This window comes from Eikenella halliae (genome assembly GCF_001648475.1).
Lineage (GTDB): Bacteria > Pseudomonadota > Gammaproteobacteria > Burkholderiales > Neisseriaceae > Eikenella > Eikenella halliae.
Genome location: NZ_LXSQ01000012.1, coordinates 1 through 57,671, shown reverse-complemented (window position 1 = coordinate 57,671; position 57,671 = coordinate 1). Strand labels below are relative to the sequence as shown.

The following is a 57,671-nucleotide window of genomic DNA, read 5'->3' as shown; positions in this document are numbered from 1 at the left end:
TACCGCTACGTTGCCGCCGCCGCCAGCACCTTCGGCAAAAACCTGATGCCGCGCGTGGCCGCCCTGTTGGATTGCCCGCAGGTGTCTGATTTAACCGAAATCGTGGACGGTAAAACTTTTGTGCGCCCGATTTATGCCGGCAATGCCTTTGCCACTGTTTCCAGCGATGCCGATAAATTGGCACTCACTTTCCGCATCACCGCTTTTGCCGAAGCCGCCGCCAGCGGCGGTCAGGCCGAAGTGGTGCAGGTAGAGGCCGCTTCGGCTCAGGGCTTGAGCCGTTTCATCAGCCGCGAGCTGGTGAAATCCGACCGCCCGGAGCTGACGCAGGCTAGAGTGGTGGTTTCCGGCGGCCGGGCTTTGGGCAGTGTGGAAAAGTTCAACGAATTGCTGCAACCGTTGGCGGATAAGCTCGGCGCAGCCATTGGCGCTTCCCGCGCGGCGGTGGATGCGGATTATGCACCCAATGACTGCCAAGTGGGCCAAACCGGCAAAGTGGTGGCGCCGGAGCTGTATATCGCCATCGGTATTTCCGGCGCCATCCAGCACACCGCCGGCATGCAGGACAGCAAAGTGATTGTGGCCATCAACAAAGATCCGGAAGCGGCGATTTTCAATATTGCCGACTACGGCTTGGTGGCCGACCTGTTTGAAGCCGTACCTGAGCTGACTGCGGCATTGGGCAACTAAGTGTTTCATGCGTTCGTGTTTCACGTGAAACACGACAGGCTACCTGAAAACAATCTGCTTTCAGGTAGCCTGTTTCTTATATAATCTGCCTATTTCCCGACACCGCCGCCGCCATGCCGAATTCTGATATTCCCTGCACCTACCGCACTTTGGCCGAACCCGGCCAGGCCGAGTTTAAAGACAAAGGCAGCCGCTTTATCGCCTTTGCCTATCCCGTACGTACGGCGGCAGAAGTGAAAAACCATGTGGACGCACTACGGCAGGAACACCACAAGGCGCGGCATTGGTGCTATGCCTACCGCTTGGGTACGGACGGCCTACAGTTTCGTGCCAACGACGACGGCGAGCCTTCCGGCAGCGCCGGCCGGCCGATTTTGGGCCAGATTGATTCGGCCGGGCTGACCGATGTTTTGGTGGTGGTGGTGCGTTATTTCGGCGGCACGCTGCTGGGCGTGCCCGGCCTGATTCATGCCTACAAAACCGCCACCCAAATGGCCTTGCAGCAAACCGCGCAGGTGGAAAAAAATATTGAAAAACGTGTAGTCTTGCGCTGCGATTACCCGCATTTGAGCGAGGTTTTGCGGCTGGCTAAACAGTACGGCGCGGAAGTGTTGCAGCAGGATTTGCAACTGGATTGCCGCCTGCATTGCGCCGTGCCGCTGGCCAATTATGCCGCCTGCCTGGATGCCTGGTAGAAAACGCGCGCGGTGGAAATTTTGGAAGACGTGCAAGAAAACGAAGAGGCTACCTGAAAATCTGTTTTCAAGTTTCAGGTAGCCTTTATAGCCAACGAAATCTTATTTGAAAAGGATAACTTCATGAAATTACTCGTTATCGGCAGCGGCGGGCGTGAACACGCGCTGGCGTGGAAGCTGGCGCAGTCGCCCAAAGTGCAAACCGTGTTTGTCGCACCCGGCAATGCCGGTACGGCGCAAGAACCCAAGCTGCAAAACCTGCCTCTGAAAACGCATCAGGAACTGATTGATTTCTGCCGCCGTGAGCAGATTGCCTTTACCGTGGTCGGCCCCGAAGCACCATTGGCAGCCGGCATAGTGGACGATTTCCGCGCCGCAGGCCTGCCCGTGTTCGGCCCCACCCGCGCCGCCGCCCAGCTGGAAAGTTCCAAAGATTTCGCCAAGGCCTTTATGGCGCGGCACGGCATTCCCACCGCGCAATATCAAACCTTTGCCGATGCGGCTGCCGCCCATGATTATGTGGCTGCCAAAGGTGCACCGATTGTGATTAAGGCAGACGGCTTGGCCGCCGGAAAAGGTGTGGTGGTGGCGCAAACCGAAGAGCAGGCACACCAAGCCATCGACCAAATGCTGCTCGACAATAAAATGGGCGATGCCGGCGCGCGCGTGGTGATTGAAGACTTTTTGCAGGGCGAGGAAGCCAGCTTTATCGTGATGGCGGACGGCGAAAACGTGCTGCCGATGGCCACCAGCCAAGACCACAAACGCCTGCTCGACGGCGACCTCGGCCCGAATACCGGCGGCATGGGCGCATACAGCCCCGCGCCCATTGTTACGCCCGAAGTTTATCAACGCGCCATGGAAGAAATCATCCTGCCCACCGTGCGCGGCATGCGCGAAGAAGGCCATGAATTTACAGGGTTTCTCTATGCCGGCCTGATGATTGGTGCCGATGGTGCGCCTTATACCGTGGAATTCAACTGCCGCTTCGGCGACCCGGAAACCCAGCCGATTATGAGCCGTTTGGACAGCGATTTGGTGGATTTGATTCAAGCCGCATTGGATCGGAAACTGGATACGGCCAAAGCCGAATGGAAAGCGCAAAGCGCCGTGGGCGTGGTGCTCGCTTCGGAGGGTTATCCCGAACGTTCCAACAAAAACTACATCATCGAAGGCATCGAAGCCGCCAACCGCATCGGTAAAGTATTCCACGCCGGTACGGCTGCGGATGCCGACCACACCTTTACCAACGGCGGCCGCGTGCTGTGCGTGGTGGGTTTGGGCGACGATTTGGCCGCCGCCAAACAGCAGGCCTACCGCGCCGTGGCCGAGATTGATTTCCCCGGCATGCAATACCGCCGCGATATTGCCGACAAGGCTTTGCGTTGAAACGATGTTTGAAAATATAGTGGATTAACAAAAATCAGGACAAGGCGACGAGCCGCAGACAGTACACACGTTACGGCAAGGCGAGCCAACGCTGTACTGGTTTAAATTTAATTCACTATAATTTATACCCCAACCACATAAGATTGCCCGCAGGCATAGAGAAGATAAAGCAGTTTTGTTACAATAGCCGCCAATTTTCTTAGCAAGTTCATTGTATCCGCAAGAAAAACAAGCAGCCGGCGGGCAGCCGCCGTGTTTATGTAATTCACAAAAATATATAAAGGGACATCATGTCTGACAAACTGATTCTGGTATTAAACTGCGGCAGCTCTTCCGTTAAAGGCGCCGTATTGGACAGCACCAACGGCGAAGTTTTGCTGAGCTGCCTGGCTGAAAAACTCCACTTGCCCGATGCCCGCATCATCTTCAAGGCAAACGGTGAAAAACACACCGTGAGCCTGGCCGAGAAGCCCGACCACACCGGCGCTGTGGAAGCCTTGATGGCCGAACTCGAAGCGCGCAAGCTCGACAAACGCATCGGCGCAGTCGGCCACCGCGTGGTGCACGGCGGCGAACGCTTTAAAGAATCCTGCCTGGTTAACGATGAAGTGATCAAAGGCATAGAAGAGTGCATCATGCTCGCCCCGCTGCACAACCCCGCCCACCTGCTCGGCATCCGCGCCGCCATGAGCATTTTCAGCCATGTGCCGCACGCCGTGGTGTTTGATACTGCCTTCCACCAATCCATGCCCGAGCACGCCTACACCTACGCCGTGCCGCGCGAGCTCTACCGCAAATACGGCCTGCGCCGCTACGGCGCCCACGGCACCAGCTACCGCTTCGTAGCTGCCGAAGCCGCCCGCCTGCTCGGCCGCAGCGAAGAAGGCCTGCGCCTCGTGATTGCCCACCTTGGCAACGGCGCTTCCATCGCCGCCGCCAATAGCGGCAAATGCCGTGATACCAGCATGGGCCTCACCCCGCTTGAAGGCCTCGTGATGGGCACCCGCAGCGGCGACATCGACGCCAACGTGTTCCCCTTCCTGCACAATAACGCCGGCCTGAATATCGAGCAAATCACCGACCTGCTGCACAAACAAAGCGGCCTGCTCGGCATTTCCGAGCTTTCCAACGACTGCCGCGAAATCGAAGAAGCTGCCGGCAAAGGCCACGAAGGCGCCAAACTTGCGCTGGAAGTATTCTCCTATCGCTTGGCCAAATACGTTGCCTCCATGAGCGTCGCCGCAGGCGGCTTGGATGCGTTGGTGTTCACCGGCGGCATTGGTGAAAACTCTAATACCATCCGCAGCAAAACCATCGGCTACCTAGGCTTCCTCGGCCTCACCGTAGATGAAAAAGCCAACCTTGCCGCCCGTTTCGGCGAAGGCGGCATCATCAGCCAAGCCGGCCATACTCCGCTGGCCATGGTGATCCCCACCAACGAAGAGTTGATGATTGCCCAAGATACCGCCCATCTGGCCGGTATCGAATAAGACTAACAGCTGCTAAAGCAAGATAAAGGCTACCTGAAACCGAAGATAAACGGTTTCAGGTAGCCTTTTTGTTTGTTATCTGGCAGGCATAGGCGGGGTGGCTACCTGAAAGATCTAGCTTCAACGAAGTTATAGTAGATTAAAATAAAAATGCTACAGTATTGGCTCGCCTTATCGTACGTGTGTACTGTCTGCGGTACGCTGTTTTATCTCACCCTTATTTTAATCCACTATAAAACGCAGTGCGACGAAGTTTCTATGAAGCTGAAATTTTCAGCTAGTCTAGGGTCTGTGTAGTATGTGTGCTGCATTGATAGATCGAACCGCATGTATACATTCCGTGCACACCCTAACTTATGAGGCTACGCTGATTAGCAAGCATAGTATGGGGTGCGGGTAGAGGATAGCCGTGGAGTGGGCAATGAATACCCATCTTTCGCTCGCTTGTTAGAAAAATTGTAGAAAATAAAAGGTATTGCTATACTGCTTATTCATATGGTCTTTATGCATAGGAGATAATGAAATGGATGTGCAAGCTGTGAATATGACAGTTGAACAAATGTTTAATAAAGGTAAGTTTATTATTCCCGATTACCAAAGACCATTTGATTGGGGTGAGGATGAGATTAGTGAGTTTATAGATGATATTTTGAGTAATATAAACAAGGACTATTTTATAGGACACTTTGTTTTTGATGGACAGATGAGTGATAGTGAGTTTTTTGTAGTAGATGGTCAACAGAGAATTACAACATTAACAATTTTACTTTGTGCGATTAGAGATATCTATTCTAAGATACATGGAGATAGTGATTTAACAAATGGTATAAATGATAACTATATTTTTAAAAAAGATAGAAGAAATCAGAATTATCCAATATTAAAGACGGATATGCCATATCCATTGTTCCAAGAATATGTTCAGGAGTTTCCTAAGCCAGATAATTTTAGTGAACCTAAGAATAGTGGAGAGAAAAATATTATTTATGCGTATGATTATCTTTTTGATAGATTAAAAAAACTAAAAAAGGAGAAATTAGAAGAATTAGTAGATGCAATTTTGAAACTAGAGTTAATTTTTGTTGCATCAAAAGGAAGAATTAATGCCCATTCTATATTTATGACATTAAATGCAAAAGGAAAAGATTTAACATTTGTTGATTTAATTAAGAATGATATATTTCATAGGTATGAATCACCGAAATCAAAACCTAAAGAATTAGAAGAAAAATGGAAAATAATATGCTCTAATTTTGGTGATAAAGGTGAAGACTTCTTCTTAACATTTTGGAAATCAAGATACAAAGTTAATATTAGCAATGAAAAGTTTTATAAAGAGTATACTGAATTAGTATCCAAGCAAGGATTCAATATAAAATCATTTGTTAATGATTTATTGGACGATTCTGAAATATATAGTCAAATTCAAAACCCAGTAGAGGGTGATTGGATCAATCAATCAAATTTGCATATGAGAAAAGTATATTATCACTTACATAATATTAAAATAGTATTCAATATTGAGGTGGTAGATAGTTTCTTATTGTCATTAATTAGGGCATTTAGGAAGAAAAATATATCATCAGAATTTTTAATAAAAACTTTAAGAAGTTTAGATAATTTTCATTTCATTAATAATGCTATTTGTATTAATAGGTTAGCAGGTTTTGAGAAGTTGTATCCAAGCCATGCTATTAGATTATTTAATTCGAAAAATAGACAAGATGCACATACAGAGTTAACTAAATTTAGAGAAAAAATTATTAAGAAAATACTTCCATTAGATACTTTTAGAAAATATTTTGATTCTAGAGTTTATTTTTTCAAAGATACAAGTAAATTTGATGATAGGAAAGCCAAGAATCTAGCATATTATTGTCTTTATAAAATAGAGATGAAGGAACAGAACTGGAATGTATTTTTTGACAATCTAAGTTTAGAGCACTTGCACCCAACCTCTATCATGAATAATACATTTAAAAAATCGAGTATTCAAAGCTTGGGAAATTTAGTTTTGCTTGATAGGGATATAAACAGTTTAATTGGAAATAAACCATTTTTAGAAAAGAAAAAAATTATTCTTGAAAGGAATAAATTGATAACCACAAAAAATGTAGTAGAAAACTGTGAAACTTGGGATACTAACTCTATAAAATCAAGGGGCGATATTTTAGTTGATAGTCTTTACGAGTTATCAATAAATGAGCTTAAAAGATAATAATAGTTTATACTCTATTATTCGGTAAGTGTAGGCTTAAGTTATTGATAGATAATCATGATATTTGGTTGTTATTAAGTTCCATACTTAAGATTTATTTAGCTGTCTAGAGTTAGCTTAATTAGGTAAACGAAAACGGCAAACGGAATCAATCCGTTTGCCGTTTTGTTTCTCATCCGGCTAAAGCCGCGCTTTATTAAAGCCGCCGCTTTGATGAAGCTCAGCCCTACGCCAAGACAGTGTTTTCAGGTAGCCTTTAGGCCAGTTTGGCGGCTACGTCGCGCAGGGCGGTGCGCAGGCCTTCTTCGATTACGGGATGGTAGAAGGGCATGTCGAGCATTTGCGGCACGGTCATGTGCTGCTGGTGCGCCCAGGCGAGGAGGTGGGCGATGTGTTCCAGCGCGGGGCCGATGCCTTCTGCACCGAGGAAGCGGCCGGTTTCGCGGTCGGCATACACGCGCAGACTGCCTTGGTTTACCAGCATCACGCGGCTGCGGCCTTGGTTGCGGAAGGATACTTGGCCGGCCACGAGCTTGCTGCCGTATTCTTTTTCCAGCTGGGCAAAGCGCGCGCCCACGCTGATGATTTGCGGGTTGGAGAACACCACGCCGATCATGCTGCGGCGCAAGCCGTCCTGTACATCGGGGTAGCGGCCGGCGTTTTCACCGGCGATTTTGCCTTGGTCGGCGGCTTCGTGCAGCAGGGGTAGTTGGTTGGAGGCGTCGCCTGCAATGAAGATGTGCGGAATGCTGGTTTGCATGGTGTGTGGATTGGCTACGGGCACGCCGCGTGCGTCTTTCTCGATATTGAGGTTTTCCAGCCCGATGTTGTCCACATTGGGGCGGCGGCCGATGGCGGCGAGCAGGTAGTCGGCGGTGAATACGCCGCTTTCGCCGTCTTGCGTCCATGCTACTTCCACTTGGCCTTTATCGTTGAGCCGGGTTTCGGTTTGGGCGTTGAGGTGGAGCGGGATTTCCTGGCCGAAGATGGCTCTGGCGTCTTCCAGCACCACGGGGTCGGAAATGCCGCCGATGAGGCCGCCCAGGCCGAACATTTCCACGCGCACGCCGAGGCGGCTCAGGGCTTGGCCGAGCTCGAGGCCGATCACGCCGGTGCCGAATACGGCCACGCTTTCGGGCAGTGTGTCCCATGAGAATACATCGTCGTTGATGATGAGGCGGTCGCCCAGCGCCTGCCATTGCGGCAGCACGATGGGGCGGGAGCCGGTGGCGATTACGATGCGTTCGGCACGGATTTGGGTGTGCTCGTCGATTTGTACGGTGTGCTCGTCGATGAATTTGGCATGCCCCATGATGCGGCGCTCGGCGGGCCAGGCTTCTACGTCTTCCAGCACGAAGCCGACGAAGCGGTCGCGCTCGGATTTGACGCGGCTCATCACTTCTTCGCCATTTACGCTGATGCTGGATTTGTCCAGATGCACGCCGAAGGGATCGGTGTGCAAGGCGTGGTGGCGGGCTTCTGCGGCGGCAATCAAGAGTTTGGAGGGCATGCAGCCGACGCGGGCGCAGGTGGTGCCGAAAACGTGGCTTTCAATGAGATAAACGTTTTCGGTGTAGAGGCGGGCATTGCGGAAGGCGCCCATGCCGGCGGTGCCGCCGCCGATAACGACAACGTCTGCGGTGAGGTGTTTCATGTCTGCTTTCCTTATGTGGGAAGACCTTTCAGGTAGCCTGTATGGTTGGCAAAAGGCTACCTGAAAAATATCGGCTGCTGCGGGGTAACAGGCTACCTGAAAGGTCTTGGGAAAAGAGCCGCCCTATTCGGGCGGCTCGCAAAGCTATCTACTGTATTGGCAACTGGATAGCTGGAAAATCAGGCGCGTTTGGCCAAATATGCGTCCAGGTCTTCGCTGCCGCCGATGTATTTGCCGCCGATGAACACTTGCGGGGCGGTTACTTTGCCGGTGATGGCGCGTACGGAAACGATGCTGGCGTCTTTGCCCAACACGATTTCTTCGTAGGCCAGGCCTTTTTCTTTCAAAGCGGCTTTGGCTTTGGCGCAGAAGGGGCAGCCGGGTTTGGTGAAGATGGCGATGGATTCTTGCGGTTTCCAGTTCGGAGCCACGAATTTCAGCATGGTGTCGGCATCGGAAACTTCAAAGGGGTCGCCTTCTTTGATCGGCTCGATGAAGGCTTCTACGATTTTGCCGTCGTCCACCAGCATGGAGTAGCGCCAAGAGCGTTTGCCGAAACCGATGTCTTCATCGCTCACTTCCATGCCCATGCCGCGGGTGAATTCGCCGTTGCCGTCGGGAACCATGGTAATGTTGTGGGCTTCTTCGTCGGCCGCCCAGGCATTCATCACGAAAGTGTCGTTTACGGATACGCACAGGATGTCGTCGATGCCGTTTTCTTTAAATGCAGGAGCCAGCTCGTTGTAGCGCGGCAGGTGGCTGGAAGAGCAGGTGGGGGTGAACGCGCCGGGCAGGGCGAATACCACTACTTTTTTGCCTTTGAACAAGTCGTCGGTGGTGACGTCTTTCCAAGAATCGGCCACGCGGGTGTGGAAGGTTACTTTCGGAACTTGCTGACCAACCAGTTGGTCACGGGATTTGATGTTGATAGACATATCAGGCTCCTTATAATCAGGTTGTTAAATAATGCAGATGAAGATGAATTTGCGGGATACAGCGTATCGACAAGGCGGCATTCTAGCCGTTACCCAGCGATTTGTATAATTTATAGTTCAAATAATATAAATTATTTTTAGCTATAATCTCCGGTAACGCCGTATCGGTGCAAATATGCGGGAACAACAGTCATTCTTAATTAGGGCTGGTGGCAGAAATTCAATAGGCCGGGCGGAAATTTGTTGCCCAAGGCTATCTGAAATTATTTAATCATATAAAAATCAGCATATTAAAACGAAAATAGCCTTTTCCCTTGAAAAAAAAACGGCCAAACCCATTTACTGGGCAAGTTAAAGCGCCAGCAAGGCGCTGTCTGAATTCTACTAATCTCTAAGGAGCAATCCATTATGGCAAAAGTTATCGGTATTGACTTGGGTACAACCAACTCATGTGTCGCCATTTCCGAAAACGGCACAACCAAAGTAATTGAAAACGCCGAAGGCGCACGCACCACCCCCTCCGTTATCGCTTATCTGGACGGCGGCGAAATCCTCGTGGGCGCGCCGGCCAAACGCCAGGCGGTTACCAACGCGAAAAACACCATCTACGCGGTAAAACGCCTGATCGGCCACAAATTTGAAGACAAAGAAGTACAGAAAGACATCGACCTGATGCCTTTCAAAATCGTGAAAGCCAAAAACGGCGACGCTTGGGTGGAAGCGCAAGGCAAAGAGCTGTCTCCGCCGCAGATTTCCGCCGAAGTGCTGCGCAAAATGAAAGAAGCCGCCGAAGCCTATTTGGGCGAAAAAGTAACCGAAGCGGTGATTACCGTGCCGGCCTATTTCAACGACAGCCAGCGCCAGGCCACTAAAGACGCCGGCCGCATCGCCGGTTTGGATGTGAAACGCATCATCAACGAACCAACCGCAGCCGCACTGGCTTTCGGCATGGACAAAGGCAGCAAAGGCGACCGCAAAATCGCCGTGTACGACTTGGGCGGCGGCACATTCGATATTTCCATCATCGAAATTGCCGATTTGGACGGCGAAAAACAGTTTGAAGTGCTCTCCACCAACGGCGACACCTTCCTCGGCGGTGAAGACTTCGACCAACGCCTGATCGACTACATCATTTCCGAGTTCAAAAAAGACCAGGGCATCGACCTGAAAACCGACGTGATGGCCTTGCAGCGCCTGAAAGAAGCTGCCGAAAAAGCCAAAATCGAGCTTTCCAGCAGCCAGCAGACCGAAGTGAACCTGCCCTACATCACCATGGACGCCACTGGCCCCAAACACTTGGCCATGAAGATTACCCGCGCCAAGTTTGAAAGCCTGGTGGAAGACCTGATCGAGCGTTCCATCGAGCCCTGCCGCACTGCCATCAAAGATGCTGGCCTGAGCGTGAACGACATCGACGACGTGATTTTGGTGGGCGGCCAGAGCCGTATGCCCAAAGTTCAGGAAACCGTGAAAGAATTCTTCGGCAAAGAACCGCGCAAAGACGTGAACCCCGACGAAGCCGTGGCCTTGGGTGCCGCCATTCAGGGCGAAGTGTTGGGCGGTGGCCGCAGCGACGTATTGCTGCTCGACGTTACCCCGTTGTCTTTGGGTATCGAAACCATGGGCGGTGTGATGACCAAGCTCATCAACAAAAACACCACCATCCCCACCAAGGCTTCGCAAGTGTTCTCCACCGCCGAAGACAACCAGAGCGCCGTAACCATCCACGTGTTGCAGGGCGAACGCGAACGCGCTTCCGCCAACAAATCGCTCGGCCAATTCAACCTCGGCGACATCGCCCCCGCCCCGCGCGGCATGCCGCAGATTGAAGTAACCTTCGACATCGACGCCAACGGCATCCTGCACGTGTCTGCCAAAGACAAAGGCACCGGCAAAGCCGCCAACATCACCATCCAAGGCTCTTCCGGCTTGAGCGAGGAAGAAATCGAACGCATGGTGAAAGACGCGGAAGCCAATGCCGAAGAGGATAAAAAACTGCACGAGCTGGTGCAGAGCCGCAACCAGGCCGAAGCCTTGATTCACTCCGTGAAGAAATCGCTGGCCGACTACGGCGACAAACTCGACGCAGCCGAGAAGGAAAAAATCGAAGCCGCCATCAAAGAGGCCGAAGAAGCCGTGAAAGGCGACGACAAATCCGCTATCGATGCCAAAGCCGAAGAGCTGGGCAAAGCCAGCCAGAAACTGGGCGAAATGTTGTATGCCGATGCCCAGAAACAGGCTCAGGAAGCCCAAGCCGGCCAGTCTGCCGACAATGGGCAGCAGAAAAAAGGCGACGATGTGGTAGATGCCGAGTTTGAAGAAGTGAAAGACGACAAATAAGTATCAGCCGCTTAGCGTGATGAAGGCTACCTGAAAATTTTCAGGTAGCCTTTTTATAGTGAATTAAATTTAAACCAGTACAGCGTTGGCTCGTCTAGCCGTACTATTTGTACTGTCTGCGGCTCACCGCCTTGTCCTAATTTAAATTTAATCCACTATATTTGGCGGGATGCTTTCCTTAACCGGATAGGATAGCCAAAAACCACAAAATCGTTATAATCCGATGTTTTATTTTTGAATAAACGGGAAAGCAAAAGTGTCGATATTAATCCGATTGATTCAATTGACCGTGATTGCTTGGGCAGTGTTGATGTTCGGGCTGAAGTTTGAGCCGCACCACCCCGATCCGAACATGAACGAATATATCAAGTCTGCCTTCTACCTCGTGCCGGTGGCCTGCCTTTCACTGCTGCACGGCTGGGGGCGCGAAAGCAAGGGGCTGCACGGTGCGGGTTGGGCGGCAAGGGGGTTTATGCTGTTGATATTCTGCGGTTTCGCTTTTTCGGTGTATTACGTCCGCAAGGAAGCCGTGCCCTTGCAAAACTATCTGTTGAGCACGGCGGTAACGCTTGGCATTGTGCTGGTGTTGTTCTGCGTGCCGTATTTCCTCGGCCGGAAAATGTGGCGGATAAGCGCGGGATATTGAAAAGCTTCGGCTTGCGCCGAGCCAATGGAAAGGCTACCTGAAAACGGAAAATCGTTTTTCAGGTAGCCTTCTGTGTATCCCAAGCCGCGGTTTCTAGCCGAAAAAGCCCATGCGCACTTGAATCAGTTTTTCCAACTCGCTCACCACGCGGCGGCGGGCTACGAACAGGATGATGTGGTCGCCGTCGGCCAGCTGCACGTCTTGGTGCCCCATAAACACTTCGTCGCCGCGCACCACGGCGGCAACGTGGCAGCCGTTGGGCCAGCGCACGGCGCTCACGCGGCGGCCGACCAGCTTGGAAGTATCTTTGTCGCCGTGCGCCACGATTTCGATGGCTTCGGAATTGCCGCCGCGCAGGGGGTGGACGGCTTCCACGTCGCCGCGCCGGATGTGCGCCAGAATCGATCCGATAGTTACCAAATGAGGTGATACGGCGATGTCGATGGTGTTCCCTTGCAGCAAATCCACATAGCTGGAACGGTTGACGATGGCGATAACGCGTTTGGCACCGAGGCTTTTGGCCAGCATGCCGGCCATGATGTTGTTTTCGTCGTCGTTAGTGAGCGCGCAGAATACGTCGATTTCGTCGATGTATTCGCCTTCCAGCAGGCTCTCGTCGGCGGCGGAGCCGTGCAGCACGAGGGCGCTGTTGAGGTTTTCCGAAAGCCATTCGGCGCGTTTTTCGTTGATTTCGATGATTTTCACGTCGAAGCGGTCTTCCAGCTGGCGGCTGAGGCGGAAGCCGATTTGGCCGCCGCCGGCAATCATCACGCGCCGCGTGGGCTGCTGTTGCGGGCGCAATTCGCGCAACACTTCGGCCACTTGCGAAGTGGCGGCGGCCACGAAGACTTCGTCGCCCTGCTGAATCACGGTTTGCGGCGTGGGCATAATCAGCTTGTTGTTGCGGTAGATGGCGCAGATTTGGCAGTCGGTACCTTCGGGCAGGTGTTCGTGGATGGTGTGGATCGGCTGTCCCAAAAGCCGCCCACCGCTTTGCGCGCGCACCACGAGCATGCGCACTTTATCTTCGGCAAAGGTGAGCACCTGCAGGGCGCTGGGGTGGCAGAGCAAATCGGCCAGCCGCTCGGTAACCAGTTGTTCTGGGCAGATGGATTCGCTCACGCCGAACAAATCGAGCGTGCCGCGGCCGTCGTTATCTTCTTCGGCGTCGGGGCCGGTGAACTCTAAATAATCGGAAAGGCGCACGCGGGCGATGCGGTTGGGGATGTTGAATAGGCTGGAAGCCAGCTTGCAGGCGGCCAGATTGGTTTCGTCGTGGCGGGTGAGGGCGAGCAGCAGGTCGGTGTCGTAGGCGCCGCCTTCGGCCATCACGGCAGGAGAAGAGCCGTTGCCCAGCAGGGTTTGCACATCGAGCTTGCTGCCGATGTTGCGCAGGGCTTCGGGATCGTTATCGATAATGGTAACGTCGTGGTTGGGGATTTCCACCAAATTCTGCGCCACGGCGGTGCCCACTTGGCCGCTACCTAAGATGAGGATTTTCATATTGGAAGGTTGGGCTTGGCGGCCGAAGTTTCAGGTAGCCTGCCAAGCGGTTGGGAAATAAAGACAAATGCGGAAAGCCGCTTCAAACCACAGCGGGCTGGGTGCCGGAAGCCAGCTGTTTGAGCCGTTCGGGCTTGAGCAGGCGGATGTGTTTGTATTCCACTTCCACCAGCCCCTCCTGGCCGAATTTAGAGAGCGTGCGGCTCACCGTTTCCAGCTTCAGCCCCAAATAGCTGCCGATTTCCTCGCGCGACATGCGCAAAATAAAATCGTTGGCCGAGAGGCCGCGTTTTTTCAGGCGTTGCGACAGGTTAATTAGAAAGGCGGCCAGCCGCTCTTCGGCGCGCATATTGCCCAAAAGCAGCATTACGTTTTGGTCGCGCACGATTTCCTGGCTGAACAGCCGGTAGAAATGCATCTGCAATTCCGGCACCGCCGCGCAAAGCTCCTCCATATTGGCATAGGGCAGCTCGCACACTTCCGTGTCTTCCAGCGCCACCGCATCGCAGTAGTGCATTTGGTTGCAGATTCCGTCCATGCCCACCAGCTCGCCCGACATAAAAAAACCGGTAACCTGATCGCGCCCGTCTTGGCTGGCAACAACTGTTTTCAGGAAACCGGTGCGCACCACAAACAGCGAATCAAACCTGTCGCCGTTGCGGAACAGGAAATCGCCCTTTTTCAGGCGGCGGCTGCGCTTGATAACCGCATCAACGCGCTCCACCGCCACCGCAATCGCGGCATTGGGCTGGCATAACTCTTTAAAAACGCAGCGCGAACAAGTCGTGGCGAGGGGCATGGCTTTCATGTGTGTGCTAACTTTCTAAGCAAACTGAGCTTATGAAGCGGCGGCAATTATCGTTTATACTTACCGCCCGGCAATAGTCGGAGCAATTTGCCAAACATCCGCATTTTACCCGATTTCACAAACAAAACCTATTGCCGCATATTTTCCAAATAATAACATCAAGTTAAACACAATCATGTCTGCCAACCGCACCCAAGAAATCATCTTCGACCGCAAGCTCATCGCCTCCCTGCCCGCCAACGGCCCGCGCTACACCTCCTACCCCACCGCCGACCGCTTCCACGCAGGCTTTACCGCCGAAGACTACATCCAAGCCGTGCGCAACCGCACGCCCGGCCCCCTCTCGCTCTATATCCACATCCCCTTCTGTAACACCATCTGCTACTACTGCGGCTGCAACAAAATCATCACCAAAGACACCGCCCGCGCCGACCAATACCTAGGCTACCTGAAAAAAGAATTCGCCCTACAGGCCGAACTCCTGCAAGGCAAGCCCGAATTGGCGCAGCTGCACTTCGGCGGCGGCACCCCCACCTTCCTCTCCGATGCCCAGCTCGATTTCGTATTCGGCCTCATCCGCGAACATTTCACCCTGATGCCGCAAGGCGAATACTCCATCGAAATCGACCCGCGCAAAGTAAGCCGCGAAACCGTGCTGTTTCTCGGCTCGCTCGGCTTCAACCGCATGAGCGTGGGCATTCAGGATTTCGATCCCCAAGTGCAGCAAGCCGTAAACCGCATCCAGAGCGAAGAAGAAACCCGTGTGGTGATCGAAGCCGCCCGCGAAGCCGGCTTCCAATCCGTGAGCGTCGATTTGATTTACGGCCTGCCGCACCAAACCCCCGCCACCATGCAGCAAACGCTGGACAAAGTGCTCGCCCTCAACCCCGACCGGCTGGCGGTTTACCACTACGCCCACCTGCCGCACATCTTCAAACCCCAGCGCCGCATCGACACCAATGCCGTGCCCGACAGCAACACCAAGCTCGACATGCTCCAGCAAATCGTGCAGCGGCTGGGCAGCGAAGGCTACGTCTTTATCGGTATGGATCATTTCGCCAAGCCCCAAGACGAGCTCGCCGTCGCCCTGCGCGAAGGCCGCCTGCAACGCAACTTCCAAGGCTATTCCACCCACGCCGACTGCGATCTCATCGCCGTCGGCCTCTCCTCCATCGGCAAAATCGGCCGCATCTACAGCCAAAACCAGCGCCAGCTCGAAGCCTACTATGCCGACCTCGATGCCGGCCGGCTGCCCCTGTTCCGCGGCTACCTGCTCGACGAAGACGACCTGCTGCGCCGCCGCCTCATCCAAGACCTCATGTGCCGCTTCGGCCTCGAGTTTGCCGATTACGAAGCCGAATGCCGCCAGCCCTTCGCCCAATATTTTGCCGCCGAGCTGGCCGATGCCGCCGCCCTCGCCGCCAAAGGCCTGCTTGAGCTCCATGCAACCGGCCTAACCGTCACCCCCAAAGGCCGCTTCCTCATCCGCAACATCGCCATGGTATTCGACCGCCACCTGCGCTCCCGCGACACTGCCGCCAAGTATTCGCAAACCGTGTAAACAAGGTTTCAGGTAGCCTTTATCCGGCAAACAAAGGCTACCTGAAAGCACAAGCCGCAGATAGGCCAGCCGGTATGGCAAGGCGAGCCAACGCAGCAGCATCCTTATTTTCATTCACTATAATCCGCCATTTTCAGGTAGCCTCCCGCAAACCGCATAGAGGCTACCTGAAAACCATCTATTGTCTGCGCCGCGCCGCCAAACCCGATATAATCCCGCCATCATGAGCAAACCCACCGCCAAACCCCGCAAGCTCCCGAAGCCCGATCCGCGCCGCGCCCGGGCCGGCGAAGAGCTGCAACGCCACCTCGGACACAGCTTCCAGAATCCCCGCCTCCTCGAGCAGGCGCTCACCCACCGCAGCTACAGCGCCCAAAACAACGAACGCTTCGAGTTTGTCGGCGACGCCATCCTCGATTACAGCGTGGCCAAAATGCTGTTCGACGCCTTCCCCAGCTATAGCGAAGGCGAACTCTCCCGCCTGCGCGCCAATCTGGTCAACCAAGACGTGCTCGCCGAAATCGCCCGCAGCATGGGCGTGGGCGACGCGCTGTATTTGGGCGTGGGCGAACTCAAAAGCGGCGGCTTCGACCGCCCCTCCATCCTGGCCGACGCCGTGGAAGCCCTGCTGGCCGCCATCAGCTTCGATGCCGATTTTGCCGCTGCCGAGCAAACCGTGCGCCGCCTGTTTGCCCGGCGCATTGCCAACATCGACTTGAGCAACCAAGGCAAAGACCCGAAAACCCTGCTCCAAGAAGCCCTGCAGGCCCGTCGCCTGCCCCTGCCCAAATATCGCATCGAACACCAATCCGGCGAGGGCTGCGATGCCCGTTTCGACATCTCCTGCGACTTGGGCGAACTCGCCCACATCACCCGCGCCCAAGCCGCCAGCCGCCGCGCCGCCGAGCAGGCTGCGGCCAAAGAGGCACTGGATTGGCTGCAGGAGCAGCACCCCCTGCCCGGCAAAAACAAAAAGCAGCGCAAATCCCGTGCCTGAATCGCTGCTGATGCCGCTATCATTCAGGCCAATAATATTTGAGCTAATGCAAACAAGCCTTGCAGGCAAGATTTACCGACAGAAAACGGCATGCTATATATTAGCTACTCATTTTCAACTTAATAAAGGATTCAATCATGGTTTTTGTGTTCAGCGTCTTATTCGGGGCATTTATCGGCATTTTCTTCTTATGGTTCTCCTCCAAAAACGCGGTAAAAGACTATCCCGAGCTGCGCATCCACGTGCCGGAAGGTGCGGAAAACTCACCCGAATGGCAGGCTTGGGCAAAGGAGAACGGCTATAAACTGAACGACAAAGGCGTGTGGGCCAAAGGCACCGGCATGCTCACCAGCGCCACCGAAATCCGCTTTGAAGGCAACGATATGTTGGTGCAGGAGTGCATTAACTTCCTGCTCGGCATCAACCGCTTCGCCATCAACGCTCCCATTCTGGCCGGCAAACCCGTGCGCATGATGAAAATCAAGGCGCTGAACAAACTCATGGCGCAATGGCATCTGCCCGAAATCGTGTTTGACAGCCCCGAAAGCAAAATTCGCATTAAAAAATAGCGTCCGCCAAACTTTCAGGTAGCCTGTGTCTAGCGGGTTAGAGGCTACCTGAAAAATATATCGTCAGGAAAAACACATGAACCAAACAATACCCCCTTCCGATTTCCGCTGCGGCTTCGTGGCCATCGTCGGCCGGCCGAACGTGGGCAAATCCACACTGATGAACCACCTCATCGGCCAGAAAATCAGCATCACCAGCAAAAAGGCTCAAACCACCCGCCACAAAATCACCGGCGTTTATACCGATGAGCGCAGCCAGTTCATCTTCGTGGACACCCCCGGCTTCCAAACCCGCCACCGCAACGCACTCAACGACCGGCTCAACCAAAACGTTACCGAAGCCCTCGGCGGCGTGGACGTGGTGGCCTTCGTGGTGGAAGCCATGCGTTTCAGCGAAGCCGACCGCGCCGTGATCCGCCTGCTACCCAAACACCTGCCCGTCATCCTCGTGGTGAACAAAATCGACCGCGCCAAGAGCAAGGCCGAATTGGAAGAATTTATCGAAACCGTGCGCCGAGAGTTTGATTTTGCCGGCGCGGAAGCCGTGAGCGCCAAACACGGCCTGCGCATCGGCGAGCTGCTCGCCATATTGCGCCCCCACCTGCCCGAGGGCGTGCCGCTCTACCCCGAAGACGCGGTAACCGACCGCTCCGCCCGCTTCCTCGCCGCTGAAATCGTGCGCGAAAAACTGTTCCGCCACCTCGGCGAAGAGCTGCCCTATGCCGCCAACGTGGCGGTGGAGCAGTTTGAAGAAGAAGACGGGCTATACCGCATCTACATCGCCGTGTTGGTGGATAAAGACAGCCAAAAAGCCATCATCATCGGCAAAGGCGGCGAAAAACTGAAAAAAATCTCCACCGAAGCTCGGATGGATATGGAAAAACTGTTTGAAACCAAAGTGTTCCTCAAAGTTTGGGTGAAAGTGAAATCCGGCTGGGCAGACGATGCCCGCTTCCTGCAGGAATTCGGGCTATAGGTTTTCAGCACAGTGGATTACATTTAAACCGCTACTGCGTTGGCTCGCCTTGCCGTAACGTGTGTACTGTCTGCGGCTCGTCGCCTTGTCCCGTTTTAAATGTAATCCACTCTGAAACCCAGAGCACCCGCCGCCAATATCAACAAACACCGGAGGCACCCATGCCGAACCTCACCCCCGAAGCCGCCCAAGCGCGCATCAACCGCATCCAAGCCCTCTACCGCGAATGGGAGCGCCTGCTGCCCGAGCTGGAGGCCGCCCAAGAACAATGGCAGCACGCCATGCGGCTGATGCACGAAATGTCCGATTTTTACGACCGCGAATACATGCCGCTGCACCAAGCCATCGAAAACGGCCTGCCTGTTTCCCTGGCCACTGAAGGCGAATACAGCATCATGAGCGAAGACGCCCTGTGGAACGCCTTCCAACAGCAATACGACCTGTCCTGGACCTGGCTGCGCGCCGCCACCCGCGAGCTCGATCCGCAAAACCGCCTCCGCCCCGATGCCGCAGAAGCCAGCGGGCAGGCAGAGGCTACCTGAAAAACCGCAGCCGCCCGCAAGTCCACTATACTACGCTCCTTTTCCTACTCCCCGCATTACTCCGGAAACCATGAAAAAACTCCTCCTCAGCCTCCTCTTCTCCCTCGCTGCCCTCCCTGCGCTCGCCTTCAGCACCGCCGAGCTCACCACCCAGCTGCAAGCCCCGCAGAGCGTGCAAGGCAGCTTTATCCAGCAGCGCTTTTTGCGTTCGGCAGACAAGCCCGTGCAAACCGGCGGCCGCTTCGCCCTGCGCCCCGGCCGCGGCCTGTTTTGGCACCTGCAAAAACCGTTTGAAATGAAACTGCGCGTGCGCCGCGACGGCATCAGCCGCCAAGACGCGCAAGGCCAGTGGCGCGCCAACGGCAGCCAAACCGCGCAGGCCGCGCAAGTGAAACTTTTCATGGCCGTACTCGGTGGCGACACCGTCGAACTGCAGCGCCACTTCAACCTCGCCCTTTCCGGCAACGCCCAACAATGGCAGCTCACCCTCACCCCGAAAACCGCCGTGATGCAGCAGGTGTTCAACAAAATCGTCATCAGCGGCGGCCAGCTGGTACAGAAAGTGGAGCTGGACGAAAAACAGGGCGACCGCACCGTGATGCAGTTTAACCAGCTGCAAACCAACCAGCCGCTCAGCCCCGCCGCCCAACAGGCCTTGGGCGAATAAGCCGCCATTTTTCAGGTAGCCCCTCCAAGGCTACCTGAAAACCCGAAATCCTTTCCTTCAGGAACATCCGAATGAACCATCCAACCCAATCCCGCAAAATCCGCGTCGGCATCATCGGACTGAGCGCGGACGGCGGCTGGGGCGCATTAGCACACTACCCATCCCTGTCCAAACTGCCCGAACTGTTTGAAATCACCGGCCTGACGGCCAGCACACCCGCCAAAGCCCAAGCCGCCGCACAAAAATACGGCGTGCCGTTTGCCACCGACAACGCGGCGGAATTGGCAGCACGCAGCGACGTGGATTTGCTGGTGGTCGCCGTCAATCTGCCGCAACACCAAGCCCTGCTGGAACAAATCCTGCCTTCCGGCAAAGCCGTTTATTGCGAATGGCCGCTGGGCACAGACCCCGACCAATCCCGCCATCTCGCCGCCCTAGCCGCCCAATACGGCTGCCGAAACTTCATCGGCCTGCAAGCCCTGCATTCGCCCTATGTAAATAAAATCAAACAGTTGCTGGACAACCCTGCCACGGGACGGATGCTCGCCTGCACCATTCAAGGCAGCGACCCTTCCCGTGCCCGCACTTCCCTTTCCCGCTACCGCTACGCCCAATTTCAGGAAAACGGCGTAACCACACTCACCATCCCCTTCGGCCATCTGCTCTCCGCCCTGCACCTCCTGTTTGGCAGCCTGAACCAAATGCACGCGCTCACCGCCTGCCAATATGCCGAAATCCTGTTGCAAGACACCGGCGAAACCGTGCACCGCACCGCCACCGACCACGTGTTTTTCCATGCCCGCACCGCGCAAGGCGGCTTGATTGACGCGGCTTACGGCGGCAGCTTGGAAGGTCTGAAAATCAGCATCGAATGCGAACACGCCCGCATTACCATTACTGCCGCCAACGGACACATCCAATACCAGCCGCTAACCATTGAAATCGCCCGCAGCAACGGCAGCCGCGAAACCTTCGCACCGCATACGGCGGCGCAGGAAAACCTCGTAGGTGCCTACCGCGCCGTGTACCGCGATTTAACCGAAGGCATGCACACCGTTCCCGATTTCGCCGCTGCGGCAGAACACCAGCAAATATTGTTTGATTTGCAGCAGCCGTAGGCGGGCATTCATGCCCATCGCGCTTTCAGGTAGCCTTCAAGGCTACCTGAAACACCGTTAATCCCTTATCCGACAGCCAATCCGAAACCATGCCCATCCTCCCGCTTTTAAACCGCTCCCCCGATTCCCCGTTGGCCGAAAATTGGACAGCCGCGCAGTTTTCCGCCGCCACGCTCTCGCTGGCCGCGCGTTTGCGTGCGCACAGGGTGCAGGCCGCCGCGCTGTGGTTCGACGATGCGGCGCGGTTTGCTTCCGCGCTGCTGGCCGCTTGGCTGGCGGGGGCGGAGGTGTATCTGCCGCCGAATCTGGCGGAGGAAAACCGCCGTTGGGCGGAAGCGGGCGGGGCGGTGTGGTTGAGCGATGTGCCGGAAGTTTCAGACGGCCTCTGGCTGTACGACGGGGCGGCGGAGCAGGCGGCCGCGCCGGCGGAAGCGTTGGAATGGCCGCGTGAAAACGTGCTGTATCTGAAAACTTCCGGCTCTTCGGGCGAGGCGAAGGTGGAAACCAAAACGCGTGCGCAGATGCTGGCCGAAGCGGCGGCGCTGGCCGAAAGGCTGCCTGAAAGCTGGCGCGGTCTGGCCGCCGTGGGCAGCGTGAGTCCGCAGCATTTATACGGGCTGACCTTCCGCGTGTTCGTGTCGCTGGCGGCGGGCTGGGCAATCGGGCGGCGGCAGTGCGTGTATCCCGAACTGCTGCTGGCCGATTCGCGCCGCGAATGCGTGTGGATTGCCAGCCCCGCGCTGTTGAACCGCTTGGGCGAAGGGCGCGATTGGGCGCGGCTGCGGCAGCATGTGCGCGGCATCATCAGCGCGGGCGGGATGCTGCCGGAGGCCACCGCCGCGCTGCTGCAAGAGAAGCTGGGCTTTGCGCCGCACGATGTGTACGGCAGCACGGAAACCGGCGTCATCGCGCTGCGGCAGGGCGGTGCGTGGGAACTGCTGCCCGAAGTGGAGGCTTCGGTAAACGCAGAAAACATTTTTCAGGTAGCCTCGCCGTGGAGCGGCGGGGTGCGGCAAACCGCAGATGCGGTGCGGCTGGACGGCCGCCGATTGGAGCTGCTCGGCCGCCAAGACCGCATCATCAAGCTGGAAGACAAGCGCGTGTCGCTCTCGCAGCTGGAGCACGATTTGCTCGCCCACGCCTGGGTGGCCGACGCGCATTGCGCCCGCCATCCGCAGCACGGCCGGATTGCCGCCTGGGCGGCACTTTCCGCCGAGGGCATTGCCGCGCTGCGCGAGCAGGGGCGCGCCGCCGTGGTGCACATCCTGAAACAGCATCTGGCCAAAACGCAAGACACCGCCGCGCTGCCGCGCTATTGGCGTTTCGCCGCCGCCTTGCCGCGCAACCCGCAGGCGAAAATCCGCGAACAGGATTTTCAGACGGCCTTTACCGTGCCGCAAACCGCGCCGCAGTGGGCTTTGCTGCACGAAAACGCAGAAACGCGCGAATATGCGTTTGAAGGCACGGTGCCGCTGGATTTAACGTATTTCGGCGGCCATTTCGCCGATTTCCCGCTGGTGCCCGGCGTGATCGAAGTGCAGTGGGCGATGGATTTGGCCGCACGCTTCGACTGGGGCAGAAAACCGGTGCAACACATCGAAAACTTGAAATACCAACACTTTGTGCGCCCGCACGACACCGTGCAGCTCACGCTGCGGCACGACGCGGCGAAAAACAAAATCCATTTCGCCATCAGGCAGGGCGACACGCCTTGCGCTTCGGGCAGGGTGGCGCTGCATGACTAGGCTCGCGTGGCTGTATGCCTTACTGCTGGCCTTCGCCGCCGCGTGGCTGGGCTGGGGGATAGCGCAGGGAGGCCGTCTGCAAACCGACCTCACCGCGCTGTTGCCCGCCGACGCGCAGGTGGACGCGGTGTGGCGCGCGGCAGACGAAGCGGGTGAAAAACAGCTCAACGGCCAAATCCTGCTCTTGGTGGGCAGCGAAGATGCCGACCGCGCCTTCGCCGCCGCCGAACAGGTGGCCGGCCGCTGGCGGCAAAGCGGCCTGTTCGCCGCGGTGGACAGCCGCCTAAACCCCGATTTGGCGCAACTGCGGCAGGAAATCCGCCGCCTCGGCGTGAACGCCCTGCCGCGCGAACAGCAGCAGCTGCTCTTGCACGACCCCGCCGCCTATTTCCAACAGCGCGCCGAAGACGCGGCCAACCCGTTTACCGCGCAAATCGTGCCGCTGGAAGACGACTGGCTCGGCTTCGCCCGCTTCGTGCAGCAAAAACAGCCCGCCGGCCGCCTGCAATGGCACAGCGGCAACGGCATGATGTATAGCGAGCAAGACGGCATCACTTGGGTGTGGCTGCGCGCCAGGCTACCTGAAAAAGCCGCCGCCGATCAGGCCGAACGCCTGCTGCCGCTTCTGGCTGATTCCCGCGCCCAAGCCGAGCGCGGCGGCTACCGCCTGCTGGCCGCCGGCGGTGCATTGTTTGCCGCCGAAGCCAAAACCCAATCCGAACGCGAAAGCGGCCTGATGTCCGCCATCGGCCTCACGCTCACCTTCGCCCTGCTGCTGGCCGTGTTCCGCAGCCCGCGCGTGTTTGCGCTGGTGTTGCCGCTGGGCGCGGGCATGCTGCTCGGCGCGGCGGCCGTGGTGGGCGCGTTCGGGCAGATTCATATCCTCACCGTCGTGATCGGCACCAGCCTGGTGGGGATGCTGGTGGATTTCCCGCTGCACTGGCTCACGCCTTCGGTGTTTTCTCCCAACTGGGCGGCCAAAGAAGCCATGCGCCGCGTCCTGCCCGCCTTCCTCGCCGGGCTGGGCATCACCGCCACCGGCTACCTGCTGCTCGCCTTCACCCCGCTGCCCGTGCTGCGCCAAACCGCCGTGTTTTCCGTGGCCGCGCTCGGCGGCGCGTTTGCCGCCACCGTGCTCCTGCTGCCGCCGCTGTTTCGCGGCTACCGCCCCCGCGCCGCTTGGTTTGCCGCCGCCATGCACAAACTCGCCGCCGCCCGCCTGCACTGGCTGCTCCTGCCCATCCTGCCGCTGGCCGCCGCAGGCTACCTGAAAACCGACTGGCGCGACGACATCCGCGACTGGGCGGCCCTGTCGCCCCAACTCATCGCCGAAATGCGCCAAGTGGCCGACATCAGCGGCAACGACACCGGCGGCCGCAGCATCCTCGTGCAAGCCGGTAACGCAGACGAACTCTTGCGCCGCAGCGCGCAAGTGGAAGCCGCCCTGCAACCCTTGGCAAGCAAAGGCAAAATTGGCGGTGTGCAGTCGCTCAACCAATGGCTGCTGCCCGCCGAAGAGCAGCAAGCCCTGCTCGCCCAACTGCGCCGCCTGGCCGAACAGCCCGCCCCCGCCGCCGACCCCATGCTCCAGCTCGGCCTGAAGCCCGACACCATCCACACCGCCCTGCAACAGGCCGCCGCCCAGCCCGTCGTCCCGCTTGATCAAGCCTTAAGCGGGCAAACCGCCGAAGCCTGGCGCACCCTCTATCTGGGCAACATCCAAGGCCAAGAAGCCGCCCTCGTGCGCGTGCAAGGCCTGAACGATGCCGCCGCCGTGCAAACTGCGCTCTCCGCCCTGCCCTGCAACCAAAGCGGTACCTGCGCCCGGCTGGTGGACAAACGCGCCCGGCTGAACGAACTCTTCCGCCACACCCGCAACCACGCCGCCTGGCTCAAACTCGCCTCCTTCGCCCTGGCCTGGCTCGTGCTGTGGCGCATCTTCGGCGCGCGGCGCGGCAGCCTCATCCTCGCCGTGCCCATGATTTCCGCCGCCGCCACCGTCGGCCTGCTCGGCTGGCTCGGCCTGCCCATCAGCCTGTTCGCCATGTTCGGCCTGCTCTTGGTGGCCGCCGTGGGCGCGGACTATGCCGTCTACGCCCTTACCGCCCGCGAAACCCCCGCCGCCAAACTCGGCGGCATCCTCCTCGCCGCCCTCACCACCGCCATCTCCTTCCTGCTGCTCGCCATCAGCATCACCCCCGCCGTCGCCGCCTTCGGCATCACCGTATCGCTAGGCGTGGGGTTGAACGTATTGCTCTCGGCCTGGCTGTTGAAGAAGGAAGGAGCGGGGCGGGAGGCCGTCTGAAAGCGTGGCAAAACATGGGAGTCTACGTCCAACGGGCGAGAAGGCTTCGGCACGCTATTTCTGCGGTGTGGTTTTGCCACCTCTCTTTCAGACCAACACTGCCTTTCCGCCATTTAGCCGCAAAAAGCAGCCTGTACCCCAACTCCAAAGGAAACCCCACCATGAAAAAACTCCTCCTCCCCCTCCTGCTTGCCGCCGCCATGCTGCCCGCCCAAGCCGCCGACTACTTCCTGCCGGATGCCGAATGCGACGGCAGCGCCAACGTCCGCGCCGCGCCCGGCACGCACAGCAAAATCCTCACCGTACTGGATTCCAACAGCCCGCAACGCAAAATCCTCGGCAGGCAGGGCAAATGGTTGCGTATCCAACTAAACGGCGGCCGCACGGGCTACGTCCACCAAAGCCAGGGCTACATCGTGCAGAACTACATCGTCGCCAGCCCCGACGGCTCAGCCAACGTCCGCCACAACGTAATAGATGAAGGCCAGCCGATTACAGGGCAGTCCGAAATCCTCACCACCCTGCCCAACGGCACGCGCGCACAGATTATTCCGAAATTGAACAGGGGCGACTGGCTGTATTACACCAATCAGGGTGCCTATACCGAAAAAGACGAATACGGCAACAACGAACATATTGACGGCTATATCCACAAAAGCCAGCTGCGACGCGTCGATTAGGCAGCCTGCACCCCAATCCAACCTCAAAGGAAACCCCGCCGTGACAGAACTTCTCTTTCCTCTTCTGCTGCCCGCCCAATATAAAAAGGCCGTCTGAAACTTAAACTCATACGGTTTTATATATTGATGCCGCGCAAACCTTATCCCACGATTTTCAGGTAGCCTTCCAGGCCGTCTGAAAGGCTACCTGAAACCCACACCCCCATCCCTAAGGAGACCAAACATGTCCCAATCCTGCGATATCGCCATCATCGGCGCCGGCCCCTCCGGCGCAGTCGCCGCAGCCCTGCTGCTCAAACACGGCTTTTCCGTGTGCGTGCTCGAAAAACAGCATTTCCCCCGCTTCGTGATCGGCGAAAGCCTGTTGCCGCACTGCATGGAATTCATCGAAGAAGCCGGCTTCCTGCCCGCCGTCGAAGCCGAAAAGCGCTTCCAGTTTAAAAACGGCGCCGCCTTTACCTGGGGCAGCCGCTACACCTACTTCGACTTCACCGACAAATTCACCGCCGGCCCCGGCACCACCTTCCAGGTACGCCGCGAGATTTTCGACAAGATCCTGATCGACGAAGCCGCCAAGCAGGGCGCCGACGTGCGCTTCGGCCACGCCGTTACCGCCTTCGACAACAGCGGCGACACCGCCCGCCTCAGCGTGGAAACCGACAACGGCGAAGCCTACGAACTTACCGCCCGCTTCGTGCTCGACGCCAGCGGCTACGGACGCGTCCTCCCCCGCCTGCTCGACCTCGACACTCCGTCCGACCTGCCCATGCGCGAAGCCCACTTCACCCACATCGACGACAACATCGCCGACCCCGATTTCGACCGCAGCAAAATCCTCATCTCCACCCACCCGGTGCACCGCGACGTATGGCTCTGGCTCATCCCCTTCGGCGACAACCGCTGCTCCATCGGCGTGGTCGGCCTGCCCGAACGCTTCGCCGGCCTGGGCGATTCCGAAGCCATCCTGCGCCGCTACGCCGCCGAAATCCCCATGCTCGCGCGCATTTTGGGCAAGGCCCAATGGGAAAACGACTTCCCCTTCCGCCACATCAAAGGCTATTCCGCCAATGTCAAAACCCTGCACGGCCGCCACTTCGCCCTCTTGGGCAACGCCGCCGAATTCCTCGACCCCGTCTTCTCCTCCGGCGTCACCATCGCCATGCACTCGGCCAAACTCGCCGCCGACCTGCTCGCCCGCCAGCTCAAAGGCCAAGAAGCCGATTGGCAGCGCGAATTTGCCGAACCGCTGATGACGGGCGTCAACGCCTTCCGCACCTATGTGAACGGCTGGTATGACGGCAGCTTCCAAGACGCCATCTACGCCTCCAACCGCAACCCCGAAATCAGCCGCATGATCAGCTCCATCCTCGCCGGCTACGCCTGGGACAGCAACAACCCCTACGTGGAAAAATCCGAACGCCGCCTCAAAGCCCTGGCCGAAACCGTGGGCGAGCAGAAGTGCGAATAAGCGGATAAACTTTCAGGTAGCCTTCAATGCCATACCGGCCGGAAGGCTACCTGAAAGCATAAGCTTCGGTGAAGTTCAAATCAGCGAAGCGGATGGCGGCGAAACTCGAGCCCCGCACCAATAAATACAAAGCAGCCTGCACGTGTTTTAAGCACAGTGCAGGCTGCTTTTCGCGTTTTAGCTCCGCAGAAACTCCGTTTTCAGGTAGCCATCTTTACTGCCCCGCCATCACCCGAAACGTCAGATTAATCCGCGGCTCTTGGATGCGGGTGCTTTTCAGGATGGTGTGCAGCCAGTGTTTCTGCGTTTCGCCGTGCATGACGATGAGCTGGCCGTGTTCCAGCCACATTTCGCGTTTTTCCTTGCTTTCTTTGTGTTTGAAGGCGAATTTGCGCGCTGCGCCGAGGCTTAAGGAGGCGATGGCGCTGTCTTTGACCAGCCCCTGCCCTTCGTCGCTGTGCCACGCCATGCCTTCGTTGCCGTTGTTGTAGCGGTTGAGCAAGCAGGAGTTGAAGCGGGTGGGGCAGATGTCGGCGATGGCGGCTTCCACGCGGTTTTTGAGTTCGTGCAAGACACCGCTCCACGGCAGGGCAATACGGTTTGCGCCGGAATAGCCGTAGTTGTAGGACGTGTCTCCGTACCACGCAACTTCGCGGGCAGTGATGATGTGCTTGCCGAATATCACGGCTTCGTCGTGCCGCCAGGGAATATCACGCTGCAAAATTTCAAAATAACGGTCGGCTTCGGCGGCGGTGAAAATCCGTCCGAAATCGCTGACGATGCCGTCGTAGGGCAGGAGGTTGGCGTGCGGGTTGGCGGTTTCTGGGAAGAGGTCAAGCGTCATCAGCGTCTCCCAATTCGTGCGCCAATATCGCCATTTTGCGCCCGCGTTGCCAGCGGTAACCGCCAATGATGCCGCTTTCGCGGATGACGCGGTGGCAGGGAATGAGTAATGCAACGGGATTCTGTCCGACGGCCGTCCCTACGGCGCGCGCGGCGTTGGGCGAACCGACGGCCTGCGCCACTGTGCCGTAGCTTTGCAGGCTGCCTGCGGGAATATCGAGCAGCGCCTGCCAGACTTTGAGCTGGAAGGGCGTGCCTTTGATGTGCAGGGTAATGCGGCCGCACTGGGTGCGGAAGATGTCGGCGGCTTGGCGGTGGAATGCGGTTTCCTGCCCGATTAGGCGGGCGTTCGGATATTCGGCGCGCAATTCGTCCAGGGCGGCGGAAGGGTCGTCTGAAAAACGCATGAAGCAGATGCCTTTGTCTGTTGCTGCTGCCAACAGGTCGCCAAAGGGGCCGGGAATCAGGGTGTAATGGATTTGCAGGCCTGCGCCACCGTTTTTGTATTCGCCCGGGGTCATTTTTTCGATGCCGACAAATAAGTCGTGCAGCCGCCCCGTGCCGCTCAATCCGCCGCTGTGCGCCGCTTCCGCCACGCTTTCGCTGTTTTTCAGGGCGGCTTTGGCGCGGCTGATGCTGATGTGTTGCAGCATTTTTTTCGGGCTGATGCCCGCCCATGCGGAAAATTCGCGCTGCAAATGTTCGGGACTGACGTGCACTGCCGCCGCCACTTGCGCCAAATCGGGCTGTTCGGCGGCATGGTCGTAAAGGTATTCGATGGCGCGGGCAATGCGGAGGAATTGGCGGGTTTGATTCGGAGACATGGGGTTGTTTTGAAGTTTCATGGCGTTAGGATACGCGTAAAGCGGGCGGGGGGCGACCCGATTGTTGATGGGGTTGCGGTTCGGGCATAAAAAAGCAGCCTGCACATTCACAACACAAAGTGCAGGCTGCTTTTCGGGCTTTCAGACGGCTTCAAAAGCAGCCTGCACTTTCAGGTAGCCTGAAAGGAGGATGGGCGGGCTACCTGAAAGCATGGGCTTCAACTGAGTTAGAACCGCGTGCATACGTTCCGCATATACTTTACCCCAACGGGCTATGCCCGGGCGGGTGTCGGATTCAAAAATCCACATTGCGGCGGCTAACAGATCCGACACCCCGTAGCTTCCGCTGCCTTGCACACGAAATCGTAGAGTTGCTGACTCAGTTCTGCTTCTTCTGGATGTTTGAATGAAAAATTATTAGGATGTGCTACTTTGTAAGGGGTTGTAGTATGTGGAGCGTAGAATAATTTTGCGTATTCTATCAATTTCTCTTTTAAAGGACTATCGCTGCTTTCAATAGCAGTGAGCAAATAGTTATGAAATTCATCGGTTACCTTGAATACACAATTGTTTTTTGAGGGTTTCACTTTATCTAAATAACAAAATGACCAAAGGCTGCACATTATGATATCCGCCTTAGAAAAATCCAGTCCATCCATTCTGTTATCTACCTTTTCAGGCGGAATAATCTCACCCTTACGCAGGTTCCCTATCTTTTCAACCCCTTCAAACGAGCAGTCGTATAACAGCCCTTCAAAGGTACAGTTTTTCAGATTGGAATGCCCAAAAAGCGCCTTGTGAATTTCTCCGCTAAATAGGCAGTTCTCTAACAGTTTGCAACTATTGAACTTTAAGCGGATATTCTTTTTGATTTGGGTAAAACGACAGTCTTTTAATGTAGCCCCTATAAAATCTCCCCATTTGTATTTGCAACCAGCAAAACTGCACGATAAGAAGGTAGCGCCATTTCCGCAAATAGCATAGGCGCTCAATTGAAACATGCTTTCGTCGAAAATAACGTGGTCGATCACAGGAATAAAATCGTCTGTCTCTTCAATGGCAAAATACTGCCACACCGAGCCTGAAAAATCGGCATAGGATAGGGAGGTATGGAGAGGTTTGGATATATTTTCCCACATATATCCATTTCGCAAAGGAACTTGCGCTCTTTCACCTATGAGCTTAATCCCACGAAAGTCTTGCAAGCCCCCTTCTGTCAAACCGAACGGTGAGACGCTTAGATTCTGGGTGGCCGACAATATTTCTTCCAAGGTTGTATAAACATCCCAGCGTCTTTTTAATTTAATCGAAATAGCCATTTTTTAGTCCTTTCGTTTTGGAATTCCTTGCATCAAAAATAAATGAAGACTGCGGTTTTATGCAAACGGCGGGGTTTGGGGGCAACCCGCTTCCTCCCCTGTGTGTGAGGGCTGGAGGGAGGGCTTTTGGGGTTTGCTGCGATTTGGTGCAGGCTGTTTTTTCCAATTTCAGCCAGCCTTCCCCACCGCCCGCTGTACCCCGAAAATCGAAGCCAGCACCAGCGCGAAGCCCGCCAGCGATTTCGCATCCATGCCCTGGCCGAGGAACAGCCAGCCCAGTACAAAGGCGCAGACGGGGCTGAGTAATCCCAGCGACGACACGGCGGCGGGCGGCAGTTTGGCGATGCCGTCGAACCACAGCACATAGGCCAGCACCGCGCCGAACAGGCACAGATACAGGTAGCCGCCGAGATTGGCCGCGCTTAACGCTTCCAACGGCGGTTCGGCCAGCAGGGCGACGGGCAGCAGGCACAGTCCGCCGATAAACAGCTGCCAGCCGGTGAACGCCAACACGGGCAGCGAAGTGCGGCGGTGTTTCGACAAATACACGCCCAAGGCCATCGCCGCCGCGCCCGCCAGTGCCGCCAAAATACCGAGCGTGTCGTAGCGCGCCTGCGGCGACAGCACCAACAACGCAATCCCCGCCACGCCCGCCGCCGCCCAGCCCCAAGCCGCTTTCGGCGGCATGGTTTTGCCAATCAGCCAAGTGAACACCAGCACCATTAGCGTTTGCGTGGAACTCAGCACCGCCGCCAAACCGCCCGGCAAGCGGTATGCCGCCACAAACAGCATGGCCTGGAAAAAGCCGATGTTCAGAAAACCGAGCAGGGCGACAATGCCCCATTCGCCACGTTGCGGCAGCCTGCGCGTCCATGCCAGTAGCAACAGCCCGGCCGGCAACACGCGGATAAGCGCGGCGGTGAACGGGCGGTTCGGCGGCAGGAATTCGGTGGTGACCAGATAGGTGCTGCCCCAAATCAGCGGGGCGAGCGCAGTGGCGAGGATGGCGGCGGTGCGGTTGGGCATGGGGGATTCCTTGTGTGTGTGGTGTTTTAGCTTTGCAGAAACTGCGTTTTAACTTCGTTGAAGCTGCGCTTTCAGGTAGCCTGAAGGTCGTCTGAAAACGGGATGTGGATGGGGCAAAGGCAGCATCGCAGGTATGCATATCGGTCGGCTGAATCAAAAAATCAGACCGATGGCAGCCTGCAAAAGGCTACCTGAAAACTGAAAATCGCGTGTGTATCGTATACCCTCTACCTAATCGGGCTACGCTTGCCGCGTTTGGGTTGCTGCGGCAAATGGCGGAGTGGCGCTGGTTTGTCTCTCTTCCCTTGTGTGGGAAAGTTTTTGGGGTGCAGGCTACTTTTTTCAAATTTCAGGTAGCCTTAAATGACTCAAAGGTTACTTGAAAATGCGGTTTTAACGAAGCTAAAACTGCATACCCAACCGTGTTATAATACACAGTTTTTCCCATTCCCAATCCGATTACAAAACAGCAGACAAACCCCATGAAAAACATCCGCAACATCGCCATCATCGCCCACGTCGATCACGGCAAAACCACACTCGTAGACCAACTCCTGCGCCAATCCGGCACCTTCCGCGCCAACCAGCACGTGGACGAACGCGTGATGGACAGCAACGACCTTGAAAAAGAACGCGGCATCACCATCCTCGCCAAAAATACCGCCATCGAATACGAAGGCTACCACATCAACATCGTCGATACCCCCGGACACGCCGACTTCGGCGGCGAAGTAGAACGCGTACTCGGCATGGTGGACTGCGTGCTGCTGCTGGTGGACGCACAAGAAGGCCCGATGCCGCAAACCCGCTTCGTCACCAAAAAAGCCCTCGCGCTGGGCTTGAAACCCATCGTAGTCATCAACAAAATCGACAAGCCCACCGCCCGCGCCAGCTGGGTCATCGACCAGACCTTTGATTTGTTCGACAACCTCGGCGCCAGCGAAGAGCAGCTCGATTTCCCCATCGTCTATGCCTCCGGCCTCTCCGGCTTCGCCAAGCTGAACGAAGAAGACGAGAGCAGCGATATGCGCCCGCTGTTCGACACCATTCTCAAATACACCCCCGCGCCTTCAGGTAGCCCCGATGCGCCGCTGCAACTGCAAATCTCCCAGCTTGATTACGACAACTACACCGGCCGCCTCGGCATCGGCCGCATTCTCAACGGCAAAATCCGTCCCGGCCAAACCGTGGCCGTGATGAACCACGACAAACAAATCGCCCAAGGCCGCATCAACCAGCTCTTAGGCTTCAAAGGCTTGGAACGCGTGCCGCTTGAAGAAGCTGAAGCCGGCGACATCGTGATTATTTCCGGTATCGAAGACATCGGCATCGGCGTAACCATTTGCGACAAAGACAACCCCGTCGGCCTGCCCATGCTCAGCGTGGACGAACCCACCCTCACCATGGACTTCATGGTGAACACATCGCCGCTGGCCGGCACCGAAGGCAAATTCGTCACCAGCCGCCAAATCCGCGACCGCCTGCAACGCGAACTGCTCACCAACGTCGCCCTGCGCGTGGAAGACACCGCCGATGCCGACGTATTCCGCGTGTCCGGCCGCGGCGAGCTGCACCTGACGATTTTGCTGGAAAACATGCGCCGCGAAGGCTACGAACTGGCCGTGGGCAAACCGCGCGTCGTGTACCGCGAAATCAACGGCCAAAAATGCGAGCCGTATGAAAACCTCACCGTGGACGTGCCCGATGAAAACCAAGGCGCGGTGATGGAAGAACTCGGCCGCCGTCGCGGCGAGCTCACCAATATGGAAAGCGACGGCAACGGCCGCACCCGCCTCGAATACCACATTCCCGCCCGCGGCCTCATCGGCTTCCAAGGCGAATTCATGACCCTCACGCGCGGCGTCGGCCTGATGAGCCACGTGTTCGACGACTACGGACCGGTCAAACCCGATATGCCCGGCCGCCACAACGGTGTGCTGGTTTCCCAAGAGCAAGGCGAAGCCGTGGCGTATGCGCTGTGGAACTTGGAAGACCGCGGCCGCATGTTCGTGTCGCCGAACGATAAAATCTACGAAGGCATGATTATCGGCATCCACAGCCGCGACAACGATTTGGTGGTGAACCCGCTCAAAGGCAAAAAACTCACCAACGTGCGCGCCAGCGGAACGGACGAAGCCGTGCGCCTGACCACGCCGATTAAGCTCACGCTGGAAAGCGCAGTGGAATTTATCGACGACGACGAACTGGTGGAAATCACGCCACAATCCATCCGTCTGCGCAAACGCTACCTGAGCGAATTGGAACGCCGCCGCCACTTTAAGAAATTGGACTAAGGCTACCTGAAAAGCCTCAGAGCATATCAGCAAAGGCTACCTGAAACCCGCCTGCCGGTTTTCAGGTAGCCTTTTTATAGTGAATTAACAAAAACCAGTACAGCGTTGGCTCGCCTTGCCGTAACGTGTGTACTGTCTGCGGCTCGCCGCCTTGTCCTGATTTAAATTTAATCCACTATATATCCGCCGAAGAGTGCCGCAGAATCGGCTATAATGCCGCCGTTTCCAATTCTTGATTTCAGGGAAGGTATCATGAGCGATTTTCGGCAGGATTTTCTGCGCTTTGCGCTGGAGCAGGATGTGCTGCGCTTTGGCGAGTTTGTTACCAAAGCCGGGCGGCTTTCGCCCTATTTTTTCAATGCCGGGCTGTTTAACGACGGCGCCGCCACCCTTGCGTTGGCGCGGTTTTATGCGCGTTCGATTCTCGAGAGCGGAGTGGAATTCGATATGCTGTTCGGCCCGGCTTATAAAGGCATCGTGCTGGCTTCGGCCACGGCGATGATGTTGGCCGAAGCAGGGCGCAATGTGCCTTTTGCCTACAACCGCAAGGAAGCCAAAGACCACGGCGAAGGCGGTACGCTGGTGGGCGCGCCGCTAGCCGGTCGGGTGTTGATTATCGATGATGTGATTTCCGCCGGCACTTCGGTGCGCGAGTCGGTGCGCCTGATTGAGCAGGCGGGCGCTACGCCGGCCGGGGTGGCGATTGCGCTCGACCGTATGGAAAAAGGCACGGGCAACCAATCGGCGGTGCAAGAGGTGCGCCAGCAATTCGGGCTGCCGGTGGTGCCGATTGCCAGCCTGGCCGATTTGCTCGCGCTCTTGCAAGACGATGCGCAGTTCCGGCAATACCTCGAGCCGGTACAGGCCTACCGCGACCGCTACGGGGTAGCAGGCTAAAAATATAGTGGATTAACAAAAATCAGGACAAGGCGGCGAGCCGCAGACAGTACACACGTTACGGCAAGGCGAGCCAACGCTGTACTGGTTTTTGTTAATTCACTATAAAGTGTAGGAAATCGTCGCGCTGTTTACATCTTAGGTTCTTGCCTGGCATCCGATATTGTCGGGGGTATCAGCAGATACGAGAAATCCGCCTTCTTTAAATGATAATGACGGATAATCGCCTGATAAGTTATTTTTGGGGAAGTGAAATCCATCTGCAAAGAGGAAGTGCTAAGCACCACAACGGTTTCCAACTTCCCCCGTCGAATCATTACAGCAGCATTCTTATTTTAATTCGCCAAAAATATACCGGGGCTATCGCTTTAGTATCCGCAGATTGGCTATAATGCCCCAACCGCAGCTATAGCGGGCATACAAAGGGAAACATCATGGCCGCCGACCTCCGTCAGCTTTTGCTCAAACTCTATCTGCTCAACAACCCCAAACTCGAACATAAGGTTTACATCTACACTTATCGCGGCGTAACCGATGTGGCTACCAACCCCTTCCAATATGTGAGCGGCGATTTGGCCGAGAACGTGAAGAAAAGCCTGATTCTGCAAAACCTGGCCGGCGGCGAAATGCTGCAGGCCTTCATCGTGCCCACGCCCGACAGCAAAGGTAAAACCCACAGCGCCTACGAAATTGAAAACACCGTGCTCTACGGCAACAAAACCGGCGTCATCATCGAAATCGGGCTTGATAAAGACAAAATCGAAAAAACCGATAAATACCGCCAGTTCAGCCATTTGGCTGTGAGTATGCTGCGGCAGTTTGTCGATTAAACCTGAACCAGAATCCCCATCAGGCTACCTGAAACCCCAAGAGGCGGCTTGAGCAGGATCATCCTGCCAACGCTATAAATGAAAGGAAATATTATGCAAACATGGAAAACCGCCCTCTGCCTCGCCACCCTGCTCACCGCGGCTGCCTGCGCCAAACCGCCTGCCTCAGCTGCAGGCGAAGTGCAGCGGCAAACGGTAACCGATGCGGAAAGCTACTGCAAAACCTCGGCAGCCGTTTCCCATGATGCCATTTTGGCGCGCTTGGAAGGCGAAAAACCGGCTGACACCGAAGCCCGCCTGCGCCAGAAATATACAACTGCCGCCCAAAACGAAGAATCCCGCAGGCTGACGCTCAGTGCCATCAGTATCGCCATCAGCAAAGCCCAGCGTACCAACGTGCCTGCCGATTCAAAAACCTCGGTCAGTGCCGAGACTAAAAACCGCATCGCCGACCGCATCGGCGAAGAGGAGTACCGCTTCTGCATGAACACGCTCAATGCCAATAATCAATAAGTGGGCTAAGAGATAAGTGGGCTAAGAGGCTACCTGAAAAAATAAGCCCCAAGCGCTTCAAACGCGGTTTGAGGGATATTTGAAATAGCTTTGGATGGCTTATGGCAAGCCAACTGAACTTTCGCTGAAGCGTCGGCTTGTCTTGTTATGCTCCTGTTCTGCCTGCGGTTTGCCGCCTTATAGTGAAAGCCGATTTGGCTTACGCCAGCTATAGAGAATAATCACTTTGTTTACAGGTTTTATAGTGAATTAAATTTAAACCAGTACAGTGTTGCCTCGCCTGGCCGTACTGTCTGCGGCTCGCCGCCTTGTCCTGATTTTTGTTAATTCACTATATTAGCCCCAATAAAAAACCTTTGCCGGTTTGGCAAAGGTTTTGTTTTTTGCGCGCCAATCTGGCTAAGCTTGGCGGATGGGGATGATTTTAGCGGTTTGGCCGAGGCGTTTTTTGCCGCCTTCGCCGTAGTTTTCGGCCACGTAGTTTTCCACAATCTGCAAAAACTCGGCAGCCATGTTGTCGCCCTTGAGCGTTACCGTTCGCTCGCCGTCCACATACACGGGGGCAACCGGGGTTTCGCCAGTGCCGGGCAGGCTGATGCCGATATCGGCCAGCTTGCTCTCGCCCGGGCCGTTGACCACGCAGCCCATCACGGCCACATTCAGGCTTTCCACGCCGGGATATTTGTGTTTCCACACCGGCATCTGCATCCGCAGGTGTAGCTGGATATCGCGCGCCAGCTCTTGGAATACGGTGCTGGTGGTGCGGCCGCAGCCTGGGCAGGCGGTAACCATCGGGGTGAAGGAGCGCAGCCCCATGGTTTGCAGGATTTCTTGCGCCACAATCACTTCCTGCGTGCGCGAGCTGCCGGGCTCGGGGGTAAGGGAGATGCGGATAGTGTCGCCGATGCCTTCTTGCAGCAGTACAGCGAGTGCGGCAGTGGAAGCCACGATGCCTTTGCTGCCCATGCCGGCTTCGGTGAGCCCCAGATGCAGCGGATAGGCGCAGCGGCTGCCCAAGTCGCGGTATACCTGAATCAAATCCTGCACGGCGCTGACTTTGCACGACAGGATGATTTTGTTTTCAGGTAGCCCCAAATCCACGGCTTTTTGCGCGGATTCCAGTGCAGAGAGCACCAATGCTTCCTTCATCACGGCTTCGGGCGGCAGCGGTTCGGGGCGGTTGCGGTTGGCATCCATCAGGCGTTTGGCCAGGCTTTGGTCGAGGCTACCCCAGTTCACGCCGATGCGCACGGCTTTGCCGTTTTCGGCCGCGGTGCGGATTAAAAAGGCGAATTTCTCATCGCCTTTCGCGCCTTTGCCCACGTTGCCGGGGTTGATGCGGTATTTGGCCAAGGCTTTGCCGCATTCGGGAAACTCGGCCAGGAGGCGCTCGCCGTTGAAGTGGAAATCGCCGATGAGCGGGGTGGGGCAGCCCATGTCGTCGAGCCGGCTGCGGATTTCGGCCACTTTGGCGGCGGCCTGCGGGTTGTTTACCGTGATCCGCACCATTTCCGAGCCGGCTTCGCTGAGCTCTTTCACCTGTAAGGCGGTGGCTTTGGCGTCGGCGGTGTCGGTGTTGGTCATCGATTGTACCACCACCGGCGATTCGGAGCCGACGGTGATGTGTTCGATTTCTACCTGATGCGTGTGCCGGCGGGAAGGAAGGGTTGTGTTCATAAACGGGTATTATTGTTTGGCGGCATCGTCTGATCCGCCGGCGGTGAAGGCGGCGGTTTTGTGGTCTACCATATGCTCGGCCACGTTGATGTCGCGGCCGCTGTAGCTGGCCAGGCTGTTTTTGGCAAAGCCGATGCGTACGCGGTAGGGGCCGTTGCCGGAGAAGCGGTGTTCGCTGCCGGCCGGCACGATTTTGGCAATCAGCATTTGGCCGTCTTTATCGGTTACGGTGAGGAAGGAGCGGAAACGCAGTTTGAGTACCAATTCGCCCTGAGTCGATTGGATACCTGCGGCGGCAGGTGCGGAAGCAGGGTTTTCCACCGGCTGCGGCTGGCTACCTGAAACCGTGGGTAGGGAAGCAGCAGGAGCAGAAGCCTCTTGCAAGGGCAATACCTGTACATTGCTGCTGTCTAAGTTGGGCGGCAGGATTTGATTTTCCGGAATGCTGGTTTGGGCATTCTGTTTTTGATGCTCGGTGTTGGACTTCATCTGCCACAACACCACGACGCCCACAATCGCGGCAGCGGCGGCCACACCGAAAATCCAGCGCGGGAAGGGTTTTTTAATCGGGGTGGTGTGGTAGGTCATCTTCACATTGCCGTCTTCTTTGGCCGATGGGCTTTGGAATTGGCTGGGGGCAATTATCTGCTCCAGATAGTTGTTTAATACGGTTTCGTCCAAATTCAGGTAGCGTCCGTAGCTGCGCAGAAAACCGCGCACAAACACGGGCTCGGGCAGTTTGCTGAAATCGGCGTTTTCCAACGCCTCCACCTGGCGGGCGGGCAGTTTGAGGTGTTCCGACACGTCACCGATCGACAGCTGTTGCTGTTCGCGGTTGTGGCGCAACAATTTGCCCAGTTCTTCAGCGGCGGCCAGTTGGGGGGTTGAGATCTCGGTCATTGGGGTCTTCCTGTGGTAATTTCTTGAAGTTCTGGTGAATACGGATAGTTGGTGCGCAACTGCGCTTCGTATTCGTAGGCGGCCTGGGTTTGGCCGCGGGCGCGGGCAATTTTCCAGCCCAGCAGCAGATCGTCGGCGCCTAGCCGGTCTACCTTACTTTGATATTGGCGGAACTGGCGGTCGGCCTCGCCCAAATTGCCTTCGAGCATGCGCACGCGTGCCATTTCTTTTTGCGCGGGGGCGAAACTCGGGTCGGCGGCTTGGGAGCGTTCCAGATAGGCCATGGCCAAGTTGTATTGCCCCAGGCGGGCGCTACAGATGCCTTTGTTCATGTAGGCCACCTGCGGGCTGGGATAAGTGGGGTCGGCCAGGGCGCGGTCGAAATAGGTCAAGGCCTGGTTTGCGCGGCCGCCGGAGTTGCACAAAAACCAACCGTAGTTGTTGTTGATTTCCGCGCTGTCGGGCTTGATAGACAGGGCGCGCTGGAAACTTTCTTCCGCTTTCTCCGGCACTTTCAGATATTGATAAATTTCAGCACGCACCAGCCAGGCGTTTTCGTTGCGCGGCTGAACCTGCAAGGCCTCTTCAATCGCCGATACGGCGGCGCGGTAGTCGTGCGAATTCATGTATTCGATAGCCAGCTGGATTTTGATGGCGGCAATTTCTTCCGGCCGGTTGCGCACTTCTTTGTTGCCGGTGTGGATGGTGATGCCGCCGCAGCCGGCGAGCAAAGCGAGCGTCGTCAGGGAGGCAATTAAACCTTTTTTCATGATAATCAACCTTTCACAACTTGTAATTGCAGCCATTTTTGTTGGCGGCGGGTTTTGTCTTGTACCTGTCCGGCCAGCTGGCCGCAGGCTGCATCGATGTCGTCGCCGCGCGTTTTACGCACGGTAACCACCAAGCCGGCCTGATACAAGATATCGCGGAACACGCGGATATTCTCATCGCTGGAGCGGTTGTAGCCGGAATTGGGGAAGGGGTTAAACGGAATCAGATTGAATTTGCAGGGAACGTCTTTAACCAATTCCAACAGCTCGCGGGCGTGTTCGGGTTTGTCGTTTACGCCGTCGAGCATAACATATTCGAAGGTAACGAAGTCGCGCGGGGCTTTGACCAGATAGCGCCGGCAGGCAGCCATCAGCTCTTTGAGCGGATATTTTTTGTTCAGCGGCACGATTTCGTTGCGGATGGCGTCGTTCGGGGCGTGCAACGATACGGCCAGCGCCACCGGCATGTCTTCTTTGAGCCTGTCCATCTGCGGCACCATGCCGGAGGTGGAAACGGTAACGCGGCGGCGGCTGAGGGCGTAGCCGTGGTCGTCCAACATGATGGAGAGTGCGGTCACCACATTATCGTAGTTGGCCAGCGGCTCGCCCATGCCCATCATCACCACGTTGGAAATCACGCGTTCGTCTTTAGGCGTGGCGCCCAGGGCTTTGTTTGCCCACCATAATTGGCCGATGATTTCGGCGGTGGAGAGGTTGCGGTTGAAGCCTTGGCGGCCGGTGGAGCAGAAGGTGCACTCCAGCGCGCAGCCCACCTGCGAGGAAATGCACAGCGTGCCGCGGTCGGTTTCGGGGATGAACACGGTTTCCACGCCGTTGCCGGTGCCCACGTCCAACAGCCATTTGCGCGTGCCGTCGCGGCTTTCCTGCGCAGCCATCAGCGCGGGCACGCCCACTTGCGCGCTCTCGTTGAGCTTGGCGCGCAGCGATTTGGCCAGGTCGGTCATTTCATCGAAATCGCCGGCCGCGCCTTGGTGCATCCAGCGCATCACTTGGCGGGCGCGGAAGGGTTTCTCCCCCATTTGGGCGAAATGGGCAGTGAGGCCGGCAAGGTCGTAGTTGAGCAGGTTGGTTTTCATATGGGGTGCTGCGGTCGGCGGTTTGTGTTCTTTGGTTGTTATTATAGTGAATTAAATTTAAACCAGTACAGCGTTGCCTCGCCTTGCCGTACTATCTGTACTGTCTGCGGCTCGTCGCCTTGTCCTGATTTAAATTTAATTCAATATAGTTGATTAAAGGGCTTAAAGGCTACCTGAAAACCGAGTTCCAATGGATTTGAAACTTTCAGGTAGCCTGAGGCCGGGCCGGGTTAGCGCGGGCAGATTTCCTGGTCGCCGAAGAAATAGGCCACTTCGATGGCGGCATTGGCCAAGCTGTCTGAACCGTGCACGGCGTTGGCGTCGATAGAAGAGGCGAAATCGGCGCGGATGGTGCCGGGGGCGGCTTCTTTCGGATTGGTGGCGCCCATCAGCTCGCGGTTTTTAGCCACTGCGTTTTCGCCTTCCAACACCTGAATCATCACCGGCCCGCTGGTCATGAACTTCACTAAATCGGCAAAAAATGGGCGCTCTTTGTGCACGGCGTAGAAACCCTCGGCTTCTTCGCGGGTGAGGTGCTTCATTTTGGCGGCCATGATTTTCAGGCCGTTGCCTTCAAAGCGGCTGTAGATTTTGCCGATGATATTTTTCGCCACGGCATCGGGCTTGATGATGGAAAGAGTGCGTTCAATGGCCATTTGGTTCTCCAATCCGATTCGCTGTCAATATATTGGCCGCTACGGATGTTTATCCCGTCCGGCGGGCGTGCGGCTGGCGGACGGCATTTTAGCAAGTTTTCCGCGCGATGGCTTGTTCGGATACGGATTTTTGCATTTATCGGCTTGGCTTTGCATAAGCGGCTTGGAGGCTACCTGAAAACTGGCGCGGGTCGTTTTAAATCCCGTGCAGCAATTTCCACAGCATCTGGCTGCCAATCACCACCATCAACACGCCAAACGCCCGCTTCAAGCCCGCCGGCGGCAGGCGGTGCGCCGCTTTCACGCCCAAAGGCGCGAACAGCACCGTGCACACCCCCAGCACCACGATGCACGGCACATACCAAAAGCCCACCGCGCCCGCAGGCAGCCCCGGCACATTCCAGCCGGAAAACAAATAGCCCAGCGCCCCCGCCACCGCAATTGGCCAGGCCAGCACGCTGGAAGTGGCCACCGCCTGGTGCACCGGCACGCGGCAATACATCATAAACGGCACCGACAACGACCCGCCGCCGATGCCCACCCAGCTGGACAGCAGCCCGAACAGCCCGCCCACTCCCGCCTGCACCCGTCCGCCGGGCAGCGCGGTTGCCGGTTTCGGATTGAGCTGAAACAGGTTTTTTGCGGCCACCGAATAGCAGAATACAATAAACAACACCTGCAGGCCGAGGGTGGGAATCCGATTCGACACCAGCGAGCCCAGCAGACTGCCCGCCACCAGCCCGGGCGCCATGCGCCGCACGAATTCCCAGCGCACCGCGCCTTTTTTTTGCTGCGCCCACGCGCTGGAAAAGGTAGTGAACACCATCACCGCCATCGATGTGCCCACCGCCAAATGCTGGCCGTGTTCGCCCGCGATGCCCTGCCTGCCCAACGACCACAGCACAATCGGCACGGTAACCGCCCCGCCGCCGATGCCCAGCAGCCCGGCTAAAAACCCCGCCGCCGCGCCCACCGCCGCCAGCGGCAGCAACACTTCCATGCTCCACATTGCTTTGCCTCCACTATAAAACTGCTGCCGGAAAGCAAATCGGCAGCGGCATTTCATTTTTGAATTTTCAGGTAGCCTTTAGCCGTTCAGGCCAAACCGGCTTGGCGTTTGCCATCCACAATTCAGGCTGTGGCCGTTTTCAGGTAGCCTCTTGCCCACCGTCCGGCTTCTGTGGCGCCTTTTGCCTGCGCCCGCGCTGCCAAAACCACATCACATAGCCCGACAGGCTGTAGGCCAGAAACAGCAGGAACAGCACCAGCGACGGCTCCCAAGTAATCACCAAAAAACCGATTACCGCCAAGAGCAGCCCGAAAAACGGCACCTTGCGCCGCACGTTGATTTCCTTAAAGCTCCAAAACCGCACCTGTGCCACCATCGAAAGCCCGGCAAACAGCGTGATGATCAAGCACCACCAGCGCGCCAGCGGCAGGCTGCCCAAGCTGTGATCCATCCACACCAGCCCGATTACCAAGGCAGCTGCCGTCGGGCTCGGGATGCCGATAAACCAGCGTTTGTCCACCTTGCCGATTAAGGTGTTGAACAAGGCCAGGCGCAAAGCCGCGCAGGCGCAATAAATGAAGGCCACTGAATAGCCGATGCGCCCGAACTCGAAAAGCTGCCACTTATAGGCAATCAGCGCCGGCGCCACGCCGAAGCTTACCATGTCGGCCAGGCTGTCGAGCTGTTCGCCGAATGCGCTCTGGCTGTTGGTCCAACGCGCCACGCGGCCGTCCATGCCGTCGAGCAGCATCGACACAAACACCGCCACCGCCGCCGTATCGTAGCGGCCGTGCATGGATTGGGTGATGGCGAAAAACGCGCAAAACAAGGCCGCCAGCGTAAACGCATTGGGCAGCAGGTAAATGCTGTTTTGGCGGAAGGCTTCGCGGCGGCTGGCGGGCTGTGCGGAGGGGCGTGGCTGGGTCATTTGAGGCTACCTGAAAACTCGATAATCAATAGCCTATTATATACCCATCCGGCCATCGCCGCGCCCGCAGCAGCAAAACCTGCGTTGATAAAGCTGCAGGGAAAGCGGAGAAGTGCGTTATAATTCGCCTCGTTGAGCAATTAATCGGGCTGGATACCGAAAACTTGGCCGCATCGCGGCGTTTCATTTTTCAGGTAGCCCTTTGTTAATTAATTTAATACTCAAGAAAGGCACAACGCAATGAGTTTGATCGAATTGAAAGTCCCCGACATCGGCGGCCACGAAAACGTGGACATCATCGCCGTAGAAATCAAAGCAGGCGACACCATCGCCATCGACGACACGCTGATTACATTGGAAACCGACAAAGCCACCATGGACGTTCCTGCCGAAGCCGCAGGCGTGGTGAAAGAAGTGAAAGTGAAAGTGGGCGACAAGATTTCCGAAGGCGGCGTGATTGCCGTCATCGAAGCCGCCGGTGCGTCTGCCGCTGCCGAAGCGCCGAAAGCCGCCGCAGCGCCCGCCCCAGCCCAAGAAGCCCCCAAAGCCGCTGCGCCCGCACCTCAGGCGGCACAATTTGCCGGTTCTGCCGATGCCGAATACGACGTGGTGGTATTGGGCGGTGGCCCCGGCGGCTATTCCGCTGCCTTTGCCGCAGCCGACGAAGGCTTGAAAACCGCCATCATCGAGCAATACAGCACCTTGGGCGGCGTGTGTCTGAACGTGGGCTGCATCCCGTCCAAAGCGCTGCTGCACAACGCTGCCGTAATTGACGAAGTGAAACACTTGGTGAAAAACGGCATCAAATTCGGCGAACCCGAAATCAACGTGGATGAACTGCGCGGCTACAAAGAAAAAGTCATCGCCAAACTCACCGGCGGCCTGGCAGGTATGGCCAAAGCCCGCAAAGTGGACATCATCCAAGGTAACGGCCAATTCGTGGGCGCAAACCACATCGAAGTGTCGCTCACCGAATCCGCCCAATACGAACAAGCCAAAGAAACCGGCGCGAAAAAAACCGTTGCCTTCAAAAACTGTATCATCGCCGTGGGCAGCCGCGTGGTGAAACTGCCCTTCATTCCTGAAGACCCACGCATTGTGGACAGCACCGGCGCGCTGGAACTGCGCCAAAACGGCGGCAAACTGCCGGAAAAAATGCTGGTCATCGGCGGCGGCATCATCGGCCTGGAAATGGGCACCGTGTACAGCACACTGGGCGCACGCTTGGACGTAGTGGAAATGATGGACGGCCTGATGCAGGGTGCCGACCGCGACTTGGTGAAAGTGTGGGAGAAAATGAACGCCCACCGCTTCGACAACATCATGACCAACACCAAAACCGTGGCCGTGGAAGCCAAAGCAGACGGCATTTATGTAACCTTTGAAGGCGAAAAAGCGCCGAAAGAGCCGCAACGCTACGACTTGGTGCTGGTGGCTGCCGGTCGTGCGCCGAACGGCAAACTCTGCTCCGCCGAAAAAGCCGGCGTGGCCGTTACCGAACGCGGCTTCATCGAAGTGGACAAACAAATGCGCACCAACGTGCCGCACATCTACGCCATCGGCGACGTGGTCGGCCAACCCATGCTGGCGCACAAAGCCGTGCACGAAGGCCATGTGGCAGCGGAAAACTGCGCCGGCCACAAAGCCTACTTCGACGCGCGCGTGATTCCGGGCGTGGCCTACACCGACCCTGAAGTGGCTTGGGTGGGTGTTACCGAAGAAATCGCCAAACGCGACGGCATCAAAATCACCAAAGCCGTATTCCCGTGGGCTGCCAGCGGCCGTGCCATTGCCAATGGCCGCGACGAAGGTTTCACCAAGCTGATTTTCGATGCCGAAAGCGGCCTGATTATCGGCGGCAGCATCGTCGGCACCCACGCGGGCGACATGATCGGCGAAATCTGCCTGGCCATCGAAATGGGCTGCGATGCAACCGACATCGGCAAAACCATCCACCCGCACCCCACCTTGGGCGAAAGCATCGGCATGGCGGCAGAAGTGGCCAACGGCACTTGCACCGATTTGCCGCCGCAGCGCAAGAAGAAATAAGCGTTCGGCAGCTTAAACACTGAATAGAAAAGGCTACCTGAAACTGTATTTAGCAGTTTTCAGGTAGCCTTTTAGTATGGCAGAGGCTACCTGAAAGTACCGTTTCAACGGAGAGGGTTTATTGCTTGGCAGAACCCAAGCTACACAGAAACTTCACCTTAGCCATGCCAAGACATGGTTTCAGGTAGCCTTCCCCGCATCCTATCCTTTCTCTCTACAAACAGCCCGATGTTTGACCTAACACAGCACCCGACCCGGCCACAGCCCGTATAGTTAGAGTAAGCAGTTTATCCGCCAGTATTGATTGGCATCTTGCGGACGGCATAGGCCGTCTGAAATCCATCACTTAAGGGAGCAACATCATGGCTACACAAAACCGCCTGCTTGAACAACTGCATAACGAACCGTTTGCCCTCTGCTTTTCCGGGCAGGGCTTCGATTGGATAAGCAGCCTGCGCGAGGCTTTGGCCGACGGGGCACGGGACAGGGCAAATGAAGTGGCCATCGAAGCCGCCCGAATTCTGGCGCCTGTTGCGGGGCAGATTGCCGCCGCCCGCCCGCAAGGTTTTGAGCCGATAAAATGGGCGGAAAACGGTGCGGACGGCATCGATTTGGTGCGTGCCGCCGTGAGCGCGCCCGGCATTTTCCTTTCGCAAATCGCCAATCTGCACACGTTGGAAGCGCGCGGGCTGAACAGCGGCAAGGCGGCGGGCGTTATCGGGCATTCGCAGGGCATACTCGGGCGTTATCTGATACGCGAGCCGCAGCATGCCGCTAAACTGCTGGCTTTGGCCGAATTGATTGGTGCGGCGGCCACGCTGCAAGGGCGCGCAACGGGCATGCATTTGCACAACGGCCTGCATCCGATGGTAATGGTGCAGGGCGTGAGCCGTGGGCAGATTGCCGCCGTGATTGATGAACTGTTCCCCGCAGATTCGGCCGAGCGCCCGTGTATCGGCTTGCAAAACAGCGCGGACGGTTTTGTCGTCAGCGGCAAGCCCGAATCGGTGGCGCGCGTGTGCGGCGTATTGTCGGACACGGTTAAAGACGCCAACAGCCAAACGCCCGAAAACCTGCTGTGGCGGCTTGATGTGGAAGTCGGCTTCCACCACCCCGCCATGCTGCCCGCCGTAGCTCAAGTGGTCGAATGGGCGGCCGCCTGCGGTTTGGACGCAGAACAGGCGCGCGGCATCGCGCACAATATCCTGATGGATCCGGTGGACTGGGTGGCCGAATGCCGTAGCATGGCCGCGCTGGGCGTGCAACGGATTTTGGAAATCGGCCCTTCCGGCGGCGTGGCCATGCTGACGCAGGCGGTGCTGGACGGGGAAGGAATCGAAGTGCTGGATGTTTCCGGCGCGGAAGGCAAGGTGGCGTTGTTTGGCGGATAACGGCGGTTTCTGATTTTTGAAACTGCGGCTGCACTAAGAAAAAGGCTACTTGAGAAATATTCCGGCTTTATTGCACTGGGTATGTCTCAGGTAGCCTTTTATTGGAAAAACGCAACGGTTTTTTCTTGATCCAAGCTGCATCTGTTATTCTTTTTTATTATTGATAGGATTAATAATATCATTAATACCATCTTTTGCAATTTTTGCTAAATCCTTCATATGAGAAACCGTATCATCAACAGGACTAGCTTTTATTTCCTTATCAAAAACTTTGTGCGGTTTTTCTCCCAAATTATCTAGAGCAATTTTTAATAGTTGCTCCAACATATCTTGATTATACTCCTGTACCTGCTTCTTATACCCCTCAAATGCCATTGCAGAAGCATATTTATAAGCATAATCCTCACGTAGTCTAAATAAATAAGCATTTCTTTTATTGCTTAACCAAGCAATAAATACGAACGGTATTACTACTGGCAATTTTACTAAAAAAGAAGTTAAATCAAAATTTCTTTGATCACTAAATCCACTTTCAAACAATAACCATGCCGATATAGCTGCTGTAATTATTAAAGCTCCATAGGTTATATATTGAGAGCTTTTTAAAGGTTTTTCTAATTCATCAACCTTAGTCTTAAAAGAACCTGCCATACTTGCTCTGTTGGCATCTTCCACTATATTCTGAATATCCTGTCGCTGCTTATGAAATTTTTCTTTTAGCTTTTCTAATTCATTATAGGATTCATTAATTCGATCATCTGTTAATTTTGATTTGGCATCCAGTCTTTCAGATGATTGTAATATTGAAATAACTTTTGTGTCATTCGTTCGCAAACTCCCTACTATCTGGTTTGCCTCATTATGGATATCTTTAATTTGTTCACGTAACTGTCCAGTCTCTTTTGCATCGCTTTCTATAGAAGAGAAACTCTCTTCCCACTCATTGTAGTTACTTTCTAATTTTTGTTTTAAATTAAAGAAATCTTTTCTTAGTTGCTCGAATTGATCCCTATCTGATTTTATTTGATCGCTCAATTCAACGAACTCATTAAGCTTATCCCTATAAAGAATTAATTCATTTTTTAATTTACTTCGCTCATTCTCTAAGGCAGAAATCCCCTCATGAATCGATATAATATAATTTATATATAAATCCTTATTTACAGAAATAAATAACCATGTTTGATATATTGTAGATCGAATAGTTGGTAATAGCCTGTTAAACTCAACCCATTTTTGATTTTCTAAAAGTCTTGTTATTTGCTTAATGTTCTGACGAACATTACTTTTCATAAAAGCAACATCAATATCATCCGAATAAGGTTTAAAAGTATCTAGCAAATTATATGCATCATTGAGTACTTTAAATATATCTTCTTTTTTATATAATCCATCTTCTACATCAATTGGATATCGCACATCAAGTTTCTTTTTTAGCTCAGTAATTTCTTTTTTCAGAACTTGCATCTCTATATTTCCATTAGTCATGGTTATTCTTACAAGGTAATTGAAAGATATCTTCTAGAAAGATTTGCATATTTTTAAGCAAACTTGAGTTATTCTAAAACCACCTTCAAATACTTCCCAGTATAACTCCCCTTCACCTTCGCCACCTGCTCGGGGCTACCTTCCGCAATAATCCTCCCCCCGCCATCGCCGCCTTCCGGTCCCAAGTCCACAATCCAATCCGCAGTTTTAATCACGTCAAGATTATGCTCGATAATCACTATCGAGTTGCCTTTGCCTTTCAGACGGCCTATGACTTCCAGCAGCAGGGCGATGTCGGCGAAATGCAGGCCGGTGGTGGGTTCGTCGAGGATATAGAGCGTTCTACCGGTGTCGCGTTTGGAGAGTTCCAAGGCGAGTTTGACGCGCTGGGCTTCGCCGCCGGAGAGGGTGGTGGCGGATTGGCCGAGGCGGATGTAGCCTAGGCCCACATCCATCAGGGTTTGCAGTTTGCGCGATACGGTGGGGACGGCGTCGAAAAATTCGCGGGCTTCTTCGACGGTCATGTCGAGGACTTGGCTGATGTTTTTGCCTTTGTATTGGATTTCGAGGGTTTCGCGGTTGTAGCGTTTGCCGTGGCAGACTTCGCAGGGGACGTACACGTCGGGCAGGAAGTGCATTTCGACTTTGATGACGCCGTCGCCTTGGCAGGCTTCGCAGCGGCCGCCTTTGACGTTGAAGGAGAATCTGCCGACGTTGTAGCCGCGTTCGCGCGAGAGGGGTACGCCGGCGAAGAGTTCGCGGATGGGGGTGAACAGGCCGGTGTAGGTGGCGGGGTTGGAACGCGGGGTGCGGCCGATGGGGGATTGGTCGACGTTGATGACTTTGTCGAGGTGTTCGAGGCCGTGGATGTCGTCGTATGGGGCGGGTTCTTCTTGGGCGCGGTTGAGTTCGCGGGCGGTGATTTTGGCGAGGGTGTCGTTAATCAGGGTGGATTTGCCGCTGCCGGATACGCCTGTGATGCAGGTAATCAAACCGAGCGGCAGTTCGAGGGTAACGTTTTTAAGGTTGTTGCCGCGCGCGCCCTTGAGGACAAGCATTCGCTCGGGATTGACGGGCGTGCGTTCAGACGGCACGGCAATGGATTTTTTGCCGCTGAGGTATTGTCCGGTAATGGATTTTTCGCATTTGGCGACGTTTTCGGGTGTGTCGGCAATCAGTACGTTGCCGCCGTGTTCGCCTGCGCCCGGACCCATATCGACGACGAAATCGGCTTCGCGGATGGCGTCTTCGTCGTGTTCGACCACAATCACGCTGTTGCCCAAATCGCGCAGGCGTTTGAGGGTGGCGAGCAGGCGGTCGTTGTCGCGTTGGTGCAGGCCGATGGAGGGTTCGTCCAAAACGTACATCACGCCGGTCAGGCCGCTGCCGATTTGGCTGGCGAGGCGGATGCGCTGGGCTTCGCCGCCGGAAAGGGTTTCGGCGGAGCGGCTTAAATTCAGGTAATCCAGCCCGACGTTAATCAGGAAGCCGAGCCGCTCGGTGATTTCTTTGAGGATTTTTTCGGCGATTTGTTTTTTGTTGCCGTCCAAATCCAGCGTTTCGAAAAATTGGTGGGTTTTGGTCAGCGGCCAGGCGGAAACTTCGTGCAAGGGTTCGCCGCTAACGTAAACGTAGCGCGCTTCTTTGCGCAAACGTGCGCCGCCGCAGCTCGGGCAGGCACGGTGGTTTTGGTATTCGCGCAATTTTTCGCGCACGGTTTCGCTGTCGGTTTCGCGGTAGCGGCGTTCGAGATTGGGGATGATGCCTTCGAAGGCGTGGCTGCGGTTGAAGGTGGTGCCGCGTTCGGATAGATAAGTGAAATCAATGACTTCTTTGCCTGAGCCGTGCAGCACGACTTTTTTCACTTTTTCAGGTAGCGTTTCCCAAGCAGCCTGCACATCGAAACCGTAATGCCGCGCCAGCGATTGAATCATTTGGAAATAGAACTGGTTGCGCTTGTCCCAGCCGTCAATCGCGCCCGTTGCCAACGACAATTCGGGATGCGCGACTACTTTTTCGGGGTCGAAGAAATTGGTGTTGCCCAAGCCGTCGCAAGTCGGGCAGGAACCCATCGGGTTGTTGAACGAAAAAAGGCGCGGTTCCAGCTCGGGCAGGCTGTACGAACACACGGGGCAGGCGAAACGCGCCGAAAACCAATGTTCTTCGCCGCTGTCCATTTCCATTGCCAGCGCGCGCTCGTTGCCGTGGCGCAGCGCGGTTTCAAAACTTTCCGCCAGCCGCTGCTTGATGTCTGCCTTCACTTTCACGCGGTCGATGACCACGTCGATATTGTGTTTGATGTTTTTCTCCAGCTTCGGCACTTCGTCAAGTTGATAAACTTCGCCGTCCACGCGCACGCGCGCAAAACCCTGCGCCTGCAAGTCGGCAAAGAAATCAACAAATTCGCCCTTACGCTCGCGTACCGCCGGTGCAAGAATCATCACGCGCGTGTCTTCCGGCAGCTTCAACACGGCATCGACCATCTGCGACACGGTCTGGCTCGACAGCGGCAAATTGTGTTCGGGACAATACGGCGTGCCGACGCGGGCGTACAAAAGGCGCAGGTAATCATGGATTTCCGTAACCGTGCCGACGGTGGAGCGCGGATTGTGGCTGGTGGATTTCTGCTCGATAGAAATCGCGGGCGATAAGCCTTCGATCAAATCGACATCGGGCTTGTCCATCATCTGCAAAAACTGCCGCGCATAGGCGGACAGGCTCTCGACATAACGCCGCTGCCCTTCGGCATACAGCGTGTCAAACGCCAGAGACGATTTGCCGCTGCCCGACAAACCCGTGACCACCACAAGTTTGTGACGCGGAATGTCCAAATCGACGTTTTTCAAATTATGCGTGCGCGCGCCGCGGATGCGGATGGTGTCGTTGTCGCGGGTGTGACGTGGGTGGTTGTGTTTGCACATGATGAAGCCGGAAAACTCGAATAAAAAGAAACCGTGTATTGTAACACTTTCAGCCCGCCTCTTGCCCTACGCTGCAAACCGGAAAGGCTACCTGAAAGCCGTTTTTCAAGCGCACAACTTTTTCAGGTAGCCTCTATCCCGGCACAGGCTACCTGAAAACGAGCAAAGCGAATTTCGCCAAAACGAGATTTCCGGAGGAAGCCGGGTTTCTGCCAAGCCCAAAACCCTTTTCCGTTTTTCAGGTAGCCTCATCCGGCGGCAAAACCGCGTATAATCGCTTGATTTTTTATTACCCACACAATCATGCCCACCATCCTCTATCCCAAAACCTACGACGTCATCGTCGTCGGCGGCGGCCACGCAGGCACGGAAGCCGCGCTTGCCGCCGCACGCATGGGCGCGCAGACGCTTTTGCTCACACACAACATCGAAACGCTCGGACAAATGTCGTGCAACCCCTCCATCGGCGGCATCGGCAAAGGCCATCTCGTACGCGAACTCGACGCGCTCGGCGGTGCAATGGCGTTGGCCACCGACAAATCCGGCATCCAATTCCGCCGTCTGAACGCCAGCAAAGGCGCGGCGGTTCGTGCCACGCGCGCGCAGGCGGACCGCATTTTGTATAAAGCCGCCATCCGCGAGATGCTGGAAAACCAAGAAAATCTGGAACTTTTCCAGCAGTCGGTTGACGACGTAACGCTTGACGGCGACCGCATCAGCGGCGTGATGACCGCGATGGGCGTGGAATTTAAAGCCCGCGCCGTCGTGCTGACCGCAGGCACGTTTTTGTCCGGCAAAATCCACATTGGTTTGGAAAACTACGAAGGCGGCCGCGCCGGCGACCCCGCCGCCAAATCCTTGGGCGGCCGTTTGCGCGAATTGAACCTGCCGCAAGGCCGTCTGAAAACCGGCACGCCGCCGCGCATCGACGGGCGCACGATTGATTTCTCCCAACTTACCGAACAGCCCGGCGACACACCTGTGCCCATCTTTTCCGTGCGCGGCAACGCCGAAATGCACCCGCGCCAAGTGTCCTGCTGGATTACGCATACCAATTTGAAAACACACGAAATTATCCGCTCAGGCTTCGACCGCAGCCCCATGTTCACCGGCAAAATCGAAGGCGTCGGCCCGCGCTACTGCCCGTCTATCGAAGACAAAATCAACCGCTTTGCCGACAAAGACAGCCACCAGATTTTCCTCGAACCCGAAGGCCTGACCACCAACGAATACTACCCCAATGGCATCTCCACCAGCCTGCCGTTCGACATCCAAATCGCGCTCGTGCGCAGCATGAAAGGCCTGGAAAACGCCCATATCCTGCGCCCCGGCTACGCCATCGAATACGACTACTTCGACCCGCGCAACCTCAAAGCCAGCCTTGAAACCAAAACCATCCAAGGCCTCTTCTTCGCCGGACAAATCAACGGCACGACCGGCTACGAAGAAGCCGCCGCACAAGGCCTGCTCGCAGGCGCAAATGCCGTGCAATACGTGCGTGGACAAGACCCGCTCCTGCTGCGCCGCGAACAAGCCTATCTCGGCGTATTGGTGGACGACCTCATCACCAAAGGCGTGAACGAACCCTACCGCATGTTCACCAGCCGCGCCGAATACCGCCTGCAACTCAGGGAAGACAACGCCGACATGCGCCTGACCGAAGACGGCCACAAAATCGGCTTGGTGGGTGAAGAACAATGGCGTATGTTCAACGAAAAACGCGAAGCCATTGAGCGCGAAATCCAACGTTTGAAAACAACGTGGTACACGCCGCAAAAACTCGCCGAAGACGAACAAATCCGCGTGTTCGGGCAAAAACTCAGCCGCGAAGCCAACCTGCACGACCTCCTGCGCCGCCCGAACCTCGACTACGCCGCACTGATGACGCTCGAAGGCGCAGAACCCGAGTGCAGGCTACCTGAAAACGTAATTGAACAAGTGGAAATCCAAGTCAAATACCAAGGCTATATCGACCGCCAAAACGAAGAAATCGACAGCCGCCGCGATTTGGAAACGTTGAGGCTACCTGAAAACATTGATTACAGCAAAGTCAAAGGCTTATCCGCCGAGGTGCAGCAAAAGCTCAACCAGCACAAACCCGAAACCGTTGGCCAAGCAAGCCGCATTTCCGGCGTTACGCCCGCGGCAGTGGCGTTGCTGATGGTGCATTTGAAGCGCGGGTTTAAGGGGGCGAAGTAGTAGCCGACGCCCCTATAATCAAGCCACCTATAATCAACACGTTGTGTACGGAACGTATGCGCCATTTCACACTACCGGGAAAGTGTAGGCTGCTTTTTAAAGCTCGAAAACGGCCAAAAAAGCAACCTGTACGTTAAAAAAAGCTCCTTAACAGAGGTAGTCTGAAGCCGCATGAGCATAAACGCCTCCTATGTTTATTATCAAAGTTAAATTTTAGGGATTATTATGAGATTAGTGGAGTTGGTTAAACATTACAGAGCCAAATTGAATATTCTTCCTGATGCGGTTTTGATTGGGGAAATACCGGATGGAATTGACGAAATTCCTGATGAATTAAAGAAATTTTTAGTTTTAGAACATCAGGATTTTCTCAAGATATGCAATGGCGGGGCATTCGGAGATATTGTCCTTTGGAGTACGGATGAAATTTTAGACAACCAATTTCGTGTACCAAGCATTTTCAAGGATAAGGCGTATGAAATAGGTCAAGTCCTATATGAACCTGTATTCCTTGATAGGATTTCAAAGCAAATCCGCTTTGAAGTAGATATCGAGATAATATGCCCGTTTGATCACTTCATAACTAATTATATTTTTGGGGATAATTATTCAAATATTTTCACGAATGCAGCACAGGACGATATGTGGTTTGATTTTGTCGAAAGAAATAAACCTTTAGAGTAGGAAAAATTTCAATTTTTTCAGCAGCCTAGGTCGGATGCTTGTATCCGACACAGGCGTTATGTCCAAATGTCGGATTCTCGACCCCGTCCCGCCCGCCCAAAGGCCGTCTGAAACGCAAATTCAACAAACCCAAATGTGCAGGCTGCTTTTCAATGCAATGAAACATCCCCAAAAGCAGCCTGCACATCACAAAAAAACGCATCAACCGAATTCTGTACCAAACAGAAACATGACACAGGTTACGCACAGGCGTTTTGCGAGTTGGTGCGATAGCAGGGAGGAATCCCAACGGTGGGACAAAATAATCGCCATGAAATGCAGGGGATAAAATCCGTTTTTCAGACAACACGAAGATTTCGGGCGCATACAACGCGCCCATACATGAACGTTTTTAAAACTATAAGGGAATTAAAATGAAGTATTTTACAAAATTACTGGCAACCGCATTGCTGGCTTTGGGTTTGAATCAGGCAGTTTGGGCGGATGACGCATCGGATTTCCGGCAAACCCTGCAGTTGGCGGAACAGGGGAATGCCGAAGCCCAAAATAATCTGGGTACGATGTATTACACTGGACAAGGCGCGCACCAAGACTATGCCGAAGCGCTCAGATGGTTTCGGCAGGCAGCAGCGCAAGGGTTAACCCCTGCCCAATACAATTTGGGTGTGATGTATGACGGCGGATATGGTGTGCGCCAAGACTATGCCGAAGCATTCAGATGGTATCGCAAAGCAGCGGAGCAGGGAGATGTCCAAGCCCAGTATAATTTGGGTTTGATGTACTACAACGGACAAGGCGTGCGCCAAAATTTTCATCTTAGCAAGGAATGGTTTGGCAAAGTATGTGATAGTGGAGATCAAAGTGGTTGCGACAAATACCACTCTTTAAATCAGGCAGGTTATTGAACGGCTTGTGATACCTTTGCATCCGTACTTCAAATACAACGCTTCAATGCTATTGGCAAGTGCCGATAAAAACAAATCACCCGGCATCTCATCATCCAATGCCTTTCTCGTCCAGCGGTTGAGGGCTTCTTCAACCGCCTTAATCCGTTTGATAGTCAGCAAACGCAGCCCGCTTGGCAGAGGGTATGCGGAGCGCACACACGGGGTGTTCAGTTTTCAGACAGCCCCTTTCGGGCTACCTGAAAACGCAGATTCAGCTAAGCAGGCATTATGCCCAAATGTCGGATTCAAGTATCCGACTTGCGATTACCGCTATGCGGGCTACGCCTGCTGTTTGCCCTCTTATAAAATATAGTGAATTAATGAGTCTTAAGCATGAATTTAATTTTTACAAAAGATTTCTTTCAAAGCGGTAGTAACCGGTTTGGAGTACTTTTTCATGAGAGTAATGGGTATGAGAACTTTGGCTGGTTAGCAGATTTCTTAATGGATGACGGTGGGATGGGGGTTAAGCATTTATTGGAAATGTCTGAAACCCTATTGAAGGAAATATTGGAAGAAGTGCCTAATGGCAGCGAAGTTGAGCAGTATCGAGAGCACTTTGGGGTAATTGTCGGCAAAGAGATGACAAAGATAGACAGCCTATTAACTGATGAAATCGTAGTGGTCATGCCAACTGAAATTGTTATAGAGAAATTGAAAGAGTGTATTGAATTTATTAAAAATAATTACGCTGATGAAGTGTGAGCAAGTGTAGCCTGCATAGGCAGGGTGTATACAAAACACACGCAAATGGTTTTAACCTCGTTGAAACTCACGCTTGCAGGCAGCAACTGTGGGACGGATTCCCGAACCCGTCCCGATCGCCCAAAGGCTACCTGAAAACAACGGTAGCCCTATTTTCAGGTAGCCTTTTTCCCAACTTAATTCAGGTAGCCTGCATTGCTATCCAAAGGCCGTTTGCAAAGCAGCCTACAACCCGACAACCCACACCACAAAGGAAAACCTTATGAGCAAAAACCACACCTACCGCGCCACTATCGAATGGATGGGCAATTTGGGCAGCGGCACATCGTCCTACACCGCCTATTCGCGCGATTACACCGTCAAAATCGCCGGCAAACCCGATCTGCACGGCTCGTCCGACCCCGCTTTTCGCGGCGACAAAACCCGTCACAATCCCGAAGACATGCTGCTGGCCGCCATCTCCGCCTGCCACAAACTCTGGTATCTGCACTTGTGCAGCGCGGCGGGCATCACCGTCACCGCCTACGCCGACCACGCCGAAGCTGTGATGGACGAAGGCGACAATGCCCGGCCGGGCAAGTTCGTCAAAGCCACGCTGCGCCCGCAGGTCACCATCACCCAAGCGCAGCACGTCGAACAAGCCAAAGCTCTGCACCACGAAGCGCATCGCCTGTGCTTTATCGCCAATTCGTTGAATTTCGAGGTGGCGTGCGAATGCGAAATTACGGTGGCGTGAGGAGCTAAACAGCAGCCTGTATGGAGAAAAACGGGTACAGGCTGTTTTCAGGTAGCCTTCAATCATTCCAAACAACACAGCCCATGATCATCACCAAAATCACCGCAAAAACCCACGATGTCGGCGGCATTCCGATTGCCCGACTGCTGCCCAACCGCACGCACCGCACCATCGGCGCATGGTGCTTTCTCGACCACGCCGGCCCCGCGCATTTTGCCGAGCAGGAAGACGGCATGCAGGTTGGCGCGCATCCGCACACCAACCTGCAAACCTTCACTTGGATGCTGGAAGGCGAAGTGCTGCACCAAGACAGCCTCGGCAACCGCCAAACCATCCGCCCGAAACAAGTCAATCTGATGACCGCAGGCACGGGCGATAACCACGGCATCAGCCACACCGAACAAACGCCAGAAGGCATCAAAACCCTGCATGCCGTGCAGCTTTGGATTGCCCTGCCCATGCACAAAACCATCGACCCCGATTTCCGCCATTATCCCGAAATGCCCGAATGGTCGGACAACGGCGCAGATTTCGTGCTGGTGAACGGCAGTTTCGCCGGCCGCACCGCTCCGACTGAACAGCACAGCACCTTATTGGGCTTGGACATCCGCACCCATCAGGCGCAAACGCTGGAAATCCCCGCCCAAGCAGGCTGGGAATACGGCGTGTTGATACTCAAAGGCGAAGTGGAAATTAACGGGCAGACGTTCACACAAAACGAGTTGGCAAAATTCGCCCGCGCCGACACCGCCCAAACCCTGCGCATCCATGCCGAAGCAGGCAGCCACATCATGCTGCTGGGCGGCGAACCCCTGCCGCACCCGACGCTGATTTGGTGGAACTTCGTTGCCGACAGCCGGGAAGCCTTGGAAAAAGCCGTTGCCGACTGGAACGGCGGACATCCGCGCTTCGGCGACATCGATTTGGCAGGCACGAAACTCAAACGCCTTGTCGCGCCCGGGCTGCGCGGAAAAATCCGTCAGGCATAATTGCCTTATTTAACCCAACAGAGAGAATCAAACATGACCCTGCAAACCGTACTCGATTTTTGGTTCTCCGAAGAAAACCGCCCCTTCTGGTTCGCCAAAAGCGACGAATTTGACGAAACCATCCGCCGCCGCTTCGGCTGCTATCCGCACCGCAACGCCGTACTCGGCCGCGACAGTACGGCGGAAGAGTTGGAATTTCTGCAACAGGAAGGCTCGTCGTTTTAAAACCGGATTTTCAAACGGCCTTCAGATGGGTTAGGATTTTTTAAGGGGCTGACGTAGATTAGCCCTAAATTCCACACCAATCCCGCAGGATTTTAAGCTGTTGAGACGGTGTGCCGAAGTTAAATCGAAACTCACATTCTTTCAAGAACAGTGGGAAAGATTTGCGGTCGATTCCGTTGTATTTGCGCAAGACGCGTTTTGCCTGATTCCAAAAATTCTCAATGCCGTTGATATGGTTCTGGCGGTCTGCAAATTCCTTGGAATGGTTGATGCGGTGATGGATAAAACCGCTCACGTCCAACTTGTCGTAGCTGCTCAGGCTATCCGTGTAAACAATGCTGTCCGGCATGATTTTCTGTTTGATAACAGGCATCAAAGTATCGGACTTGGCATTATCTACGACAACGGTATAGACCCGTCCGTTGCGTTTCAGGATGCCGAAGACAACCACTTTTCCTGCCGCACCGCGACCACGTCTGCCTTTACGCCGTCCGCCGAAATAGCTTTCGTCCAACTCGACGGGGCCCTCGAAAACCTCATCGGCAGCCAAGGCCAAATGATGGCTGATGACCATGCGGATTTTACGGTAAAACAGAATAGCGGAGTTGGGCTGAATGCCCAAAATATCGGCAGCGGAACGGGCGGTAACTTGGAGTACGAAAAATTCAAGCAGTTTATTTTGAACTCTCTTGCTTAATTTACAATTGGTTATCTGCATTTTCGTAGCCTAGCATAACTACTAATCTACGTCAGCCCCA

Annotated in this window: 51 protein-coding genes (1 of these 51 running past the window's edge); 31 read left to right on the top strand and 20 right to left on the bottom strand. The window is 55.4% G+C overall.

Going from position 1 to position 57,671, the window contains the following annotated elements; translation table 11 throughout:
- From A7Q00_RS04410 to A7Q00_RS04390, 5 genes are all read left to right on the top strand, one after another.
- Positions 1-690, top strand: the 3' portion of a protein-coding gene (locus A7Q00_RS04410; RefSeq protein ID WP_064089416.1) for an electron transfer flavoprotein subunit alpha/FixB family protein. 246 nt of this gene lie to the left of the window's left edge; the window shows 690 of its 936 coding nt (coding positions 247-936); its start codon lies beyond the left edge, outside the window; its stop codon occupies positions 688-690.
- Between the two features lie 128 nt (positions 691-818).
- Positions 819-1,385, top strand: a complete 567-nt coding sequence (locus A7Q00_RS04405) for an IMPACT family protein (RefSeq protein WP_179946196.1) — start codon at positions 819-821, stop codon at positions 1,383-1,385.
- Between the two features lie 123 nt (positions 1,386-1,508).
- Complete coding sequence (purD, locus tag A7Q00_RS04400; RefSeq protein WP_064089414.1) at positions 1,509-2,774, top strand: phosphoribosylamine--glycine ligase; 1,266 nt, start codon at positions 1,509-1,511, stop codon at positions 2,772-2,774.
- Positions 2,775-3,064: 290 nt separating this feature from the next.
- Complete coding sequence (locus A7Q00_RS04395) at positions 3,065-4,264, top strand: acetate kinase (protein WP_064089413.1); 1,200 nt, start codon at positions 3,065-3,067, stop codon at positions 4,262-4,264.
- A gap of 523 nt (positions 4,265-4,787) precedes the next feature.
- The gene (locus tag A7Q00_RS04390) at positions 4,788-6,482 is read left to right on the top strand and encodes a DUF262 domain-containing protein (protein ID WP_064089412.1); all 1,695 of its coding nucleotides are present in this window, start codon (positions 4,788-4,790) and stop codon (positions 6,480-6,482) included.
- Positions 6,483-6,738: 256 nt separating this feature from the next.
- Here the strand turns inward: A7Q00_RS04390 and A7Q00_RS04385 are convergent, their stop codons facing one another.
- Both A7Q00_RS04385 and A7Q00_RS04380 read right to left on the bottom strand, forming a co-directional pair.
- Positions 6,739-8,136, bottom strand: a complete 1,398-nt coding sequence (locus tag A7Q00_RS04385; protein WP_064089411.1) for a dihydrolipoyl dehydrogenase — start codon at positions 8,134-8,136, stop codon at positions 6,739-6,741.
- 179 nt (positions 8,137-8,315) lie between these two features.
- Positions 8,316-9,071, bottom strand: a complete 756-nt coding sequence (locus tag A7Q00_RS04380; RefSeq protein ID WP_064089410.1) for a glutathione peroxidase — start codon at positions 9,069-9,071, stop codon at positions 8,316-8,318.
- Positions 9,072-9,479: 408 nt separating this feature from the next.
- On the opposite strand from A7Q00_RS04380, the gene dnaK reads away from it, so the two are divergent.
- Together dnaK and A7Q00_RS04370 are read left to right on the top strand one after the other, a co-directional pair.
- A complete protein-coding gene (gene dnaK / locus A7Q00_RS04375; protein WP_064089409.1) occupies positions 9,480-11,411 on the top strand; it encodes a molecular chaperone DnaK in 1,932 nt (643 codons plus the stop codon).
- Positions 11,412-11,667: 256 nt separating this feature from the next.
- Entirely contained in the window at positions 11,668-12,057 is a 390-nt protein-coding gene (locus tag A7Q00_RS04370; RefSeq protein WP_156503732.1) for a hypothetical protein, read from the top strand.
- Between the two features lie 93 nt (positions 12,058-12,150).
- On the opposite strand, the gene trkA is transcribed toward A7Q00_RS04370, so the two are convergent.
- Both trkA and fnr read right to left on the bottom strand, forming a co-directional pair.
- A complete protein-coding gene (gene trkA / locus A7Q00_RS04365) occupies positions 12,151-13,560 on the bottom strand; it encodes a Trk system potassium transporter TrkA (protein WP_064089407.1) in 1,410 nt (469 codons plus the stop codon).
- An 82-nt stretch (positions 13,561-13,642) separates the two neighbouring features.
- On the bottom strand, positions 13,643-14,368 hold the full coding sequence (fnr, locus tag A7Q00_RS04360; protein ID WP_064089406.1) for a fumarate/nitrate reduction transcriptional regulator Fnr: 726 nt from the start codon (positions 14,366-14,368) through the stop codon (positions 13,643-13,645).
- A 157-nt stretch (positions 14,369-14,525) separates the two neighbouring features.
- On the opposite strand from fnr, the gene hemN reads away from it, so the two are divergent.
- The 11 genes from hemN (at position 14,526) to A7Q00_RS04305 (ending at position 26,996) form a co-directional block, all read left to right on the top strand.
- Positions 14,526-15,929: an oxygen-independent coproporphyrinogen III oxidase gene (hemN, locus tag A7Q00_RS04355; protein ID WP_425387499.1), complete on the top strand. Its 1,404-nt coding sequence runs from the start codon at positions 14,526-14,528 to the stop codon at positions 15,927-15,929.
- Between the two features lie 223 nt (positions 15,930-16,152).
- Complete coding sequence (gene rnc, locus A7Q00_RS04350) at positions 16,153-16,926, top strand: ribonuclease III (protein ID WP_245637524.1); 774 nt, start codon at positions 16,153-16,155, stop codon at positions 16,924-16,926.
- Positions 16,927-17,063: 137 nt separating this feature from the next.
- Complete coding sequence (locus A7Q00_RS04345) at positions 17,064-17,495, top strand: hypothetical protein (RefSeq protein WP_064089404.1); 432 nt, start codon at positions 17,064-17,066, stop codon at positions 17,493-17,495.
- 76 nt (positions 17,496-17,571) lie between these two features.
- Positions 17,572-18,471 (top strand): GTPase Era, encoded by a 900-nt coding sequence (gene era, locus A7Q00_RS04340; RefSeq protein WP_064089403.1) that lies wholly within the window; start codon positions 17,572-17,574, stop codon positions 18,469-18,471.
- Positions 18,472-18,632: 161 nt separating this feature from the next.
- Positions 18,633-19,013 (top strand): DUF4298 domain-containing protein, encoded by a 381-nt coding sequence (locus A7Q00_RS04335; protein WP_064089402.1) that lies wholly within the window; start codon positions 18,633-18,635, stop codon positions 19,011-19,013.
- A gap of 70 nt (positions 19,014-19,083) precedes the next feature.
- Positions 19,084-19,680, top strand: coding sequence for a LolA family protein (locus A7Q00_RS04330; RefSeq protein WP_064089401.1), 597 nt, complete (start codon positions 19,084-19,086; stop codon positions 19,678-19,680).
- Between the two features lie 71 nt (positions 19,681-19,751).
- Entirely contained in the window at positions 19,752-20,798 is a 1,047-nt protein-coding gene (locus tag A7Q00_RS04325; RefSeq protein WP_064089400.1) for a Gfo/Idh/MocA family protein, read from the top strand.
- 89 nt (positions 20,799-20,887) lie between these two features.
- Entirely contained in the window at positions 20,888-22,543 is a 1,656-nt protein-coding gene (locus A7Q00_RS04320) for an ApeI family dehydratase (protein ID WP_064089399.1), read from the top strand.
- Positions 22,536-24,848, top strand: coding sequence for an MMPL family transporter (locus tag A7Q00_RS04315; protein WP_064089398.1), 2,313 nt, complete (start codon positions 22,536-22,538; stop codon positions 24,846-24,848). The genes A7Q00_RS04320 and A7Q00_RS04315 overlap by 8 nt, the downstream gene beginning before the upstream one ends.
- Before the next feature lie 161 nt (positions 24,849-25,009).
- Complete coding sequence (locus tag A7Q00_RS04310) at positions 25,010-25,528, top strand: SH3 domain-containing protein (RefSeq protein ID WP_064089397.1); 519 nt, start codon at positions 25,010-25,012, stop codon at positions 25,526-25,528.
- Positions 25,529-25,751: 223 nt separating this feature from the next.
- Positions 25,752-26,996, top strand: a complete 1,245-nt coding sequence (locus A7Q00_RS04305; RefSeq protein ID WP_064089396.1) for an NAD(P)/FAD-dependent oxidoreductase — start codon at positions 25,752-25,754, stop codon at positions 26,994-26,996.
- A gap of 214 nt (positions 26,997-27,210) precedes the next feature.
- Here A7Q00_RS04305 and A7Q00_RS04300 read toward each other — a convergent pair whose 3' ends face one another.
- The 5 genes from A7Q00_RS04300 to A7Q00_RS04285 form a co-directional block, all read right to left on the bottom strand.
- Positions 27,211-27,840: an alpha-ketoglutarate-dependent dioxygenase AlkB family protein gene (locus tag A7Q00_RS04300; RefSeq protein ID WP_064089395.1), complete on the bottom strand. Its 630-nt coding sequence runs from the start codon at positions 27,838-27,840 to the stop codon at positions 27,211-27,213.
- Positions 27,830-28,663, bottom strand: coding sequence for a bifunctional transcriptional activator/DNA repair enzyme AdaA (locus A7Q00_RS04295; RefSeq protein ID WP_064089394.1), 834 nt, complete (start codon positions 28,661-28,663; stop codon positions 27,830-27,832). The genes A7Q00_RS04300 and A7Q00_RS04295 overlap by 11 nt, the downstream gene beginning before the upstream one ends.
- 141 nt (positions 28,664-28,804) lie before the next feature.
- Positions 28,805-28,972: a hypothetical protein gene (locus tag A7Q00_RS13385; protein WP_156503731.1), complete on the bottom strand. Its 168-nt coding sequence runs from the start codon at positions 28,970-28,972 to the stop codon at positions 28,805-28,807.
- A gap of 8 nt (positions 28,973-28,980) precedes the next feature.
- Complete coding sequence (locus A7Q00_RS04290) at positions 28,981-29,982, bottom strand: pentapeptide repeat-containing protein (protein WP_064089393.1); 1,002 nt, start codon at positions 29,980-29,982, stop codon at positions 28,981-28,983.
- Positions 29,983-30,150: 168 nt separating this feature from the next.
- On the bottom strand, positions 30,151-31,008 hold the full coding sequence (locus tag A7Q00_RS04285; RefSeq protein WP_064089392.1) for an EamA family transporter: 858 nt from the start codon (positions 31,006-31,008) through the stop codon (positions 30,151-30,153).
- A gap of 482 nt (positions 31,009-31,490) precedes the next feature.
- On the opposite strand from A7Q00_RS04285, the gene typA reads away from it, so the two are divergent.
- The 4 genes from typA to A7Q00_RS04260 all read left to right on the top strand — a co-directional run bounded on the left by typA (position 31,491) and on the right by A7Q00_RS04260 (position 35,542).
- The gene (typA, locus tag A7Q00_RS04280; RefSeq protein WP_064089391.1) at positions 31,491-33,302 is read left to right on the top strand and encodes a translational GTPase TypA; all 1,812 of its coding nucleotides are present in this window, start codon (positions 31,491-31,493) and stop codon (positions 33,300-33,302) included.
- 252 nt (positions 33,303-33,554) lie between these two features.
- Positions 33,555-34,199: an orotate phosphoribosyltransferase gene (gene pyrE / locus A7Q00_RS04275; protein WP_064089390.1), complete on the top strand. Its 645-nt coding sequence runs from the start codon at positions 33,555-33,557 to the stop codon at positions 34,197-34,199.
- 434 nt (positions 34,200-34,633) lie between these two features.
- Entirely contained in the window at positions 34,634-35,029 is a 396-nt protein-coding gene (locus tag A7Q00_RS04265; RefSeq protein WP_064089388.1) for a hypothetical protein, read from the top strand.
- Positions 35,030-35,122: 93 nt separating this feature from the next.
- Positions 35,123-35,542, top strand: coding sequence for a hypothetical protein (locus A7Q00_RS04260; RefSeq protein ID WP_064089387.1), 420 nt, complete (start codon positions 35,123-35,125; stop codon positions 35,540-35,542).
- Between the two features lie 399 nt (positions 35,543-35,941).
- Here the strand turns inward: A7Q00_RS04260 and ispG are convergent, their stop codons facing one another.
- From ispG to pssA, 7 genes are all read right to left on the bottom strand, one after another.
- The gene (gene ispG, locus A7Q00_RS04255) at positions 35,942-37,219 is read right to left on the bottom strand and encodes a flavodoxin-dependent (E)-4-hydroxy-3-methylbut-2-enyl-diphosphate synthase (RefSeq protein ID WP_064089386.1); all 1,278 of its coding nucleotides are present in this window, start codon (positions 37,217-37,219) and stop codon (positions 35,942-35,944) included.
- Positions 37,220-37,228: 9 nt separating this feature from the next.
- Entirely contained in the window at positions 37,229-38,119 is an 891-nt protein-coding gene (locus A7Q00_RS04250) for a helix-turn-helix domain-containing protein (RefSeq protein WP_064089385.1), read from the bottom strand.
- Positions 38,116-38,889 carry a type IV pilus biogenesis/stability protein PilW gene (gene pilW, locus A7Q00_RS04245; protein ID WP_064089384.1) on the bottom strand — a complete coding sequence of 258 codons (774 nt, stop codon included), beginning with the start codon at positions 38,887-38,889 and terminating at the stop codon, positions 38,116-38,118. Before pilW ends, A7Q00_RS04250 begins: the two co-directional genes overlap by 4 nt.
- A gap of 5 nt (positions 38,890-38,894) precedes the next feature.
- Entirely contained in the window at positions 38,895-39,986 is a 1,092-nt protein-coding gene (gene rlmN, locus A7Q00_RS04240; RefSeq protein ID WP_064089383.1) for a dual-specificity RNA methyltransferase RlmN, read from the bottom strand.
- A gap of 230 nt (positions 39,987-40,216) precedes the next feature.
- Positions 40,217-40,642 (bottom strand): nucleoside-diphosphate kinase, encoded by a 426-nt coding sequence (gene ndk, locus A7Q00_RS04235; RefSeq protein WP_064089382.1) that lies wholly within the window; start codon positions 40,640-40,642, stop codon positions 40,217-40,219.
- A gap of 196 nt (positions 40,643-40,838) precedes the next feature.
- A complete protein-coding gene (locus A7Q00_RS04230; protein WP_064089381.1) occupies positions 40,839-41,651 on the bottom strand; it encodes a sulfite exporter TauE/SafE family protein in 813 nt (270 codons plus the stop codon).
- A 139-nt stretch (positions 41,652-41,790) separates the two neighbouring features.
- Positions 41,791-42,579 carry a CDP-diacylglycerol--serine O-phosphatidyltransferase gene (pssA, locus tag A7Q00_RS04225; protein ID WP_064089380.1) on the bottom strand — a complete coding sequence of 263 codons (789 nt, stop codon included), beginning with the start codon at positions 42,577-42,579 and terminating at the stop codon, positions 41,791-41,793.
- A gap of 240 nt (positions 42,580-42,819) precedes the next feature.
- Here pssA and lpdA point away from each other — a divergent pair, with 240 nt between their 5' ends.
- Positions 42,820-44,628, top strand: a complete 1,809-nt coding sequence (gene lpdA / locus A7Q00_RS04220; RefSeq protein ID WP_064089379.1) for a dihydrolipoyl dehydrogenase — start codon at positions 42,820-42,822, stop codon at positions 44,626-44,628.
- Between the two features lie 362 nt (positions 44,629-44,990).
- Positions 44,991-46,019 (top strand): ACP S-malonyltransferase, encoded by a 1,029-nt coding sequence (locus tag A7Q00_RS04215; RefSeq protein ID WP_064089378.1) that lies wholly within the window; start codon positions 44,991-44,993, stop codon positions 46,017-46,019.
- 144 nt (positions 46,020-46,163) lie between these two features.
- Here A7Q00_RS04215 and A7Q00_RS04210 read toward each other — a convergent pair whose 3' ends face one another.
- A complete protein-coding gene (locus A7Q00_RS04210) occupies positions 46,164-47,507 on the bottom strand; it encodes an AAA family ATPase (protein WP_156503730.1) in 1,344 nt (447 codons plus the stop codon).
- 68 nt (positions 47,508-47,575) lie between these two features.
- Entirely contained in the window at positions 47,576-50,428 is a 2,853-nt protein-coding gene (gene uvrA, locus A7Q00_RS04205) for an excinuclease ABC subunit UvrA (protein WP_064089376.1), read from the bottom strand.
- Positions 50,429-50,731: 303 nt separating this feature from the next.
- Between uvrA and mnmG the strand changes: the two genes are divergently transcribed.
- From mnmG to A7Q00_RS04190, 3 genes are all read left to right on the top strand, one after another.
- Positions 50,732-52,627, top strand: coding sequence for a tRNA uridine-5-carboxymethylaminomethyl(34) synthesis enzyme MnmG (gene mnmG, locus A7Q00_RS04200; RefSeq protein WP_064089375.1), 1,896 nt, complete (start codon positions 50,732-50,734; stop codon positions 52,625-52,627).
- A 225-nt stretch (positions 52,628-52,852) separates the two neighbouring features.
- The gene (locus A7Q00_RS04195) at positions 52,853-53,311 is read left to right on the top strand and encodes a hypothetical protein (protein ID WP_064089374.1); all 459 of its coding nucleotides are present in this window, start codon (positions 52,853-52,855) and stop codon (positions 53,309-53,311) included.
- 413 nt (positions 53,312-53,724) lie between these two features.
- Positions 53,725-54,216: a tetratricopeptide repeat protein gene (locus A7Q00_RS04190; RefSeq protein ID WP_064089373.1), complete on the top strand. Its 492-nt coding sequence runs from the start codon at positions 53,725-53,727 to the stop codon at positions 54,214-54,216.
- On the opposite strand, the gene A7Q00_RS13380 is transcribed toward A7Q00_RS04190, so the two are convergent.
- On the bottom strand, positions 54,196-54,378 hold the full coding sequence (locus tag A7Q00_RS13380; RefSeq protein WP_156503729.1) for a hypothetical protein: 183 nt from the start codon (positions 54,376-54,378) through the stop codon (positions 54,196-54,198). The genes A7Q00_RS04190 and A7Q00_RS13380 overlap by 21 nt on opposite strands.
- Before the next feature lie 213 nt (positions 54,379-54,591).
- Between A7Q00_RS13380 and A7Q00_RS04185 the strand changes: the two genes are divergently transcribed.
- From A7Q00_RS04185 to A7Q00_RS04170, 4 genes are all read left to right on the top strand, one after another.
- A complete protein-coding gene (locus A7Q00_RS04185) occupies positions 54,592-54,963 on the top strand; it encodes a hypothetical protein (protein WP_064089372.1) in 372 nt (123 codons plus the stop codon).
- A gap of 262 nt (positions 54,964-55,225) precedes the next feature.
- Positions 55,226-55,699, top strand: coding sequence for an OsmC family protein (locus tag A7Q00_RS04180; protein ID WP_064089371.1), 474 nt, complete (start codon positions 55,226-55,228; stop codon positions 55,697-55,699).
- Between the two features lie 83 nt (positions 55,700-55,782).
- On the top strand, positions 55,783-56,688 hold the full coding sequence (locus A7Q00_RS04175; RefSeq protein WP_064089370.1) for a pirin family protein: 906 nt from the start codon (positions 55,783-55,785) through the stop codon (positions 56,686-56,688).
- Positions 56,689-56,721: 33 nt separating this feature from the next.
- Positions 56,722-56,913: a DUF924 family protein gene (locus A7Q00_RS04170; RefSeq protein WP_064089369.1), complete on the top strand. Its 192-nt coding sequence runs from the start codon at positions 56,722-56,724 to the stop codon at positions 56,911-56,913.
- Positions 56,914-56,977: 64 nt separating this feature from the next.
- On the opposite strand, the gene A7Q00_RS12765 is transcribed toward A7Q00_RS04170, so the two are convergent.
- Positions 56,978-57,631, bottom strand: a complete 654-nt coding sequence (locus A7Q00_RS12765) for an IS1595 family transposase (protein WP_064089002.1) — start codon at positions 57,629-57,631, stop codon at positions 56,978-56,980.
- Between the last annotated feature and the right edge of the window lie 40 nt (positions 57,632-57,671).

Bases quoted from the DNA above. Each gene is read 5' to 3' on its own strand.
- pssA (WP_064089380.1), bottom strand. From the start codon at position 42,579: ATGACCCAGCCACGCCCCTCCGCACAGCCCGCCAGCCGCCGCGAAGCC.
- A7Q00_RS04265 (WP_064089388.1), top strand. From the start codon at position 34,634: ATGGCCGCCGACCTCCGTCAGCTTTTGCTCAAACTCTATCTGCTCAAC.
- A7Q00_RS04185 (WP_064089372.1), top strand. From the start codon at position 54,592: ATGAATTTAATTTTTACAAAAGATTTCTTTCAAAGCGGTAGTAACCGG.
- A7Q00_RS04170 (WP_064089369.1), top strand. From the start codon at position 56,722: ATGACCCTGCAAACCGTACTCGATTTTTGGTTCTCCGAAGAAAACCGC.
- A7Q00_RS04230 (WP_064089381.1), bottom strand. From the start codon at position 41,651: ATGTGGAGCATGGAAGTGTTGCTGCCGCTGGCGGCGGTGGGCGCGGCG.
- lpdA (WP_064089379.1), top strand. From the start codon at position 42,820: ATGAGTTTGATCGAATTGAAAGTCCCCGACATCGGCGGCCACGAAAAC.
- fnr (WP_064089406.1), bottom strand. From the start codon at position 14,368: ATGAAAGCCATGCCCCTCGCCACGACTTGTTCGCGCTGCGTTTTTAAA.
- A7Q00_RS04250 (WP_064089385.1), bottom strand. From the start codon at position 38,119: ATGACCGAGATCTCAACCCCCCAACTGGCCGCCGCTGAAGAACTGGGC.
- ndk (WP_064089382.1), bottom strand. From the start codon at position 40,642: ATGGCCATTGAACGCACTCTTTCCATCATCAAGCCCGATGCCGTGGCG.
- A7Q00_RS04305 (WP_064089396.1), top strand. From the start codon at position 25,752: ATGTCCCAATCCTGCGATATCGCCATCATCGGCGCCGGCCCCTCCGGC.
- A7Q00_RS13385 (WP_156503731.1), bottom strand. From the start codon at position 28,972: ATGTGGATTTTTGAATCCGACACCCGCCCGGGCATAGCCCGTTGGGGT.
- A7Q00_RS04385 (WP_064089411.1), bottom strand. From the start codon at position 8,136: ATGAAACACCTCACCGCAGACGTTGTCGTTATCGGCGGCGGCACCGCC.
- A7Q00_RS04345 (WP_064089404.1), top strand. From the start codon at position 17,064: ATGGTTTTTGTGTTCAGCGTCTTATTCGGGGCATTTATCGGCATTTTC.
- pyrE (WP_064089390.1), top strand. From the start codon at position 33,555: ATGAGCGATTTTCGGCAGGATTTTCTGCGCTTTGCGCTGGAGCAGGAT.
- A7Q00_RS04295 (WP_064089394.1), bottom strand. From the start codon at position 28,663: ATGTCTCCGAATCAAACCCGCCAATTCCTCCGCATTGCCCGCGCCATC.
- A7Q00_RS04320 (WP_064089399.1), top strand. From the start codon at position 20,888: ATGCCCATCCTCCCGCTTTTAAACCGCTCCCCCGATTCCCCGTTGGCC.
- A7Q00_RS04325 (WP_064089400.1), top strand. From the start codon at position 19,752: ATGAACCATCCAACCCAATCCCGCAAAATCCGCGTCGGCATCATCGGA.
- ispG (WP_064089386.1), bottom strand. From the start codon at position 37,219: ATGAACACAACCCTTCCTTCCCGCCGGCACACGCATCAGGTAGAAATC.
- A7Q00_RS04175 (WP_064089370.1), top strand. From the start codon at position 55,783: ATGATCATCACCAAAATCACCGCAAAAACCCACGATGTCGGCGGCATT.
- dnaK (WP_064089409.1), top strand. From the start codon at position 9,480: ATGGCAAAAGTTATCGGTATTGACTTGGGTACAACCAACTCATGTGTC.
- uvrA (WP_064089376.1), bottom strand. From the start codon at position 50,428: ATGTGCAAACACAACCACCCACGTCACACCCGCGACAACGACACCATC.
- A7Q00_RS04335 (WP_064089402.1), top strand. From the start codon at position 18,633: ATGCCGAACCTCACCCCCGAAGCCGCCCAAGCGCGCATCAACCGCATC.
- A7Q00_RS04315 (WP_064089398.1), top strand. From the start codon at position 22,536: ATGACTAGGCTCGCGTGGCTGTATGCCTTACTGCTGGCCTTCGCCGCC.
- A7Q00_RS04195 (WP_064089374.1), top strand. From the start codon at position 52,853: ATGAGATTAGTGGAGTTGGTTAAACATTACAGAGCCAAATTGAATATT.
- A7Q00_RS04285 (WP_064089392.1), bottom strand. From the start codon at position 31,008: ATGCCCAACCGCACCGCCGCCATCCTCGCCACTGCGCTCGCCCCGCTG.
- A7Q00_RS04180 (WP_064089371.1), top strand. From the start codon at position 55,226: ATGAGCAAAAACCACACCTACCGCGCCACTATCGAATGGATGGGCAAT.
- A7Q00_RS04215 (WP_064089378.1), top strand. From the start codon at position 44,991: ATGGCTACACAAAACCGCCTGCTTGAACAACTGCATAACGAACCGTTT.
- A7Q00_RS04210 (WP_156503730.1), bottom strand. From the start codon at position 47,507: ATGACTAATGGAAATATAGAGATGCAAGTTCTGAAAAAAGAAATTACT.
- A7Q00_RS04330 (WP_064089401.1), top strand. From the start codon at position 19,084: ATGAAAAAACTCCTCCTCAGCCTCCTCTTCTCCCTCGCTGCCCTCCCT.
- rlmN (WP_064089383.1), bottom strand. From the start codon at position 39,986: ATGAAAACCAACCTGCTCAACTACGACCTTGCCGGCCTCACTGCCCAT.
- typA (WP_064089391.1), top strand. From the start codon at position 31,491: ATGAAAAACATCCGCAACATCGCCATCATCGCCCACGTCGATCACGGC.
- A7Q00_RS04260 (WP_064089387.1), top strand. From the start codon at position 35,123: ATGCAAACATGGAAAACCGCCCTCTGCCTCGCCACCCTGCTCACCGCG.
- A7Q00_RS04395 (WP_064089413.1), top strand. From the start codon at position 3,065: ATGTCTGACAAACTGATTCTGGTATTAAACTGCGGCAGCTCTTCCGTT.
- A7Q00_RS04380 (WP_064089410.1), bottom strand. From the start codon at position 9,071: ATGTCTATCAACATCAAATCCCGTGACCAACTGGTTGGTCAGCAAGTT.
- purD (WP_064089414.1), top strand. From the start codon at position 1,509: ATGAAATTACTCGTTATCGGCAGCGGCGGGCGTGAACACGCGCTGGCG.
- mnmG (WP_064089375.1), top strand. From the start codon at position 50,732: ATGCCCACCATCCTCTATCCCAAAACCTACGACGTCATCGTCGTCGGC.
- era (WP_064089403.1), top strand. From the start codon at position 17,572: ATGAACCAAACAATACCCCCTTCCGATTTCCGCTGCGGCTTCGTGGCC.
- A7Q00_RS04390 (WP_064089412.1), top strand. From the start codon at position 4,788: ATGGATGTGCAAGCTGTGAATATGACAGTTGAACAAATGTTTAATAAA.
- rnc (WP_245637524.1), top strand. From the start codon at position 16,153: ATGAGCAAACCCACCGCCAAACCCCGCAAGCTCCCGAAGCCCGATCCG.
- A7Q00_RS12765 (WP_064089002.1), bottom strand. From the start codon at position 57,631: ATGCAGATAACCAATTGTAAATTAAGCAAGAGAGTTCAAAATAAACTG.
- pilW (WP_064089384.1), bottom strand. From the start codon at position 38,889: ATGAAAAAAGGTTTAATTGCCTCCCTGACGACGCTCGCTTTGCTCGCC.
- A7Q00_RS04310 (WP_064089397.1), top strand. From the start codon at position 25,010: ATGAAAAAACTCCTCCTCCCCCTCCTGCTTGCCGCCGCCATGCTGCCC.
- A7Q00_RS04300 (WP_064089395.1), bottom strand. From the start codon at position 27,840: ATGACGCTTGACCTCTTCCCAGAAACCGCCAACCCGCACGCCAACCTC.
- trkA (WP_064089407.1), bottom strand. From the start codon at position 13,560: ATGAAAATCCTCATCTTAGGTAGCGGCCAAGTGGGCACCGCCGTGGCG.
- A7Q00_RS04190 (WP_064089373.1), top strand. From the start codon at position 53,725: ATGAAGTATTTTACAAAATTACTGGCAACCGCATTGCTGGCTTTGGGT.
- A7Q00_RS04290 (WP_064089393.1), bottom strand. From the start codon at position 29,982: ATGGCTATTTCGATTAAATTAAAAAGACGCTGGGATGTTTATACAACC.